Raw genomic sequence first — 57542 nt, 5'->3', positions numbered from 1 at the left:
CAACTGATGGAGCCGCATGGTTTTAAATACGTGCTGGAAGTACGCCAGTTGACCACGATGATGGGGCTGGTGGCGGCGAATTACGGCGTCAGCATCGTGACCGGTTTGACGCTGTTTCAGTTTCAGCACAAAGATATCGCCATCGTGCCTTTCAAAGATTTGTCATTGCAGCGGGGAATTTATCTGATCACCGATAAAGAGCGGCAGCTTTCCGTTTGCGCCAAAGAATTCTATGATTTTCTTCAGAAACGGGCGGAAAGCTTTGTACCCAGAGCTTGAATGGTCACGTGCTGCAAGCTATGTACGGAGATGTTTTCACGGTTTTTTCTGCGGCCAGTCATCATTTTCATCATCCCATTTATCGTTGTTGTCGCGATGGGGCGGCAGCTTGGGCTTGTTCATCAGAAAACGTTTATGATCGACATTGCGCAACGCCTTGATGCCGTTTATCAGCATACCGATCAGGATAATCAGAATTATCCACCAATAGTCAGCCAGCCACGCCATGATTAAGCTCCGTCAACGTTGTGTATAAAACGGGTGAACAGGTGCGGCAAGTGTTCGCACAGCCAGTCATAACCCGCGATGTCTTCACCTTGCCAGGCCGATAGAATAATGTCGGACGTCAGCTGTTTTTCCGCATGCTGGGCTAACGGATAATAGCTGATATGCCAGGGTTCGGCGGCGACGCCCCCAAGATCGTGAGCATAAGGACGGTAAAACTCGTATTCGTGCATATGCTCGCTTAGCCAGGCGTTAAGCGGCGCGAAGTAACCGCCGGGTTCATATTCCCAGGGTTCCAACTGTAGCCGTTGCCCTTGCGGCAGAAGATCGGGATCGTAAATATCCAGATCGCTGCCCCAGTGATGGCGGCTGGCGCCCGGCATCGCCGACCAGCGTAAAATCGCTTTGCAGCGTTCGCCCTCATTCAGCGAGAGTACATCCAGCGGCTGACCATTCTGATCCATCACCGGCCGCTCCCCCCTGAATTTGCCGTTCCAGATTAATCGCTGGCGATGAAAATCACGGAACGTGCTGGCGGGCTGTAGATTAAATCCGTTTTTTTCCGCCGCGCGTTGTAAAGCCTGAAAGGCGGCGACCGCTTCAGGCTGAAGGCGATGGTGGCCGCTGAGCGTCACCAAATGACTATCATTCTTCCCGGTTAGCATGGCATGAGTAATCATGCGATCAATTGCTCCATAATGCGCTGATACATCCGGCTCAGCAGTTGTAAGTCCGCGGCGCTCACGCATTCATCCACTTTGTGAATGGTGGCGTTGACCGGCCCAAGCTCGACAACCTGAGCCCCCATACGGGCGATAAAACGTCCGTCGGATGTGCCGCCGTTGGTAAGTAGCTGTGGCGTGACTTCGTTATAATGCTCTACCGCATTCACCACGGCATCGACCAGTTCACCCTTCGCCGTCAGAAACGGCTGACCGGAGAGATTCCAGTCAATAGTGTAGTTTAGCTGATGACGGTCGAGCAGTTCCGCTACCTGTCGTTTAATCGCTTCATCCGTTAACTCGGTGCTGAAGCGGAAATTAAACTGTACGAACAGCTCGCCGGGGATAACGTTGTTGCTGCCGGTGCCGGCCTGAATATTGGCGATTTGCATGCTGGTGGGCGGGAAAAACGCGTTACCCCGATCCCACTCCGTCGCCGCCAGCTCATTGAGCGCCGGCAAGGCCCGGTGTACCGGATTATCGGCCAGATGCGGGTAGGCGACATGCCCCTGAACGCCATGCACCCGCAGATTGGCGGTGATAGAGCCGCGGCGGCCGTTTTTCACCACGTCGCCGACGATTTTGGTGCTGGATGGTTCTCCCACCAGGCAATAATCCAACCGCTCATTGCGCGCCATCAGGGTTTCAACCACTTTAACGGTGCCGTTCACGGCGCTGGCTTCTTCATCCGAGGTGATCAGGAAGGCCAGTCGGCCCTGATGGTTGGGGTTCGCCGCCACAAAGCGTTCGGCTGCAACCACCATCGCCGCCAGCGAACCCTTCATATCCGCCGCGCCGCGACCGTACAACATACCGTCGCGAATGGTGGGTTCAAAAGGCGGGTGTTGCCAGCGGCTTTCGTCGCCGCTCGGCACCACATCGGTATGCCCGGCAAACGCCAGCGTTTTACCGGCGCCGCGCCATGCCCAGAAATTCAGGGTATCACCGAAATTTATCGCTTCAACGGTGAAACCAATGGCTTTCAGACGCTCAGTCATCAATTGCTGGCAGCCTTCGTCATTCGGGCTGAGGGAAGGGCGTTTAATCAACTGTTGGGCGAGTTCGATAACCGGACAAGACACGTTATTTGTTCTCCGCAATAAATTCCTGATAGCTGTCTGCGCTGAAGCCAAGCAGCGCTTTTCCATCGTTGGTGACTAACAGTGGTCGCTTGATCACCGCGGGTTGCTCAAGCATCAAGGCAATCGCCGCGCTTTCACTGTCGGCGGTATTAGCGCTAATCATGCTGCGCTGTTCCTCGCTTAGTTTACGCCAGGTGGTGCCGCGCGTGTTGATTAATGGCTGCCAGCCCAGCAACGCGACAAATTGCCGAAGGCGCGCTTCGTCCAGACCGTCGGCGCGGTAGTCATGAAAATGGTAATCAACCTGTTGTTCTTCTAACCAGCGACGGGCTTTTTTTATGGTATCGCAGTTTTTGATACCGTACATGGTGAGCGTCATGGGGATTAATATCCTTTCAGATCCAGAGGTTACATGATGGTCGTCGAATGGCTCAGTGCGGGAGTATGAGCCTGACATCGTCAGCGCCCAGCATGCCGAAAAAAAATGGCGAGATCCACCGTGAATTGAGAAACGGAAATGAGGGACTGCTTGCTTTTTATACTTGCAAAACTATTTCACCTGGTTAAAAAGTGTGCGTATAATACGCCGCCGTTAATTCTTCAGAGGTTATTATGATAGAAGTAGAAGTGGGTAATTGGAAAGATTTTATTGAAGCGATGTTACGCAAATAATAATTAGAAGCCGAACCTGTCTTACATACCAGGAATAAGATCGTATAAATAAAGCAGTATTGATTGCCAATGCTGCTTTATTTTTGCCCTAAATGGGGAAACCTGAGTAAATAAAAGAGGCTATTATTTTTTGCGGCGAAAAAGTAAAGGGTTTTCATAGTAACGTATTGTTATTTATCTGATAGTGAGAATTTTGCCGCGGCGGTGGCATGTAAGAAGCTGGTGTCAAAAAGAGGAACGTCAGCGTCGTCTGAGCTCAGCAGCAGCGGTATCTCGGTACAACCCAGAATAATGCCTTCGGCGCCTTGTTGCTCCAGCTGTCTGATGATTTCCCGGTATGACTGACGCGACCCGGCATCGATTATCCCCTGACACAGTTCTTCGTAAATCACGCGATTCACTCGTTCTCTTCCGGCCTGATCCGGCCTGATCCGGGATGATCACTTCTATGCCGTAGCGCTCATGAATTCTCCGCCGGTAAAAATCCTGTTCCATGGTGTAGCGGGTTCCTAACAGGCCCACTTTTTTCATCCCTTGCTGAAACAGACTTTCACCGGTGGCGTCGGCAATGTGTAAAAGAGGAAGTCTGCTGGCGCTTTCGATGTTATCCGCCACTTTGTGCAGGGTGTTGGTGCAGATTACGATGGCTTGCGCGCCCGCTTTTCCCAGGCCGATTGCGATATCGGATAATAGCCGTGCGGCTTGTCGCCAATCGCCTTGTTCCTGTAATTGCGCGATGTCGTGGAAATCGACGCTGTGCAAAATAATTTTGGCGGAGTGCAGCCCGCCAAGCCGGTTTTTAACATATTCATTGATCGTGCGATAGTAAGGGACGGTCGATTCCCAACTCATTCCTCCAATCAGACCCAGCGTTTTCATCGGGGTTTCCCTTGCGTGATTGATACCATAAAAAGTGATGGGTAACGTTCAACGTACCAGACAAAGATATTAATCTTGTTAAAATTCGCCGACGGCTTCATTCAATGTGCTTTTTTAGCGACTTTTATCACTTTTTAGCTATCTTAAACTGGACAAATGGGCAATCTATTGCTGTACTGTACCCGACACAGATTTTGTGTCTTTCATTCATGTTAAAGGTAAGTTTGATGTCTAAGATTAAAGGTAGCGTTAAGTGGTTTAATGAGTCCAAAGGATTCGGTTTCATTACTCCTGAAGATGGTAGCAAAGATGTATTCGTACATTTCTCTGCCATTCAGAGCAATGGATTCAAAACTCTGGCTGAAGGTCAACGCGTAGAGTTTGAAATCACTAGCGGAGCGAAAGGTCCGTCTGCTGCTAACGTTATCGCTATTTAATTATACCGATTTCTTGAAAAACCCGCCTCACGGCGGGTTTTTTTTGTCTGAAATCCACTGTTTCCCGCCGTGCTTCAAGTCTGCTCTGTTGAACGAGCGGGGCGAAGGTCGCTCCTAATCCTGCGGCGGGGATTAGCAGACGAGCGTCTTACTTTGTTACAGAAGGCGATTGTTTTGTCGATGGTAAGGTTTTACATAGACGTTATGTTATTCGCTCGCTGGCTTATCCAGCATCTGTAATCAGGTAGGTAAGTATGGAAGGTATTAGTATCGCCAAGCTATTGGTCATCGGTGCATTGATTGTTTTGCTGTTCGGCACGAATAAGTTACGCAGCCTGGGAGGCGATCTCGGCGCCGCAATCAAAGGCTTCAAAAAGGCGATGAATGACGACCAACCCGCTAATAACGCAACGTCAGACGAGCCTGCGGCCTTAAATGACGCGCAGCATAAAAAATCATAATCTGATGATATCAATGAAAACGGACGAGGTTGATGACAATTCTTCCTCAACCTGTCATTCCCGCGAAGGCGGGAATCAGCCAATGGCGATTTACGGTTTCAGCAGGAGATTCCCGCCTACAACCGCGGGAATGACCGGGCGTAACGTGGGATGACAGTGGCATATTATAGGCTTTGTCAACAGTCTGACGGACGGCATTTGCCGTCCGTTTGCTCTGCCCTGCGGCAAAATGTAATTTAATGTAAAATTCTATTTTTTGCGGCACGCCCGCGGTAAGCCATTATTCGCGGCTTACCCTGGATTATTTCACTTCAATGCCTTTTGCCTGCAAATCGGCATGATAGGAAGAGCGCACAAACGGGCCGCAGGCCGCGTGAGTAAAGCCCATCGCCATCGCTTCGGCTTTCATTTCATCAAACTCTTCAGGGCTGACATAGCGCTGTACCGGCAGGTGATGGCGGCTCGGTTGCAGGTATTGTCCGAGGGTCAGCATGGTAACGCCGTGGCGACGCAAATCGCGCATAACGTCGACTATTTCGGCGTTGGTTTCGCCGAGTCCGACCATCAGCCCGGATTTTGTCGGGATCTCAGGGTGAGCGTTTTTGAAGTTTTCCAGCAGTTTCAGCGACCATTCATAATTGGCGCCGGGGCGAACCTGGCGATAAATCCGCGGCACGTTTTCCAGGTTATGGTTGAAAACATCCGGCGGCGTTACCGTCAGAATATCCAACGCCCGATCCATCCGGCCGCGAAAGTCAGGAACCAGCGTTTCGATGCGGATTTGCGGATTTTTGCGGCGAATAGCGCTGATGCAGTCAGCAAAATGCTGAGCGCCGCCGTCGCGCAGGTCATCACGGTCAACTGAGGTGATAACCACATAGCGCAGCCCCATGTCATGGATGGTTTGAGCCAGTTTTTCCGGCTCGTTGGCATCCGGCGTAAGCGGTCGGCCATGGGCGACATCACAGAACGGACAGCGACGGGTACAGATCGCGCCCAGAATCATAAAGGTGGCGGTCCCATGGTTGAAACATTCAGCCAGATTCGGGCAGGAGGCTTCTTCGCAAACCGAGTGCAGCCCATTTTTACGCATTGCAGCCTTGATGCCCTGAATGCGGCTGGAGTCGGCCGGGAGTTTGATCCTCATCCATTCGGGCTTGCGTAACATTTCCTGCCGTTCAGTAACAACAGTTCGTACCGGGATTAGCGCCATTTTATCGGCATCGCGGTATTTTACGCCGCGTTCGATCTGAATCGGTTTACTCATGTTTGCGTAAGTTCCAGTTCTGAATATACCCGTCATGCTTCAAGTCGCTGATGCGTCGGCCCGCGTGCCACTCGAGTGATTAGAGTATAGCTCTCTTGAATTTGTTAAGAAAAATTCAAAGGATTAAAGGGTTCGTTAAAAATTTTTTTAAAAACTCTCAAAATTATATCATCTTTAGCCGGCGACATTCAGCTCTTGCCGGATCAAAATGAAGAAATTATGTAAATAAAATGTGATTGCTTATCGGTTCAGTCGATTACTCTACGCCTGTGACTAACGGGTTTGCCGGCACCGGCGCGCCATGTTCTGCGAAATCCCAGTTTATCAGTTCATATTGCGGGTAACCTAATAGCTGTTGAAACGACTGAATCAAAACGGGAGCGATATCCTCCAATGTCACGCCGGGGACGTAATCGCTCACCTGCGTCATCTGCATTCCGGCATAGCCGCAGGGGTTGATGCGCTGAAAGGGCGACAGATCCATGGCGATATTCAGCGCCAGACCATGGAATGAACAGCCTCTGCGAATACGCAGTCCCAATGAACAGATTTTACGCTCGCCGACATAAACGCCTGGCGCATCGGTGCGGGCGTGGGCCGCAATCTGAAAATGGGCCAGCGTGTTCACCACCGTGTCTTCAATGGCGGAGACCAATAGCCGAACGCCCAATTTGCGCCGTTTTAAATCGACCAGGACGTACATCACCTGCTGACCGGGGCCGTGGTAAGTTACCTGACCGCCGCGATCGCTCTGGATCACCGGGATATCGCCGGGCATCAAGACATGCTCGGCCTTGCCGGCCTGTCCCTGCGTGAATACCGGCGGATGTTGAACCAGCCAGATTTCATCCGGCGTTTTGTCGTCTCGCAGATCGGTGAACGCGTGCATCGCCAGCGAAACGGGCTCGTAAGGTTGTACGCCCAGTTGACGTACGATGATCTTATCCTGTAGCAAACTTGTCACCTTCAGGTTAAGGAAGGATAGAAGAGATTATAGCGGCGGGCGGTAGCTGCGAACAGCGTCAAGTTTGTTTTCCCGCCGTTGATATTCTGCGAGGGAGGGGCCGGGACGCGTTACAGAACCATCCGTACGATTTCAATATTACCCAGCTCTTCATACAAGGTTTCCACCTGTTCTATATGCGTTGCATTAATGGTAATCGAGACGGAATGATAATTCCCCTTGCTGCTGGGTTTTATCTGCGGCGTGTAATCGCCGGGGGCATGACGTTGCACGACTTCGACGACCTGATCAACCAGCTCGGGTTGCGCTAATCCCATCACTTTGTAAGTAAACGGGCAGGGGAATTCGAGCAGTTCGTTTAATTTTGTTTTCATCTGCGCTCCAGTATGACGTTGGGCCTGTACAAAGTATAACTCCCGCCGCGAGGGCAGGAGTTAATGATTTATAAAATATGGGGATGATTTATCCCTTTACAAGTGGGATCAACCGAACCAGTGGTGGAACATCAGTTTGATATAGTCGATCATGCGGCTGAAGATACCGCCTTCTTTGATTTCGTTCATTACCACCAATGGACGCTGGTCAATCGTTTTGCCGTCCAGTTGGAAGTTAATGGAGCCGACGACCTGATTCTTGCCCAGCGGCGCATGCAGTTCGGTATTGGTCAGCACATAGCTGGCTTTCAGGTCTTTCATCCGTCCACGGGGAATCGTCAGATAGACGTCTTTTTCCACCCCCAGGGCCACGCGATCGTTGTCGCCGAACCAGACGGGTTCCGAGGCGAACTCTTTGCCCGCTTTCAATGGCGCCACGGTTTCAAAGAAACGGAATCCCCAGGTGAGCAGCTTTTTACTCTCGGCTTCGCGTCCCTTAAAGGTACGTCCGCCCAGAACGGCAGAAATCAATCGCATCTGGCCTTCGGTTGCGGAGGCGACCAGGTTATAACCCGCCGATGAGGTGTGTCCGGTTTTTATGCCGTCCACATTCAGGCTGGTGTCCCACAGCAGGCCGTTACGGTTGGTTTGGCGGATGTTGTTAAAGGTAAATTCTTTTTCTTTATAGGTCGCGTACTCTTCCGGAACGTCGCGGATCAGCGCCTGTCCGATTAAAGCCATATCCCTTGCGGAGCTAAACTGACCGGCGGCATCCAGACCATGCACGGTGCCGAAGTTGGTATTTTGCAGTCCCAGCGCTTTGACATAGCCGTTCATCAAATTAACGAAGGCATCCTGGCTGCCCGCGACATAGTCGGCCATCGCGACGCAGGCGTCATTGCCGGATTGCAGGATAATGCCGCGGTTAAGCTGGGCGACGGAAACGCGATCGCCGGGCTTCAGGAACATCAACGACGATCCCTGGAATATCGGATTACCGGTAGCCCAGGCGTCTTTATTGATGGTGACGATATCGTTTGGGGTGATTTTCCCTGACTTTATTGCCTGACCGATGACATAGCTGGTCATCATTTTGGTCAGACTGGCCGGATCGCGGCGGGCATCGGCGTTCATTTCCGCCAATACTTTCCCGGAGTTGTAATCAATCAGGATGTATGATTCTGCATCAATTTGCGGAACGCCGGGGATCATCGTCGTGATATTGACGTCATCGGCGTGGGCAAAGGAGGATGCGCTAACGGCGAGCAGAGCGCCAAACGCAGTACGTTTAATAAAACGAGACGTGTTTACAGTATTCATGATTGGAACAACAACATCCGTGGGTATAAGTTAAAAAACGAGCCACACTATAGCAGATGAGAAATAGGCAGGCACCAGGCATTACGTTACGCGATTTTGCGAAAGAGACGCTGTGTTCAATATCACAACATCCCTTCAGCGTTACTGCTCTCCGGCGGGGGCATCCTCCTCCTCGCTAGAGTGAACCGGGCGCGGCAGTAATAAAGGACTGCTGCTGAGCTTCGACTGACAAACGTTGCTGAAGTTCAGCCGCTTGCTGACGATTTTGGAACGGCCCCAATTGAATGCGATAGAGCCCGCCGCTGGCGGAAACGTTGCCTGTTACGTGAAACCGTTCGCTGAGGCTGCGTAACCAGGTCTGCGCCCGCTGTTGGTCGCTGAGCGCGCCGACCTGAACGACGTAATGTCCGCCGGCCGTTGACGCGGCGGCCGGGGCCGTCGAGGCGGCGCTGACCGGGGTTGCGGCGGTTGACGGCGGCGTCGCTGATGTGGTTTCCAGCACGCCGGCGGGCAGGGCGGAAGGCGCGCCCAGGAATCCGCGGCGGGACGAGGCGCTGCTTTGCGGCATATCGTCATCCGTCGAGGCGCTCAGCGCGCTGTTGCTGATGGGGCGGGCGGTCGCCGCCGGCGAACTGGCGCTTTCCATGACGGGCGTGCCGAGTCCGCTCGCGCCGAGGCTGGGACGGTCCGGCAGGGCGAAACTTTGTTTGGCGACGCTGGTGCCGATGGTACCCGGACCGGAGAGGGTGCCGTCCGGCGCGACGTTGATGAAATCAACCTTGACCTTGGTATTGTTGGAAATGTTCAAGCGTTCGCCGGCCGCTTTAGACAGATCGATAATTCTGCCCGGCGTGAAGGGGCCGCGATCGTTCACTCTGACCACCAGACGACGGCCGTTGCTGAGGTTGGTGACGCGCACATAGCTGGGTAACGGCAGCGTGGGATGCGCCGCGGTCAGGGCGTTTGGATCAAACTCTTCGCCGATGGAGGTACGATTACCGCTAGCTTCTTCGCCATACCAGGTCGCCAGGCCGGTTTCACTGAAGTTTTGCGGGTTTTTTATAATCTTATAAGTTCTGCCGTTAAGCGTATAGTCCTGCAAGGTTCCCTGATTATAGGGTTCATAACGCGGCTCGGCGCCGCCGATTTCCTCCACCGGGCCATTATAAACATTGCCGGCGGGTGGGGCCGATGGCTGTTCCGTAACGGTACAGGCCGAAAGCGCCAGGCTTAAGACGCCAATCCAAAGCCAATCCTTACGCATCATTGCTCACCTCGGTTTATAAGTTTTTGGATAACATTTTGCGGTGAGTATGTATCGACATAATGATACCAAATCCCGCCATTAGAACGACAAGCGCCGAACCGCCGTAGCTGACCAGCGGCAAAGGCACGCCGACAACCGGTAGGATACCACTGACCATCCCGATATTGACGAAAACATAAACGAACAGAATCAGCATCAGTCCGCCGACCATCACTCGCCCGAACGATGTCTGCGCGTTAGCGGCAATCACCAGACCACGCATAATCAAAAACAGATACATGGCCAGCAGAACCAGTACGCCGATGAGCCCCAGTTCTTCCGCCAGCACCGCGAAGATGAAGTCGGTATGGCGTTCCGGCAGGAATTCCAACTGAGATTGCGTGCCGTGCAGCCAACCTTTGCCGGAAAGTCCGCCCGAGCCAATGGCGATCTTCGACTGAATAATATGATAGCCCGCGCCCAGCGGATCGCTTTCCGGATCGAGCAACATCATCACCCTTGCCTGTTGATAGTCATGCATCAGGAAGAACCACAGGATGGGGATAAAGGCGGCCAGCAGCAGAACCGCGATGCCGATGAGTCGCCAGCTCATGCCGGCGAGGAAAAGGACGAACAGGCCGGAAGCCGCGATCAGGATGGAGGTACCCAGGTCCGGCTGCGCGGCGACCAGCAGCGTCGGCGTAAAGATAATCACCAGCGCGATGCCGGTATTTTTGAGCGAAGGCGGACACATATCGCGGTTGATAAAACGGGCAACCATCAGCGGGACGGCGATCTTGGCGATCTCCGAGGGTTGGAAGCGCACAATGCCCAGATCGAGCCAGCGCTGCGCCCCTTTACTGATCTGGCCAAAAATATCGACCATCATCAGCAAAATAACGCAGATAACATACAGATAAGGCGCCCATCCTTCATAAACGCGCGGAGGAATTTGCGCCATGACGATCATAACGATTAATCCCAGCACGATTTGCACGATTTTTCGCTCCATCATGCCGGCATCCTGACCGCTGGCGCTCCACATGACAAATAGGCTATAGCCCAGCAATGCCAGGATGCAGAGAAGGAAAGGAAGGTCGATATGGATTTTCGTCCAGATCGAGCCTTTTTGTTGGCTATCGGTCATGAATGTCGGTTACTCGCTTTCGCTGCCCGGCGGCGCCGGCGGCGCTGTCGGTAAGTCTGTATTGTTGTCGCCCAGCAAAATATGGTCAAGGATCTGCCGGGTGATGGTGCCGACCGCCGGGCCTGCACCGCCGTTTTCCAGAATGATCGACATCGCCACCTCGGGTTTATTGTAAGGGGCGAACGCCATCATCAGCTTATGGTCACGCAAGTGTTCGGCGATCTTGTGCGCGTTGTAGGTTTCATTTTCTTTCAGGCCGAAAACCTGCGCGGTACCGGATTTCGCCGCGATCTTGTAGGGCGCGCTATCAAAGCTTTTATGCGCCGTGCCGTTGGGGCGGTTGGCCACGCCGTACATCCCGTCTTTGGCAATCTCCCAGAAGCCGGAGTGGATATCGCCGATTTGCATGTGTTCCGGCTGCCGGTAGGGTACCACCATCCCGTTTTCTCGGGTGCTGTAGAGCAGGTGCGGCGTTTTTATCTGTCCGTCATTAATCAGGGTCGTCAGCGCTTTATTCATCTGGATGGGCGTCGCCGTCCAATAGCCCTGCCCGATGCCGACCGGGATGGTATCGCCCTGATACCAGGGCTTTTTGAAGCGCTTGAGTTTCCATTCGCGCGTCGGCATGTTGCCGGCGCTCTCTTCCGAAATATCGATGCCGGTTTTTTCGCCGTAACCAAATTTGTTCATCCATTCGGCTAAACGGTCGATCCCCATGTCATAGGCGACCTGATAGAAAAAGGTATCGGCGGACTCTTCCAGTGATTTGGTAAGATTAAGCCGGCCATGTCCCCACTTTTTCCAGTCGCGGAAGCGTTTTTCCGAACCGGGCAACTGCCACCAGCCGGGGTCGAACAACGTGGTGTTGGTGGTAATCACCCCGGTAGTTAAGGCGGAAACCGCAATATAGGGTTTTACCGTGGACGCCGGCGGATAAACGCCCTGTGTGGCGCGATTGATCAGCGGGCGGTTAGGGTTATTGCGCAACTGGCTGTAGTCTTTGCTGGATATCCCGTCGACAAACAGGTTGGGGTCGTAGCTGGGCGTTGAGACCATCGCCAGGATCCCGCCGTCGCGCGGATCGGTGACGATGACCGCCGCGCGGCTGCCTTCCAGCAGTTTCTCGATATAGATTTGCAGGTTGAGATCGAGCGTCAGATAGATATCTTTCCCTGCCTGCGGCGGCTGTTCGTGGAGCTGGCGGATCACCCGACCGCGGTTGTTGACCTCGACTTCTTCATAGCCGGGTTTGCCGTGCAGCAAATCTTCGTAATGACGTTCAATCCCCAGCTTACCGATATCGTGGGTTGCGGCATAATCGCCGAGCCGCTCTTCTTTATTCAACCGTTCAACATCTTTGTCGTTGATTTTTGAGACATAACCGATGACGTGAGTCAGCGCCGAGCCGTAAGGGTAATAGCGGCGCTGATAGCCTTTTATTTCAACGCCGGGAAAACGATATTGGTTAACGGCAAAGGTGGCCACCTGTACTTCGTCCAGGTTGGTTTTGACGGGAATAGAGGTAAATCGGCGCGATCGCTTACGCTCTTTTTCAAAGTTTTCCAGATCGTCATCGCTCAAATTGACGACCGGCCGCAACGCCTTGAGCGTTTCCTGTAGGTTATCCACTTTTTCCGGCACCAGTTCCAACTGATAGATCGTCCGGTTCAACGCCAGCGGAATACCGTTGCGGTCGTAAATAATGCCGCGACTGGGGGCGATGGGCACCAGCTTGATGCGGTTTTCGTTGGAGCGAGTGCGATAGTCATCGACGCGTAAAATTTGCAGATGATAAAGATTAGCGATCAATACACCGGAAAGCAGCAAAACGCCCAAAAACGCCACTAAGGCGCGACGCACGAACAGGGCGGACTCAGCCGTATAATCACGAAAGGGTTTGCGTTCTATTTTCATCCAGCGAATTATTTCACGAGTATCGTCATATCGCCTTACTCCCGATGGTAAGGATGATTAGTGGTAATGCTCCAGGCGCGGTACAGACTTTCCGCCACCAGCACGCGCACCAGGGGATGAGGCAAGGTTAAAGGCGAGAGTGACCAACTTTGTTCCGCCGCCGCCTTACATTCCGGCGATAATCCTTCAGGACCGCCGATTAACAGGCTGACGTCCCGACCGTCCTGTTTCCAGCGTTCCAACTGCTGAGCCAATTGCGGGGTTTCCCACCTGGCGCCGGGAATGTCCAGCGTAACGATACGGTTGCCTTTGCCCACTGCCGCCAGCATTTGCTCGCCTTCGCGCTCTAGAATGCGTTTGATATCGGCATTCTTGCCTCGTTTGCCCGCGGGAATTTCCGTCAGCTCGAACGGCATATCTTTGGGAAAACGCCGTAGGTAGTCGGTGAATCCCGTCTGTACCCAGTCAGGCATTTTGGTGCCGACGGCGACCAGTTGCAGTCTCATGCTAGCCCCAGAGCTTTTCCAGTTCGTACAATTCTCGACTTTCTTCCTGCATGACGTGGACCATTACATCGCCGAGATCGACGACGACCCAGTCCGCGACGTTTTCGCCTTCCACGCCAAAGGGAATCAGTCCGGCGGCGCGCGACGCCTGCACCACATGATCGGCAATCGACGCCACGTGGCGGGTGGAGGTGCCGGTACAGATAATCATATAGTCCGTGATACTGGATTTCCCCTGCACATTCAGTGCAACGATATCCTGGCCTTTTAAATCGTCTATCTTGTCAATAACGAAATCTTGGAGTGCTTGACCTTGCAATGGTTCCCCCTCGGTGGCTGTCCATCCGCGCCGGATGGGCGTTTATTGCGCTAATTTGCTCTGGGAATACCGTTTTTCGCGGCTTAATTGCCGAGATTAGCGGTTTTTTCCCGTCATTGAAACCAGCGGCGGAGTATATCACAGCGCCGCCGGCTAATGGTATAAGGCCCGATTGACGCTATCGGTATAGATTATGGGCGTCGATATAACGCAGCACGGCCGGGGGCAGTAAATCGTCGCAGCTGAGATTTTTCCGCCGCCGCTGGCGTATTTCCGTCGCTGAAATAGTCACCAACGGCGTGTCGGCTAAAAAAATCAAACCGTGCGTTTGTCGATGCAGATCCTGAGGATCCTGCGTGAGGTGAGCTTCCAACCATTGCTGTAGGGCGGGGGTCTCCATCGTCGAACGATAGCCGGGACGAGCGCAAACCAGCAGATGGCAGGTAGCGAGAATATCTTGCCAACGGTGCCATTGATGCAGCGTCAGCAACGAATCCTGTCCGATGATGAACGCCAGCGGCCTGGCGTTTCCTAACTCTGCACGCAGCGTTTCCAGCGTATCAATCGAGTAGGACGGCTGCTGGCGCCGCAGTTCGCGATCGTCCACGGTAAACAACGGGTTGCCTTCAACCGCCAGTTCGACCATGCGTCGCCGCTGCCGCGGGTTGGCTTCAGGCTGCGGACGGTGGGGCGGCACATTGTTCGGCAGTAAAACCACCTGATGCAAGCCGATCCTATGCGCCAGCGCGATAACGGGTTGAAGATGCCCGTAATGAATAGGATCGAAGGTTCCGCCGAAAAATGCCGTCAGGGATTCGCTTCCGGTTGGTTTGATTGGCTCATCGCTGGTGGTCGAACTAGTTAACATCCAACAGGCTCTCTGGCAGGTCTTTGCCGCACAATATCATGGAAAGGGTTTCCAGCTCCGGCCAGATTGACTGACCGTAATTCTGTTTCAGGGTAATTTCCAGTTTAGACAACAGGCCGATCGCCTGTTGCAGTTGCGTCATATTCAAGCGTTGCAGCGCCTGGGTTAACAGATCCCTGCGATTCTGCCAGACCTTATGTTGATCAAAGAGCGCGCGCAGCGGCGTTTTCGCCATCTGGCGTTTCAACGTCAGCAGCAGCAGCAATTCACGTTGTATCGTCCGCAGCAGGATAACGGGTTCGCAATCCTCCTGTCTGAGCTGATGTAAAATATGCCAGGCGCGTTTGCCTTTGCCGGCCAGTAATGCGTCAAGCCAGTGATACGGCGTGAAATGCGCCGAATCGTTAACCGCTTGTTCAACGCGGGGCAGGGTCAGTTTGCCGTCAGGATAAAGCAGCGACAGGCGTTCCAGCGCCTGCGCCAATGCCAGCAAATTGCCTTCATAGCAGTAACAGATAAGCTGGCTGGCGGGTTCGTCCAGATCCAGCTTCATGGATTTGGCCCGTTGCGCGACCCAGCGCGGCAGTTGCGTCTGCTCCGGGGTCAGGCAGTTTACATAAACGCCATTCTTCGATAAGGCTTTGAACCAGGCGCTGTTTTCCTGCGCCTTGGTCAGTTTGCCGCCCCGCAGCATCAGTAAAATATCCTGATGCAGTAAGCCGGACAATTTGACCAGATTTTCAGCCATTGCCGCATTCGGGCCGTTTTCAGGCAGTATCAGCAATAGCGTCTGGCGGGAGGCGAACAGGCTGAGGGACTGGCAGGTGCCAAAGACGGCGTCCCAGTCGGTGTGAACATCCAGCGTAAAGCTGAAATGCTCGCTGAATTCCTGCTGTTGGGCTACCCGTCGGATATTGTCCAGACTTTCCTGGAGCAAAAGCGGGTCATTGCCGCAGATAAGATAACAGGCGCGCAGCCCCTCATGGAGCTGCGCGGCAAGTTGTTCCGGGTAAAGGCGAATCATGACCCAGGGGAAGACAAGGCGGCGGTTTGCGAACTTTGCCGGCGGTTTTTCTCTTCTTCGCCGCCTTTTACCGTCAGCAGGTTACGCACCAGCTGTGCGGCGGCCAGGTCGCGCATTTCCTGACGAATGATATCCTGTTCGGCATCTTTCGCCAGCGCGGCCAATGGGTTGTCGAAGAAGGTGCGGAATACCGTCACATTGAGCGGATAAATATTCTCGCCCGGCAGCAGCACCTGTGCTCTCAGCGTCAATACCATTTGGTATTCGGCGGTTTTCCCGTCCTGGAAAATCGACACGGTATCTTTTGATTCCGTCGCATTCAGGATGCGTAACGAAGGAATATCCTGCCGTGCGGCATCAGCAATAATCTCTACGCCATTGAGGCGCAATTGCTCACGAACGGCTCGCGTCAACGGACCGTAAGGGTCGCTGCTATCCAGCACCAGCTTTTGTAGCTGCTCAGGCACCTGTGTGGCGCCGCGCAGATGGAAACCGCAGCCGGCGGTGATTAACACCGCCAGCCCCAGCAACAACGTGAATAGACGATGTCGCACAGATCCTCCTTGCCTTAACCCACAACCAGGTTAAGCAGTTTGCCAGGGACATAAATCACTTTACGCACAGTGACGCCGTCCAAATACTTCGCGACCAGCGGTTCCTGGGCCGCGCGCTCACGGACTTGATCCTGATTGGCGTCGGCGGCGACGGTAATTTTACCGCGAACCTTGCCGTTAACCTGAATGACCACCAGTTTGGTGTCTTCCACCATCGCCTCTTCATCCGCGACCGGCCACGGCGCCGTATCGATATCGCCTTCGCCCTGCAATGCCTGCCACAGCACAAAGCAAGCGTGCGGCGTGAACGGATAAAGCATACGCACGACGGCCAGCAGCGCTTCCTGGGTCAGGGCGCGATCCTGTTCGCTTTCCTGCGGCGCTTTAGCCAGTTTGTTCATCAGCTCCATAATGGCGGCGATGGCGGTGTTGAAGGTCTGACGACGACCGATATCATCGGTGACTTTGGCGATTGTTTTATGCAGATCGCGACGCAGCGACTTCTGATCTTCGTTTAAGCTTGCAACGTTCAGCGCCTGAACCGGGCCTTTTTCCGTATGATCGAACACCTGCTTCCAGACGCGTTTCAGGAAGCGGTTGGCGCCTTCAACGCCGGACTCCTGCCATTCCAGCGTCATTTCCGCCGGTGAAGCGAACATCATAAACAGACGAACGGTATCCGCGCCGTATTTTTCCACCATCTCCTGCGGGTCGATGCCGTTATTTTTCGACTTCGACATCTTGCTCATGCCGGCATAGACGACTTCCCGGCCATCTTTGTCGACGGCCTTGACGACGCGGCCTTTTTCATCTCGCTCTACGGTAACGGCGGCCGGAGAAACCCAGATACGCTCGCCGTTATTGCCGAGATAATAGAAAGCATCCGCCAGCACCATGCCCTGACACAGCAGACGCTTGGCAGGCTCGTCGGAGGTGACCAGACCGGCGTCGCGCATCAGCTTGTGGAAGAAGCGGAAATACATCAGGTGCATGATGGCGTGTTCGATGCCGCCGACGTACTGATCGACCGGCAGCCAGTAGTTGGCCGCGGCCGGATCCAGCATGCCCTTATCGTACTGCGGGCAGGTGTAGCGCGCATAGTACCATGACGACTCCATAAAGGTGTCGAAAGTATCCGTTTCACGCAGCGCCGGCTGGCCGTTGACGGTGGTTTTCGCCCACTCGGGATTGGCTTTCAGCGGGCTGGTGATGCCGTCCATCACCACATCTTCCGGCAGGATCACCGGCAGTTGATCTTCCGGCGTCGGGATGACGCTGCCATCTTCCAGCGTCACCATTGGAATGGGCGCGCCCCAGTAACGTTGGCGGGAAACGCCCCAGTCGCGCAGGCGATAGTTGACTTTACGTTCGCCAATGCCCAATGAGACCAGTTTGTCGGCAATCGCGTTGAAGGCGGCGTCGAAATCCAGACCGTCGAACTCGCCGGAGTTGAACAGACGACCTTTCTCCGTCATCGCCTGGGCGGACAAATCGGGTTCGCTGCCATCGCTGTTCAGGATAACCGGTTTGATGGTCAGTCCGTATTTCGTGGCGAATTCCCAGTCGCGCTGATCGTGACCCGGCACCGCCATTACCGCCCCGGTGCCGTAATCCATCAGGACGAAGTTGGCGACCCAGATAGCGACTTTTTCGCCGTTTAGCGGATGAATGGCATACAGGCCGGTGGCCATGCCTTTCTTCTCCATGGTAGCCATGTCCGCTTCGGCGACTTTGGTATTGCGGCATTCATCGATAAAATCGGCCAGCGCCGGATTGTCGGCCGCGGCCTGAATCGACAGCGGATGACCCGCGGCAACGGCAACGTAGGTCACGCCCATGAAGGTGTCCGGACGGGTGGTATAGACGCTCAGTTTTTCCTGGCTGCCGGCCACGTCAAAGGCGATCTCTACGCCTTCAGAGCGGCCAATCCAGTTGCGCTGCATGGTTTTGACCTGTTCCGGCCAGCTTTCCAGCTTGTCCAGGTCATTGAGCAACTGATCGGCATAATCGGTAATTTTGATAAACCACTGCGGAATTTCTTTGCGTTCGACTTTGGTATCGCAGCGCCAGCAGCAGCCGTCAATCACCTGTTCGTTGGCCAGTACGGTCTGGTCGTTCGGACACCAGTTCACCGCAGAGGTTTTCTTGTAGACCAAGCCTTTCTCATACAGCTTGGTGAAAAACCACTGCTCCCAGCGATAGTAATCGGGTTTGCAGGTGGCGACTTCGCGATCCCAGTCGTAGCCAAAACCCAGCAGTTTGAGCTGGTTTTTCATGTATTCGATATTGGCGTAAGTCCAGGGGGCGGGGGCCGTGTTGTTTTTGACGGCGGCGCCTTCGGCGGGCAGACCGAACGCATCCCAGCCAATGGGCTGTAGCACGTTTTTACCCAGCATGCGTTGATAGCGGGAGATCACGTCGCCGATGGTGTAATTACGGACGTGTCCCATATGTAGACGGCCAGAAGGGTAGGGCAACATGGAAAGGCAGTAATACTTTTCCTTGCCAGGCTCTTCGGTCACTTTGAATGTCTGCTTCTCTTGCCAGTGAAGTTGGACGTGCGCTTCTATCTCTTCTGGGCGGTATTGCTCTTGCATGGCTGCCAGGGGTCCCTATTAAGTCGACGAACTACTACAGTCAGTAGCCTGTTCTGATTCATAACAAATGATCCGCATAGCATAGCTGATAAGCGCCTGAGGCAACAACACCCTGTACCCGGCTGAGGAATATTTCTGATCTGTGATATGAAAACGAATGAAAATCACGCAAATATCGCCGTCTTCCGGGGCGTGAAAATGAAATAGTCTAAAATAAAGGGGCGCAGACAACGCCCGCAGAGCGGCGATAAGGGAATAGGTTTGTCGACGGTCTGAAAATAAAAGGAGCGCGAGAACCGACTGGTTTGGAAAGGGTTCACGTCTGGAAGGAACAAGGTCTCTTAATTGCAACCGGCATCGCCAGGAGGAAGCATGAGTAAAGTCGCCCGCTACTACCGCGAGTTAATGGCTTCAGTCGCCGCCCGGCTGGATCAGGGGGAGCGCGATATCGATGATATCGTGCGGCGCGCCCGGGAAACGTTGCAGCAAGGCTCAGAGCTTACGCAACAAGAGAGCGAACAGGTGATTCAGGCTGTTCAGCGGGATTTGGAGGAGTTTGCGCGCAGCTATGATGAAAGTCGGAATGAATTTACCGACAGCGTTTTTATGCGCGTGATTAAGGAGAGTCTCTGGCAGGAACTGGCGGATATTACCGACAAAACGCAGTTGGAGTGGCACGAACTTTTTAAGGATGTCAGCCATCACGGCGTTTATCACAGCGGCGATGTCGTCGGGTTAGGCAATCTGGTCTGCGAGAAATGCCATTATCACATGGCGTTTTATACGCCGGAAGTTTTGCCGCTTTGCCCTAAATGTTCACACGATCTGTTTCAGCGCCAGCCGTTTCAGCCGTAATCGCTTCAATCGAAGGGATAAAGCCGCGCAACGGACTGCCCCTGCGCTTATCGGATCGCGGCGTGACTAACGGATGTTACAGGCGAAGCTGGGTCTGAAAGAACTGACCAGATAAGTTTTATCCGTCAGCATTTCAAACTTGACCACTTCATTTTGGCTGAATGGGGTCGCATCGTCGGGGGCGGTATCCACGGGATTTTTATACATGGTGATGTTTTTCATCAGTAGGTAATTATTGTTCCAACTATAATCAAACATCATCGTTCGCTCGATGATGTTGGACGGTTGGCCTACGTTGATATAAATACCGTGCAGCGCTATCGATCCTTTCCCTTGTTTCCCCAGGTAAAAGTTTAAAATGTAGCTCTTAACAATCACGGCCTGACCGTTTTTTATGCTGCTATTGATCTCTGCCCGGCACATAAAGACTTTTTCTGTTAAATGAGTGTAATGATAAGCGATTGTTAATGTTAAAATTACAAGGACGGCAGCCGCCGTAATAATAAAAGTCGGTTTAACTTTTAATGTAGACATAGGTTGAACACCTTTTTCCTTCTTTTTTGCAGGCAAAAATAATCTTTTCTTCCCTCGTGATAATATTAGGTAAGGTAATATTTCTTGAGTAATAATAAACTCTGGCGTTTTCTTCACAAAGATTGCTGTATTTTTTAGGAAAATCACCGGGAGAAAGATCATCGTCCAGATAGAATAATCGACAGTCTTTTATGGTGAAGTCTCTGAACGTTTCCTTGTCGGGGAAATCGCTGGATATGATGCCGCTCACCAACAGGATCAGCGCGACAAGGATCCCGCCGCCGATAAAAACCGCATAGCCCCAGTACTCCTTCCACTTGCTGTTGACCGGTTTGAAAACCTCGTCCGCCACCTTGGGGGAGAGTGTTTCATCGCATACTATTTCGATATCCGTCGTGTTGAACACGATCCCGACTTTGGGAACCGTCATGAGCAAATCGGCAAGGTCATATTCCCGTAAGGTTTTTCTTAACAGAGAAATATAATTGTTGAGATTATTCATTGACGGAGACAAGGAATTTTCTTCCAGTACGGCGGATAGAAGAAAGTCTTTGCTCAATGTGACTGCGGGATTATTGAGCAGGGTCTTTAAGAGTTTGGCGATGGGGAGACTTAATGATGTGGCCTCTTCCTGGCGATTAACCCATGAAATAGCGCTGTCTTTTTCGCTAAAAATAACCAATTTATTAATTAAATAAACCATATATAGATGCTCTATAGAGACATGAATTAAAGATTTATGTCTATATGGTAATGCAGGATTTAAAAAACAGTCTAAAAATTTAACACTTTCTTGTCAAAGAGTATTTTGAATCATTCTGTATCTTAATTCTTTTTTATCGCAATTAACAATTCTTATCCGCTATTCATATCTTAACCAGGAAAAGATAAAAGTGAATAATTCAGCATGTTTTTTGCATCGGTAATTATATATAAAGCGATAAATCGCACGTTTTTTATCATCTGCGGCTATTGTCGAAAGATAAATATCTTTAGCCGTATCCCGTTATCTCGTTCATGATGCGATAAAAATGTAAAAACCTAAATAAACAGAATAAAAATCTATAAAATAATATATATAAAAAATAAAATCTAAAAAATAATAATATAATCAATATATTTGCCTGATATCAACATTGGTAGGTATATTGCTCCCCGTTCATCTGATGATAATTTCCACCGAAACTCGCATGAGTGGCGCTTAATTTGCGCGAATCATGCAAAAAGTGTGGAAAGACAGCGATTGGATGCTGTCGTCGACCTTGCTGACAACAAATGAACGCACCGATGGAATGGGGAGAGCGCGCCAGGACAATGGCGTTTTATCCCTCTTCGGCAGGTATTGAGTAAGACATTTAATTATTTCAATCAAAAAGCGGGAATAAACACATGAAATTATCAAAAATCGCATTGGTCACTATCGTTGCCGCAACTTGCGCAATGGCTTCCGGCGCGCAGGCGCTTGATAGCCATAATGGCACCGTCACTTTCAAGGGCAATATCGTTAATACCCCTTGTTCTGTATCTCAGGATGATTTACAGCAAAGCGTCGAGTTTGGCGACATCAGCAAGATTGTGCTGGAGAGCGGCGGTACTTCGGAAGTTAAAAGTTTTGATATCACGCTGAAAGATTGCTCAATTGAAACATCCAATACGGCGAACGTGACATTTGCCGGCGGCACCGTAACGGGTAATGACAAAATGCTGGCGCTGAACGGCTCTGCGGCCGGTGCCGGTATTATTGTTAAATATTCCGGCGAAGCGATTGCTTTTGACGGTACAACGCCGGCGGTAAGCGATTATAACCTGGCGAATGGCGATAATGTCTTCACCTTCAGTTCCTATGTGGAAAAAATAGCCAATGCGACGGAAGTGAAAACGGGTTCTTTTGAAAGTTCCGCCAACTTCGTGATTTCTTACCAGTAAGAGATGAAGCAGGGAAAGGATGCCCAATTCATTCCAGCTGGAGGAGGTCGATATATTGTTCAGCTTGTTTCCGGCATGAAAATACTTAAGCCGGAAATAAGGTGAGCGATGTTCACGTTTCATATGATTAATTTCATTTATTTACGCTAATTAATAAAAACACGTTGGTATATATTCATGATGAATCTGTTGCGTGCGGGAAAAATAAAGGAAGCAAAGAGAACGAATCTTTTTATTCTTTTTTTTATTTCCTTTTTTACCCAACAGGGTAAGGCGACGGAATTTAATATCAGCGTATTGGATATTGATGAACAAAATGAAATTGATCTCAGCCGTTTCTCCGACCCGGACTATGTGGTTCCCGGCGAGTATTTGCTGAACATCAAGATTAATGGCCGGGCGGTTGAACAGCGCCCGGTGCGTTATCTCGCCGCCGGGGCTGAGGGCAAGTCGTCCGCGCTGTGTCTCGAACCTGAGATAGTCAATAAATTCGCCATCAAGGCTGAAGCAACGGATCGCATCGTCTGGTCGCAGGATGGTCGGTGCGCGGATCTGACCGCGATTTCCGGGGTGAAAATTTCCAACCAAATCGGCATGGGGGAGTTAAACATCACCATTCCCCAGGCATGGCTGAAATATACCGATAACAACTGGACGCCGCCCGAGCAGTGGGATCAGGGGATCAACGGGCTGTTGCTGGACTATAACCTGACGGGCAATCTGCGCCGCGATCGGGGGAGAGCAGGCACATCCCAGTATCTGGGCGGCTATGGCACCGCCGGTTTTAATCTGGGCGCCTGGCGCTACCGCGCCGATTATCGTTATTTGCTGAACAAAAGCCGCAACGCGCGTAACGATGCGTTTTCCTGGGATCAGTTTTATGCCTATCGCCCGCTGCCGCTGATGTCCGCGGATCTCGGCCTGGGCGAGATGTACCAGAACACTAACCTGTTCGACAGCATTCGTTTCACCGGGGTCAGCCTGGCGAGCAATGAGGAGATGTTGCCGCCGGCGCTGAGAGGGTATGCCCCGGAGATCCGCGGCGTGGCCAAATCCAACGCCACGGTCACGGTGACGCAGGATAAGCGCGTGGTCTATGAAACGACGGTGCCGGCCGGGCCGTTTGCCATTCAGGATTTCAAAAGCGGCGTCACAGGTACGCTGGAAGTGCGGATCACGGAGGAAGACGGCTCAGTATCAACGTTTCAGACCGAGGCGGCCAGCTTGCCCTATCTGACCCGTCCGGGACATATCCAATACAAAGTGTCCGCGGGGCGGCCGTCGGATACCGATCATCATGCTCAGGGACCGGCGTTTTCGTCCGGCGAGTTTTCCTGGGGGATATCCAATGCCTGGTCGTTATATGGCGGGACGACGCTGGCCGACAGTTATCAATCATGGTCGGCGGGGCTGGGACGTAATCTCTATCTGCTGGGGGCGCTGTCGGCGGATATTACCCAGTCGCGGGCGAGTTTACCCAATAAACCGGCACAGAAGGGACATTCATTTTCGCTCAGTTGGTCCAAGCGTTTTGAGTCCATCAATGGACAGGTCAGTTTTGCCGGATATCGCTTTTCCGAAAAAACCTTCATGGGGATGTCTCAGTATCTGTATGCGCTGAATAATGAGAGCGATAGCCGTAGCGAGAAAGAACGTTACACCATTACGCTGTCGAAAAGCTTTGACGACGAAAGCCCCTGGCTGGACGGACTCTCCTCCTATCTGTCCTATACCCGGCAGACGTTCTGGGATGCCCGGCAGCAGAACCGCTATGGCGTTTCGCTGAACAAGTATCTGGATATCGGTCCGGTTAAAGGCATTTCGGCCGGCGTGTCCGCCTGGCGCACGATGTTTTACGGCAGACAGGATGACAGTATCTACCTCAATTTTTCGATTCCGCTGCGTGACCGGGAACGCGTGGGCTATAGCCTGGGCAGCTACAACGGCAAAATGTCGCAGATGCTGACTTACAGCAATCAGCAGGATCAGCATAATTCCTGGGATCTGAGTACGCGCTATGAGGAGACGGAGAAGGCCTATATCAGCGGTAATTATCATCATGTCGCGTCTTCCCACAACGCCAGCCTCGGTTTTTCCTGGCAGCAGAGCGGCTACACCTATTTGAATGGCTCGATGCGCGGCGGCGTGACGGCAACCCGGCATGGCATCGCCGCGCATCAGAAAGGCGCCGGCGGCGGCACGCGTATCATGGTTGATACGGATGGGGTAGCCGGCGTGCCTTTCGCCGACGGCAGCGTGGTCACCAATGACTATGGCGTGGCGGTTATTGCCGGCGCCAGCAGCTACTACGATCTCTCGACTCGGGTCGACGTACGGCATCTGCCGAATAATATCGAAGCCAATACGACGATTATTCAGGGAACCCTGACCGAAGGGGCGATCGGCTATCGCAAATTTGATGTGGTCAGCGGCGGCAAGGCGCTCGGCGTGATCACGCTGCCTGACGGACGCAATCCGCCTTTTGCCTCGACAATCAGAAGCCAGCGCGGACGCGAAGTCGCTATGGTGACCGATGGTGGTCAGGCGTATTTAACCGGCGTGTCGGAAAATGAAACATTGTCGGTTCAGTGGAACGGAAAGACGCAGTGCCGGTTTACGCTGCCGGCCAAATTCAATGAGTTGGCGCAGTTGTTATTGCCTTGCCGGTCCCTGTCGGCAACGACAGAATTAAACGGAGAAAAGTAAATGAACCAACGTCGTTATTATTTGTTGCCGGGATTATTACTTGCCGGCGGCCTTTTATCTCTTCCTGTTGCACAGGCCGCGATTAATCTTGATCGTACCCGGGTTATTTTCGACGGGGCGGAGCAGTCGTCTACGGTAACTTTGATTAATGAAAACGGCAAAAATCCCTTTTTGGCGCAAAGCTGGCTGGCGGATAAAGATCATAAAAAGATTTCGGCGCCGTTTACGGTACTACCGCCGCTGCAACGTATTGAAGCGGGCGGGCGCACGCTGATTCGCGTGGTGAAAACCACGGGCGTCGATAAGCTGCCGCAGGATCGGGAATCGTTGTTTTATCTGAATGTCCGTGAAATTCCGCCAAAGCCGGAAAAGGATAATGTGTTGCAGATTGCCGTACAGTCGGAAATTAAGGTGTTTTATCGCCCGTCGGCGATAAAACCGGCCCGCAATGATATCTGGCAAACCCGGTTAAAGATTAAAAAAGCCGGTAAGCAGTTTATTGTGGAGAACCCCACGCCCTATTTTATTACGGTCAGCAATATTCTTAAGCAGTCAAAAGAAAAGAGCCGCAATCCGCAGCAGTTGCTGAATGACAAAGCCTTTATGGTCGAGCCCAAATCGGTAATGAATATCAATGTCGCCGATTCATCGGTACAGGATTTCTATTTGTATTATGTCAATGATTACGGCGGCCATCCGGAATTGCATTTTGTATGCCGGCAGAATACCTGCGCGGTCGAACAGAAAAACTAACTGATAAAAGAGCGTGCATGATGATCGCTATTACGAAGCTATTTGGCGGGGGATTGCTGGCCGCTTCTCTGTTTCTGCCGGCTTTCAATGTCGCCGCATTGGAGTGCCATAAGGATACGACTTCCGGACCGGTTGCGGATTATGAAAACATCGGGGCGATGAAAATCCCATCCACGCTGCCGATAGGCAGCCGCCTGTGGACCTCGAAAACCTATAGCCGCAACCTGGCCTGTTGGGCTTATAAAAACAAGAAGCCGAACGGGGAATACTCGTTTTTTTATCCTAACCCTTACGGTGCGGTGATTGGGACGGGAATTGGTATCGGCATTATCTATAACGGCCAGGATTTGGGCGTGGTCACCGGCGGCGGCACGAGCAGCTCGCGCGTCTCGACCGGCATGTTTGTTTATCCCGGTCCGTCGGGGAGTTTGCCGCCGAGTAATCCGACTATGTTGCCGGTGACGGTGCAGGTGTATCTGGAAAAGATCGGCGATATGAGCAACGCCAGCTATGGCGTTGACTCCCTGTCGGTATTTCAGGTGGACGGCGAGTTGGGCATCAACAAGAATCCCGGCGGCAACTATCAGTTTACGCTGTCCGGATTAAAGAATATTGATGTGATCCAGTGCTCGGCGCAGGTCCATGTTTCGCCCGATAACAACATTGATTTCGGGACTATCCAGTCATGGTCGGACGCGTCCGCCGGGTTACTGGCTAAACAGGGTTTTCAGATCAGCGCCTCAACCGACGGCGGAGAGGATTGCGGACTGGGCTTTAATTTGACCATTAACTTTGATACCGCGACAAAAGGGAACGCGCCGGTCGGCATCGACGGGATGGATATGGGAAATGGATCGACGCTAAAAATTAATGAAGAGTCATCGGGCAACGGCATTCCGTTTAATGAATTTGTCACCTTCATCAATAACCTGACGTCGGCCAGCGGTACGGTGGAAAAAAGATATTCAGCCAGTTTGTATGCTTCAGGGCCGGCCGTTACCGGCGACGTGGAGAAATATATCGTTCTGCGCTTTAACTATAACTGAGGCCATCGGCGATGAAAGGAAACAGACAGACGGTATCCCGGCGTATGACCTATATCCTGTTGGCGCTGGGTATGACGGCTATCCAGTCGCAGGCGCAAGCCGCAGCGTTAAATCCGGGGCGCGGCGCCCAGTTCGAGAATAACTACGACGTCAGGGTTCATGTCCGGGTCGTTGATTCGCCGTGCGTGTTAAGCCCCGATTCTGAAAATATCGCCGTGGATCTGGGCGAGGAGTCAAAACGGGATCTGGAGGTCAATGGTTATGGCGTCCGGCATGATTTCTCCATTCAACTGACCGGATGCAGCACGCAAACCATGCAGAGCGTCGCGGTCAGCTTTTTGGGTACGGAAGAGGCGGCATTGCCAGGGCGGCTGGCGCTGAATCCGGCATCCGTTGCGCGCGGGGTCGCCATCGGGATTTATTATCAAGATCAAAGCATTCCGCTTAATGACGGTACCGGCTGGCTCCCGCTTTACGCTGGCGATAACGTATTAAACTTTAACGCCAGACTAGAACGAATTCGTGGTATGACGTTAACGCCGGGAAGTTATAGCGCGGCGGTGAATTTCAAACTGAGTTATCAATAATAAGGCACGGCCAGGCTGCGCCATGGTTCTGTTTTTTTTCATTTTGATTTTTTCTGAATTTTTTCGGAGAGGGGCTTATGCGTCGGAAAAAAATAATGGTCTTTACATCGTGTTATTATTATTACGAGGCGATTAAGCATGTGTTTAGCGAAAAAATCAGCACAGATAGCGATGTGATCTATTATCCGGTATCGCTGTTTTTAGCCGCAGGCGATGAAAACCAACCGCCATTATTTCTCTGGCCGCAGGCCGACCGTTTTATTTTTGTTTTGCAGAACATTAATGATTTATGCGTTTTTCTTCGATTTTTCTCAGATACTAAAAATTCTCGTTACTTGAATCAGCAGAGGATTACCATAATAGGAAAGGATAATATGCTGTCGCTGTTGGCGTTGTGTTATAAAAATATAGATCCTCAGCGCTTTATTTCTGTGAACTGTACGGTCCGACAGCTTGGTTATTATTTAAATGATCGCATCAGCAATAACAGGATGATCATGGCGAACAGGATGAAATCCCGGCTGGCGCGTTGTCAGATGGAGGCCTTCATCAACTTACTCTCCGGCTATCGGGCTAAACAGGACGCAGAGGAAAAACATAAAAGCATCAAGACGATTTATGCTCTGCGGCAGAAAGCGCTCAAAAAATTGCATTGCGCCAGCCTACAGGATATATATCGTTTTCTTTAGTGGCGCGCGCGGCGTTCGGCAAGAACTCTCAGACGAGAGAATAAGGGCTGGCGGCGGCTAGCCCTTATTCTTGTTGGATTAGTGCAGGATCTTCGCCAGGAAGTCTTTGGCGCGGTCGGACTTGGGATTATTGAAGAATTCGTCTTTCGGCGTATCTTCAATGATTTTTCCCTCATCCATAAAAATGACCCGATGCGCAACCTTGCGGGCAAAGCCCATTTCATGCGTCACCACCATCATGGTCATCCCTTCCTGCGCCAGTTCCACCATAACGTCCAACACCTCGTTGATCATTTCCGGATCAAGCGCCGAGGTCGGTTCGTCGAACAGCATCGCGATAGGGTCCATGCACAGCGCGCGGGCAATGGCGACACGCTGCTGTTGTCCCCCGGACAGTTGGCCGGGGAACTTGTTTGCCTGAGCGCTCAATCCCACGCGTTCCAGCAGCTTTAACCCTTTAGCGCGCGATTCCTCAGTGTTGCGTCTCAAGACTTTTACCTGCGCCAGCGTCAGGTTGTCGATAATGGACAGGTGAGGGAACAGCTCAAAGTGTTGGAACACCATGCCGACTTTTGAGCGTAACTGGGCCAGATTGGTTTTTCTGTCGTTAACGATGATGCCGTTGACTTCAATCTCGCCCTTTTGAATGGGTTCCAGGCCGTTAACGGTTTTGATCAAGGTGGACTTACCGGAGCCGGAAGGGCCACAAACTACGACTACCTCACCTTTTTTGACTTCCGTGGAGCAGTCGGTTAGCACCTGAAATTGACCATACCATTTAGAAACATTTTTCAGGAAAATCATCAAACCGTCCTTTTTTTCAGGTAACTGACCAGCATTGATGCGCTGATGCTGATAATAAAATAAACAAATCCGGCAAATAGGATCATTTCAATTTGTGTTCCGTCGCGTTCCCCAATCATCGAGGCGGTACGGAAGAAATCGGCCAGGCTAAGCACGTAAACCAGCGACGTATCCTGGAACAGGACGATGCCCTGCGTCAGCAGCAGGGGTACCATTGCGCGGAATGCCTGCGGCAGGATCACCAGCTTCATCGATTGCCAGTGGGTCATACCGAGCGCCAGTGCCGCCGATGATTGCCCGCGAGACACGCTGAGTATGCCCGCTCGGATAATCTCAGAATAATAGGCGGCTTCAAATAACGAGAAGGCAACCATCGCTGAGATTAATCGAATATCCGTCTTTGGCGAAAGGCCGAGCACATTTTGCAATAAGCTGGGCACCACCAGATAGAACCACAGCAATACCATGACCAAAGGTATGGAACGGAACGTGTTGACGTACAGTTTGGCGAACCAGCTTATCGGTTTGAACGGTGAAAGCCGCATTACCGCCAGAATGGTTCCCCAGATAATACCGACAATGACCGCGGTAACGGTAATTTTAAGCGTGATCACCATGCCCTGTAGCAGATAGGGCAGACTAGGTGCAATGGAACTCCAGTCAAATTCATACATGAATTATTTGCTCCCCATATTGCCCGGCAAACGGGTTTTCTTCTCAACTACCTGCATGATCATCATAATAATGACATTAATACCGACATAGGCCAGGGTAATCGCGGTGAAAGACTCATACGCGTGGGCGGAGTAATCCAGCAACTTGCCTGCCTGAGCAGCCATATCCACCAGACCGATGGTGGAGGCGATGGCGGAGTTTTTGACCAGATTAAGCATTTCCGACGTCAACGGCGGCACGACCACGCGGTAAGCGTTGGGAAGCAGCACGTAGCGGTAGGTCTGCGGCAGCGTCAGCCCCATCGCCAGCCCCGCGGCCTGTTGACCGCGCGGCAGAGACTGGATGCCTGCGCGCACCTGTTCGCACACGCGAGCCGCGGTAAACAGGCCCAGACAGATCATGGAGGATAAGAAGAACTGAATGTTGGGATCGAGTTCCGCTTTAAACCACATGCCGATATCGGTTGGCAACAGTTCCGGCACCACCAAATACCAGGTGAAAAATTGTACAATCAGCGGTACGTTACGGAATAACTCAACGTAGCAGGTACCAATTCCCGCCAGAAAACGGTTAGGGACGGTACGTAAAATACCAAATAAAGATCCGACTAAAAACGCAATAATCCAGGCGCATATGGACAAGGCGACCGTCACTTTCAGGCCGGACAATATCCACCCCAGATAGGTAGTATTACCGAATGGGGCCTCTTGTAAAAATATGCCCCAGTTCCAATCTATTGACATAACAAACTCCGGTAAAAAAGGGTAGCGAGGCTACCCTGAAGATTGATGAGCGGCGTATTACCCATAATCTTTCAAGTTGCAGGCGCGTTGGTATTGGCCGATGCGTCACTGGTTTAACTGCTTACCAGGTAAGCGCCAGCGAATTTTCTCGGTACCGTTTCTCGCATCTCAAAATCTATTGGATATTGATATGCGATGGGGAACGACCATCGCATATTCGTCTGTCTCTACCGCGAATCAGCAATCATCGGGCAGGCAATCCCGCCCTTAACGTCATGCATGACTAATTAGTCAAACGCCTTATCATTCGGCGCTTTGAACAGGGCTTTTAATTCATCGGAAAGTTCAAAGTTCAAATTGAGATCTCTTGGCGGGATCGGTTGTTTGAACCAGCGATCAAACCATTTTTCGGCTTCGCCGGAGGTTTGTACTTCAGCGATGGTTTCATCAACCAGTTGCTTGAACTGCGGATCGTCTTTACGCAGCATACAGCCGTAGGCTTCTTCCGACTGCGCCGTGCCGACGATATCCCACTGAGCCGCATTTCTGGCTTTGGCGCGTTCGCCCGCCAGCAGCGCGTCATCCATCATAAAGGCGACGGCGCGTCCGCTTTCCAGCGTGCGGAAAGAGTCGCCATGATCTTTAGCGCTGATGATGCGCATATTCAGTTTTTTCTCGTCATTCATCTTATTCAGCAGGATTTCAGACGTTGTACCGGAGGTGACCACCACCGGTTTTCCCGCCAGATCCGGGAAATCTTTAATACCGGAATCTTTTTTCGTTAACAGACGGGTGCCGACAACGAAAATGGTGTTCGAGAAAGCCGCTTGTTTCTGCCGTTCCAGGTTGTTGGTGGTTGAGCCGCATTCCAGATCGTAGGTGCCGTTCTGCAACAGGGGAATGCGATTTTGTGCGGTAATGGGCAGCAGTTTGACCTGTAGGTTAGGCGCATCCAGCTTTTTCTTTACTGCCTCGACGATCTTATCCGAATAAGACTGAGAGTAGCCGACAACTTTTTGCTGGTTATCGTAGTAAGAGAAAGGCACTGACGATTCACGATGGCCGATAACGATAACGCCATTATCTTTTACTTTTTTCAGCGTGCCAGCCAGATCTTCCGCCTGGGCCAGGCTGGCTGAGGTACCAAGTAGAAGCAGTGATAGTGCCAGTTTACGCATTTGCATGTTTGAACTCCTTTGCTGTAGTGATGGCGCTTTAGTGATGGCGCTAAAGTTGTGCTGCTAAATTAATGATGACGTTCAGAGACTTCCTCGGTACAAAAATCATGCACCGCTAAAGAGCGAAGTAACGACGTATACTGTTAAAAAATAGCTCATTGTAAATGGTTTGATGCATAAATGTTTGTTTTTTGCGACCCACTCTGCACCGAATGATGGCAACAAAACCGTTACGCGCTAAATTGGTGCATTCGTTGCCCTAAAAATGTGCCATTGCTGAGCGAAACGATAAAAAAACGTTGAGACAACCATTTACAATATATTTAACAGGCAAAGATCATGCCATAAATAACTAAAGGCATGCGTTAACATGCCGTTAGCTTGAGAGGAAGGGATTAACGACGGCGGAAACTGAAGGCAGCGGCGGTAAAACCGCCTAGCAGCGTGATGATCCACAGCGGCCAGGAGCCGAAACGGGCATAAGGCGTAAGCCCAGAGGCGGGGACGACCTGCGCATCCAGCACCGCGCGGGTAAACTGCGGCAGGCTGGCGCTGATGGCGCCGTCAGCGGCAATCACGGCCGTTACGCCATTGTTGGTGCTGCGAACCAGCGGGCGCCCCAGCTCCAGCGCGCGCATCCTCGCCATCTGGAAATGCTGCCACGGCCCGATGGAATGGCCGAACCAGGCGTCGTTCGAGATGGTGAGCAGCATATCGGTGTCTTCGCGGAAGTTGTCCCGCATCTGATGGCCAAGAATAATTTCATAACAGATGGCCGCGGTCAGCTTATAGCCGCTAACGTTTAACTGCGGTTGAAGGTAATGGCCGCGGCTGAAGGAGGACATCGGCAAATCGAATAGCGGCGCCAGCGGACGCAACAGCGTTTCCAGAGGAACAAACTCGCCGAAAGGAACCAGGTGATGCTTGTTGTAGCGATTGGCGGTTGGATAATGATAAGGCGTTTGATCGCCCAGCACGATAATGCTGTTGTAAACGTCATATTGCGAACCGTTACGCCGTGAATCAACGATGCCGGTGAGCAAGCTGCTATGCTCTCTGCGCAGAATATCGTCTATTTGGGAAAGATAAGCGCCCTGGCGGCTTTCGATATCAGGAATGGCGGATTCGGGCCAGATGATAATCGGTGCTTTAGCCATATAGGGCAGACTGTTGTCGAGATAAATTCTCAGCGTGTCCAGCAGTTGATCCGAATTCCACTTCAGTTCCTGGGGGATATTCCCCTGCACCAGCGCCACATTCACCGCGCGTTCGGGCAGCGGATTGAACCAGTGAAGATTGCGCAGCGGCCACGGCAGCGCCAGCATGGCGATGGCGATAACCGCCGGCCCGATGCGGCGCTGATGCAGAGCGAAAACCAGCAGGCCGCTGATGCTCATCAGCAGGAAAGTAATGGCGTCGATACCCAGCAACGGCGCGATCCCTTTCAGCGGGCCGTCAATCTGGCTGTAGCCGAATTGTAGCCACGGAAAACCGGTCAGTACCCATCCGCGCAGAAACTCCGTCAGTTGCCAGAGCGCCGGCGAAGCGATAGCCAGTCGCCACCAGGTGGTTTTCGGCCACAGCCGCGCCATAAGCGCGGAAAACAGCAAAGGATAGAGCGCCAGATAGGCGGCCAGCAGCAGCACCAGCCCGATATTGATGGCTTCGGGCATGCCGCCGAACTGGGCAATGCTGACGTACACCCAGTTTACGCCGCTGCCGAACAGGCCAAGGCCCCAACAAAAGCCAATCCAGGCTGACTGGCGCACGCTGCGGTTCAGGGTCAGCGCCAGCAATCCCATCAGGGCGATAAGCGCGGCCGGCCAGAAGTCAAAGGGAGAAAACGCCAGCGTGCCGCAGGCGCCGAACAAAAGCGCCAGCAGGGCGCGAACCTGCTGGCGTTGAAGAAAAGAGGCGAGAGCCATTGGTAAATTAGTCTTCCAGTTGAGGTTGGGGCGCGTTGTCAGGAATTCTGACGTGTACCTGGATAATGCGTCGGCTGTCGGCCATCGCAACTTTAAACAGATAACCTTCTATCTCAATGGTTTCTCCACGAGCAGGCAAATGTCCGAAAGACTGCATGATTAAACCGCCGATGGTATCGACCTCTTCATCGCTGAACTGCGTACCGAAGGCTTCATTGAAGTCTTCGATATCGGTAAGCGCGCGCACGGTATAGGTCTGGCGGTTGAGCTGACGGATATCGCGATCTTCTTCATCGTCGTATTCGTCTTCAATCTCGCCAACGATTAACTCAAGGATATCTTCGATGGTGACCAGTCCGGACACGCCGCCGAATTCGTCAATCACGATTGCCATATGATAACGCAGGGAGCGGAATTCGTTCAACATCCGGTCGACGCGTTTACTCTCCGGCACGACGACGGCGGAGCGCAACACTTTATCCATGCTGAAGGGCTCGGAATCGCTGCGCATAAAAGGCAGCAAGTCCTTGGCCATCAGAATACCTTCGATATGGTCTTTATCTTCGCTGATGACGGGGAAGCGGGAATGCGCGGATTCGATAATGACGTCCAGACACTCTTCCAACGTTTGGTTGTGCTTCAGAGTAATCATCTGCGAACGCGGGATCATGATGTCGCGTACGCGTTGCTCGGCGATATCCATTACGCCTTCAAGCATATCCCGGGTTTCCGGATCAATCAGATCGTTCTGTTCGGAATCACGGATCAGCGCCAGCAGATCGTTGCGATCTTTCGGTTCGCCGTGAAAAAGCTGATTGAGGATTAAAGAAAAGAAACCCTTTTTGGGACTGGGGCTATCGCTGTTTTGAGAATGGTCGTCGCTCATGGCGTTTTAATTAATATCTCTCATGTTAATGAATCGTAATCAGCAGGTCGGGAAGAATGGTGCAGCCTGACTGACGTGAAAATAGTTTGTAATCCAGAATGATTTCATTATTGCGGCTGAGGGCAGAATCGCGGTGATATCAAGGGTTGCCGGGAAAACGCCCCTGCGGACGATTTCCCTTGATAGCAAACGCGGCAGCCTATTATTCAGTAAAGCTGTCTTTTTCTGCAAGATAGGGGTCGGCATATCCCATATTTTGCATTATTTCCGTTTCCAGCGCTTCCATCTCTTCGGCTTCGCTGTCTTCGATATGGTCATACCCTAGCAGATGCAGACTGCCATGGACAACCATGTGCGCCCAATGTTCTTCCCGCGTCTTTTCCTGCTCATCGGCTTCCCGCTCAACCACCTGACGACAGATGATGAGATCGCCCAGCAGGGGCAGTTCGACTTCCGGCGGCGCCTCAAACGGAAATGAAAGCACATTGGTCGGCTTGTCTTTGTCCCGGTAGGTATGGTTCAGATGCCGGCTTTCCGCTTCATCCACGATGCGGATAGTCACTTCCGAGACCGCCTGAAACTGCGGCAACACCCCTTCCAGCCAGCGCTGAAAATCCTTTACGTCAGGCAATCCCTGGGCCTGTTCGCTGGCGATTTGTAAATCAAGGATGACCTGACTCATTTGTGTTCCTGTTCCGAAGCCGATTGCGCCTCGCGTTTACGTTGTTCCGCCAGCGCGTCTTTACGTTTTTGGTCGGCGATTTCCCAGGCTTCATAAGCATTGACGATCCGGGCCACCACCGGGTGACGCACCACATCCTCGCTGCTGAAGAAGTTAAAGCTGATCTCTTCAACGTCGGCCAGCACTTCAATAGCATGACGCAGACCCGATTTCTGGTTGCGCGGTAAGTCAATCTGCGTCACGTCGCCGGTGATCACCGCTTTGGAATTAAAACCGATGCGGGTCAGGAACATTTTCATCTGCTCGATGCTGGTATTCTGGCTTTCGTCCAGAATGATAAACGCATCGTTCAGCGTTCGGCCACGCATATAGGCCAGCGGCGCTACTTCGATCACATTACGTTCGATCAGCTTTTCGACTTTTTCGAAACCCAGCATTTCAAACAGGGCATCGTACAGCGGGCGCAGATAAGGATCGACTTTCTGGCTTAGATCGCCCGGCAGAAAGCCCAGTTTTTCGCCGGCTTCAACCGCCGGGCGGGTCAGCAAAATACGGCGGATTTCCTGGCGCTCCAGCGCATCCACGGCAGCCGCGACCGCCAGATAGGTTTTCCCCGTCCCCGCCGGGCCGACGCCAAACGTGATGTCATGGTCGAGTACGTGCGCGATGTACTGCGCCTGATTGGGCGTACGCGGTTTAATCACGCCGCGTTTGGTTTGAATATTAACCGCCTTGCCGTAATCGGGAACGCTTTCGGCAGACTGCTCCAGCGCGCGGGACTCTTTGATGGCGAGGTGAATTTGCTCGGGTTCAATGTCGCCAACGATGCCACGCACCGGAGCGGTATCGACATACAGATGCTTCAGGATATCGGCCGCAGCGTCAACGCAGACTGCTTTGCCTACCAGCTTGAATTTGTTATCCCGACGATTGATTTCAATACCCAGACGGCGCTCCAACTGCTTGACGTTATCGTCAAACGGTCCGCAGAGGCTCAGCAGGCGTTGGTTATCTGCGGGTTCAAGGGCGATCTCTTTTGTCGTTACGTTCAAATTATTCCTCTTTGGCTTTAGCGGCAGGCCGCGTGACGACCTGTATCAGACAGCGCAGTTTTCGCTGCGCCACATGTATGGATTATTTATCGCTAATGGCAAATGGCGCAAGTAGCAATCTGCTGACAAAGCTCATAATACACCACGATCCTCCTCCACGGCCCACTCCCGTCATTCCCGCGAAGGCGGGAATCAGCCGATGGCTGTTTGCGGTTTCAGGGGGAGATTCCCGCCTATTGCCGCGGGAATGACGGGATTGGGAAGGTTTGTCAGCAACCTCAATGGGTGGCAACGCCACCCATAATGAAGATATCGCTTGTCGTGACGACGATTAAGGCTGATAGATGCCCACGCCGATTTCGTTTTCTTTGCGCGTACGGGCGATCACCGCGGACGGCGACTCGTGTACGCGCAGATCCATCTGATCTTCGGTGCGCACCACGATGCCGCGCAATGAATTGGGGTAAACGTCGACGATTTCCACATCGACGAATTTACCAATCATGTCGGGCGTGCCTTCGAAGTTGACCACGCGGTTGTTCTCCGTGCGTCCCGACAGCTCCATGACGCTCTTGCGCGACGTGCCTTCCACCAGAATGCGCTGGATGGTGCCCTGCATACGACGGCTGTACTGCATCGCCTGCTGGGTGATGCGATCCTGCAAGATGTACAGCCGCTGCTTTTTCTCTTCTTCCGAGACGTCGTCCACCATGTCCGCCGCCGGCGTACCCGGTCTGGGGGAGTAGATAAAGCTGAAACTCATGTCGAAGTTGACGTCGGCGATCAGCTTCATGGTTTGTTCAAAGTCGGCCTGGGTTTCGCCGGGGAAACCGACGATAAAGTCGGAACTGACCTGAATATCCGGACGCGCGTTGCGCAGCTTGCGAATGATCGCCTTATATTCCAGCGCGGTGTGGTTGCGCTTCATCATGTTCAGTACGCGGTCGGAGCCGCTTTGTACCGGCAAATGCAGGAAGCTGACCAGTTCCGGCGTGTCTTCATAGACGCTGATGATGTCGTCGGTGAACTCAATCGGATAGCTGGTGGTAAAGCGAATACGGTCGATGCCGTCGATGGCCGCCACCAGACGCAGCAGTTCCGCGAATGAGCAGATTTCACCGTCGTAGGTCGCGCCGCGGTAGGCGTTAACGTTTTGCCCCAGCAGGTTGACTTCACGTACCCCTTGCTCGGCCAATTGTGCGATTTCAAACAGCACGTCATCGCACGGACGGCTGACTTCTTCGCCGCGGGTATAGGGTACGACGCAGTAGGTGCAGTATTTATTACAACCTTCCATGATGGAAACGAACGCCGTCGGGCCTTCCGCCTTCGGTTCCGGCAGCCGGTCGAACTTCTCGATTTCAGGGAAGCTGATATCCACTATCGGGCTACGGGTACCCTGCACGTGGTTAATCATTTCCGGCAGGCGATGCAAAGTCTGCGGGCCGAAAATGACATCGACGTAGTGCGCGCGTTCACGAATGTGCGCGCCTTCCTGCGACGCCACGCAGCCGCCTACGCCGATAATCAGATCTGGTTTGTTCTCTTTCAGCGCTTTCCAGCGGCCAAGTTGATGGAAGACCTTTTCCTGCGCTTTTTCACGGATGGAACAGGTGTTCAGCAGCAGAACATCGGCCTCTTCCGCGACCTCGGTTAGTTCATAACCGTGCGTACTTCCCAGTAAGTCGGCTATCTTCGATGAATCGTATTCGTTCATCTGACAGCCCCAGGTTTTAATATGCAGTTTTTTTGTCATCGACTTGCCATTACTCAGTGCGGGTAAGAAAGCTTTCCCTTTATTGGGGGCGCGTATTGTAATCTTTTGCTGCCGTTGTGACCAGAGTCCGCAAAGTTTCATCTTTATAAAAAAGCGCGGCGGTTTCATAAACCCTGCGCTTTTGTGAAAAAGTCATTTGAAATCCAGTACACTGCTGATAGGTATTTTCTTTGCTGTTACTAAGCATAGACCCTATAGATTGCCGGATGCGGACAGGCGGCCAATGCCTCTGCAACTTGCAAGATAACGGGTACAGACAAATTAGGGATGAAACCAGTATGCATTATGATGCGATCATCGTCGGCGGCGGAATGGTGGGCGCCGCCGCCGCATTAGGACTTGCCCGGAATGGTTTTCAGGTCGCGGTGATTGAACATGAGTCGCCGGCGTCTTTTACCGCCGATAGTCCGCCGGACCTGCGTATTTCAGCCATCGGCTATGCGTCCGTCGCGCTGTTGAAACAACTGGGCGCCTGGACGCAGGTTGAGCGGATGCGCAGCGCGCCTTACCGTCGCCTGGAAACCTGGGAATGGGATAATGCCCGCGTGGTCTTCGACGCGGCGGATATTCATTTGCCCGAGCTGGGTTTTATGGTGGAAAACCGGGTGTTGCAGCTGGCGTTATGGGCATCGTTGCGCGAGCTTGAACATTGTCGATGCTACTGCCCGAATAAGTTGAAAAGCATGCAACGCACGGCGGAGGGCTGGCGTCTTTCGCTGGATGATGGACAGAGTCTGACGACGACGCTGCTGGTCGGCGCTGACGGCGCCAGCTCCCAGGTGCGGCAGTGGGCGGGAATCGGCGTCAATGGCTGGCAGTATCGTCAGTCCTGCATGCTGATTAGCGTTGAGATGGCGTCGCAGCAGCAGGACGTTACCTGGCAGCAGTTCACCCCCGACGGCCCGCGCGCTTTCCTGCCGTTGTTCGGGCGCTGGGGTTCGCTGGTGTGGTACGACAGCCCGCAGCGCATCCGCCAGCTTCAGGCCTTGCCGTTAGCGCAATTGGATAAACAGATTGCCGTTACGTTTCCCGAGCGTCTGGGAAGCGTTAACGCGCGGGCTGCCGGATCGTTCCCGTTGGTGCGTCGTCATGCGCAGCGGTATGTACAACCGGGACTGGTGTTATTGGGCGACGCGGCGCATACCATCAATCCGCTGGCGGGGCAGGGCGTGAACCTGGGTTACCGGGATGTGGAAGCCTTATTGGATATCCTGATCAACGCCCGCGACGCCGGTGAGAATTGGTCTTCGGAACGTATATTGCGTCGCTATCAGTGCCGTCGCATGCCGGATAACCTGCTGATGCAAAGCGGCATGGATTTATTCTACAACGCGTTCAGCAATTCATTGCCTCCGCTGAACGTGGCGCGCAATCTGGCCTTGATGGCCGCGCAACGAGCCGGCGCGCTGAAACAGCGGGCGCTGAAATATGCGATAGGTCTGTAGATCCGGCTGTCCGCCGCAACCGTTGGGGCGGTTGCGCGCCGGGCGACCGCCTTAGTGGATCAAATCTGTAATCGCGGATGTCTGACTGACCGTCTGATAAATCAGCGTCTTAATTGGCGGCGACCAAGTGAGCCGCCAATTATGGCTCCAACAACAGTGCATGAAGGCAGGCCAACGAAAAATATTGTGGCATTGAGCGACATTTGATCTTCCCCCTGTATAGCGCCGACAAGGTAATGTGTAATCAGTGGGAAAAGAGCGAACATTATAGCGCCGCCGAGTGCCGCTCCGACCAAGATGAAAAGCAGCATTTTGACTATATTCATATCACTTTCCAAAACCAGATTTCTTTTGCATCAAAAAAGTCACTGAATTGACCTTCCCAGCTAAATCCCCACTGAATACGAAAATAACTAGAGCGTAAGGTAAGACGTGAACCATTCCATAGGTCTATGTGATCGCCTGAGCGGTTGGCAAAAGATTCGTTTCTTCGACGCCAATAATCCTTAAAAAAAATTATTCCAGTCTGTTCCCCAAGCACCTGTTCGAAGTTTTTAACATCAACTTTGACCGCAGGAAAAATGCCAGGGATAGGGGCGCTGTTTAAGCGCATTGGCGAGTTCTTCAGCTCGTAGGATATGGCCTTTACTTTTGGGATGGAGCCAACAAAATTCTGCCCGGAGTTTGATACATCATACCCACATCGAGCCAACGCCGTTCCTATTCGTATTGCGCATTGGTCATCAAATGCTTTATGACCGTCTTTGCGTCTGCAAGGATTTTCGTCACCTTTAACTTCAGGATGAGCATTCCATAAATCGGCAAAAATAACTCCCATGTCGTCATCCCTTAACGATGAATTATGCCGAATATAGGCTTTTGAATACTTTTGTTCAAAGCCAATGCCGGGAAATGCGATGTTTTCAGGATTATTTGCAAACAAATGGGTATGGTCGGATGCGACTGGCAGCATAACGAAACGGGGCGACGTCTTTCGACTGCCGCCCCGTTTCTTGCTGTTTTACCAGCTTTATTTGGCTGGGGTACCAGGATTCGAACCTGGGAATGCCGGAATCAGAATCCGGTGCCTTACCGCTTGGCGATACCCCAAAAATGTGGTGGCTACGACGGGAATCGAACCTGTGACCCCAGCATTATGAGTGCTGTGCTCTAACCAGCTGAGCTACGTAGCCAAATCTTACTGCTTTTTTTGCTATCTTACAACAAAAATCTTTAATCATCAAATAGATGGCTGGGGTACCTGGATTCGAACCAGGGAATGCTGGTATCAAAAACCAGTGCCTTACCGCTTGGCGATACCCCAACTGGGCAACAATACTTTCGCAACAAATGCTCTTCAGTATCGCCGCTTAAATATGGCTGGGGTACCAGGATTCGAACCTGGGAATGCTGGTATCAAAAACCAGTGCCTTACCGCTTGGCGATACCCCAATAGATAAAACCATTATCAAGCTTTGAAAAGCTATTTCAAGCCGTGAAAGTCATGGTGCGGGAGGCGAGACTTGAACTCGCACACCTTGCGGCGCCAGAACCTAAATCTGGTGCGTCTACCAATTTCGCCACTCCCGCAAAAGATGGTGGCTACGACGGGAATCGAACCTGTGACCCCAGCATTATGAGTGCTGTGCTCTAACCAGCTGAGCTACGTAGCCATCTTTTCCGCGTCACCTTCATCGGCGTTGCGGGGCGCATTATGCGTAGTTGGCCTAATTGCGTCAACAAATTTTTTCCCGAAAAGCGCTGACAAAGCGCCGTTTGTTTGGCTTATGAACAGTCTGGTGAGAAAAGCGTCAAAAACGGCGCTTTTCTGATAAATCAAATAGAAAAAACGGGCCTGTGCGGCCCGTTACATCGATAAAAATAAAAACCGCGATCAGTATGCGGACTGGTGTACGCCCACCGCGCGACCTGAAGGATCGTCCATTTTCTTGAAGGATTCATCCCATTCGATGGCTTTAGCCGAAGAGCAGGCGACCGACGGACCGCCTGGTACGCATTCAGCGGCGCTCGGCACCGGGAACAGCTCTTCAAAGATTTCGCGATACAGGTAGCCTTCTTTGGACGTCGGCGTGTTGTACGGGAAACGGAAGTGCGCGGTTTCCATCTGCTGGTCGCTGATTTGCTGAGCGGCAACCGCTTTCAGCGTATCTATCCAGCTGTAGCCCACGCCGTCGGAGAACTGTTCTTTCTGACGCCATGCCACGCTGTGCGGCAAGTAGGAATCAAAGCATTCGCGCAGAATGTGTTTTTCCATTTTGCCGTTGCCGCACATTTTATCGCGCGGGTTGATGCGCATCGCCACATCCAGGAATTTTTTATCCAGGAACGGCACGCGCGCTTCCACGCCCCAGGCCGACATCGCCTTGTTGGCGCGGGCGCAGTCATACTGGTGCAGCGCCAGCAATTTACGCACGGTTTCTTCGTGCAGTTCTTTGGCGTTAGGCGCCTTGTGGAAATACAGATAACCGCCGAACACTTCATCGGAGCCTTCGCCGGACAACACCATTTTAATGCCCATCGCTTTGATTTTACGGGACATCAGGTACATCGGCGTAGAGGCGCGAATCGTTGTCACATCATAGGTTTCAATGTGATAAATCACATCGCGGATCGCATCCAGGCCTTCCTGCTCAGTGAAGTGAATTTCATGGTGAACCGTCCCTAAATGGTTGGCGACTTCCTGCGCGGCTTTTAAGTCCGGCGCGCCTTTCAGACCAACGGCAAAGGAGTGCAACTGCGGCCACCAGGCTTCGCTGCGTTCATCGTCTTCGACGCGACGGGCGGCATATTTTTTCGTGATGGCCGAGATAACCGAAGAATCCAGACCGCCGGAGAGCAGCACGCCGTAAGGCACATCGGACATCAGATGGCTTTTTACCGACTCTTCCAGCGCGTCGCGCAGGGCATCGGCGTCGGTTTCGTTATCTTTTACATTGTCATAATCGAACCAGTCGCGATGATAGTATTCGCGGATTTCGCCATCTTTGCTCCACAGGTAGCTGCCGGCCGGGAACTCTTTGATGGTGCGGCAAACGGGAACTAGCGCCTTCATTTCAGAAGCGACGTAGAAGTTTCCGTGTTCATCGTAGCCCATGTACAACGGGATGATGCCCAGGTGATCGCGACCGATCAGGTAAGCGTCTTTTTCATTGTCGTAGAGCGCGAACGCGAACATACCGCGCAGGTCGTCGAGGAATTCCGGGCCTTTTTCCTGGTACAGGGCCAGGATAACTTCACAGTCGGAACCCGTCTGGAATTCATAACGGTCGGCATACTGTTGACGCAGTTCCTGATGGTTGTAAATTTCACCGTTAACCGCGAGAACATGCGTGCGTTTCGCGTTGTAAAGCGGCTGAGCGCCGGTGTTTACGTCAACGATGGACAGGCGTTCATGAGCCAGAATGGCATGCTCGCTGTCATAGATGCCAGACCAGTCAGGGCCGCGATGGCGCATTAAGCGTGACAATTCCAGCGCTTTTTTGCGCATTTCAACAGGATCGGTTTTCAGATCAAGCACACCGAAAATAGAACACATAGATAACTCCCTAAGCTCGCCGGTTTAACCAGACGAAGAATGTTTCAAATTGATCAGATGCAATTCGCGGATGCCGATAGCGCACGCCGCGTTTTCTGCATAATGATGGCAAATGCTGTATCAGTGACACTGATTTAGCATCAAAACGCGATAAGAATTCAATATCATCTAATGAAAAAAGCCATGTGAATGATGTTTGAATAATTTACATGGCATTTTAATGAATAATCGATAAATATCATCCGCGGAATCGCCGGATTTTTAATGATTCCATAACCCGACCTTATGGAAAAAACGGCGTTTAGTGCGTTTCCAGCAAGTATTGCAGCAGCACGCCGTTTAACATAGCGCGCTTCACCAGCGCAAAGGCGCCGATCGCGGAAAGATGATTGAGGCCGGATACCTCAACGGGAAGATCATCCCTGAAGCCTTTCAGCACCTGGGCGTTAATGCTGCGTTGAATGGCGGGCAACAGGATTTTTGCGGATTCGGTAATTTCTCCGGCAATCACCACTTTTTGCGGGTTGAATAGGTTGATGGCGATCGAGACCGCTTTGCCCAGATGCAGCCCCGCGTGTTCGATGACTTCGCGAGCGAGCGCGTCGCCCCGGTTGGCCGCCTTGCAGATTGCGGTAATCGTGCAGTTATCCGCGGTCAGTTTGCCTGAGTGGCCTTGCTGCAATAGGTGTTGCACCCGATGTTCGATGGCGGCATTGGAGACAATGGTTTCCAGACAGCCAAAATTACCGCAGTGACATCGCTCCCCCAGCGGATCGATCTGGATATGGCCGATTTCGCCCACGTTCCCCTTGTTGCCGAGAAAAATCTGTCCGTTGACCACAATCCCGGCGCCGACGCCGCGATGGACTCGCACCAGGAGCGAATCCGGCGAGTCGACCGTTACGCCGAAGTAATGCTCCGCCAGCGCCAGACTACGAATATCATGACCCACAAAGCTGGTGACATGGAAATGGCGTTGAATATTTTCGACCAGCGGCCAGTCGTCGACGCTGATATGCGGCATATAGCGGATTATGCCCGCCGTCGGGTCGACCAGGCCGGGTACCGCCACGGAAATGGCAATCAACTCACGGATTCGATGCTGATAATCATTCAGAAAATAACCGATGGCTGCAAACAGGGCGGCTTCCACCGTTTCCTGCGTTTTTTCCGGCAGGTCGTAGTGCTCTTCCGCCAGCGATTTCCCCTGCAAATCATACAGCGCAATGGTGGCGTCATGGCGGCCTAGACGCACGGCGATGGTATGAAACGGGCGCGTTTCAGCAACAATGGAGATGGCGCGTCTGCCGCCGGTTGAGGCCTGCTGGTCCACCTCTTTGATTAATCCGCGTTCCAGCAGCTGACGAGTGATTTTTGTGACGCTGGCGGGGGCCAGTTGGCTCTGTTCCGCGATTTGTATGCGGGAGATGGGGCCTTGCTGGTCAATCAGGCGGTACACGATCGCGCTGTTTAACTGTTTAACCAGATCGACATTCCCTATCTGCGCTTGTCCGCCAATGGTCATGAAAAATTACTCTCATAAGGTCAATTCTTTGTCACCGCCAACGTATCGTTACCGTTAACCAAAGTTTTGAGAACGTGATAATTGCGATCAAAAACGGTCAGGTTCGCGACTTTACCGCTTTCAATACTTCCCAGATATTTGTCCAGACCGATAGCGCGGGCTGGGTAAAGCGTTGCCATCCTGAGCGCCTCATCCAGCGCGATCCCCGCATGTTCGACGCTGTTGCGTACCGCTTCTATCATCGTGAGCGCTGAACCGCTGAGCGTGCCGTTTTCATCCACGCACCGGCCATCGCGACAGTATATGGGTTTGCCGGCAAAAATGAACTGGTCAATGTCTGAACCTGCGGGCGCGGTGGCGTCGGTGACCAGAACCAGTTTCTCTCCTTTGATCCGCTTACTGTTACGGATGTTGGCCCAGTCCACGTGGAAGCCGTCGGCAATGATGCCGCAATAGATTTCGGGCGCGTCATAGACGGCGCCGACCAGACCGGGCTCGCGGCCGGCTACATAGGGCATGGCGTTAAACAGGTGGGTGGCGAAACGAATGCCGGCGGCGAAGCCCTTTTTGGCTTCGACCCAGGTGGCATTGGAGTGACCGGCGGAAACCACAATACCGGCTTCAGTCAACTGGCGGATTACCGCCGGGGAGACTTTTTCCGGCGCGAGGGTGATTTTACTGACGACATCCGCATTCTCACACAGGAAATTCACCAGTTCCTGCGTCGGCTGACGAATAAAGTCCGCATTATGCGTCCCTTTTTTGAGCGCGTTCAACCAGGGGCCTTCAAGGTGCAAACCCAGCGCCTGGTTTTTGTGTTGCGCCAGATAGGCGCGCATCACTTCCACGCCGTGTTTCATGAATTCATCGCTACAGGTGATAAGCGTCGGCAGAAAGCTGGTGCAGCCGGATTTCTGGTTGGCTTGCTGCATGATTTCCAGCGTCTGAACGGAGATGGATTCCAGCGAGTCGTTAAACTGCACGCCGCCGCAGCCGTTTAACTGTAGATCGATAAATCCGGGCGCGAGCAATGCACCATTGAGGTCGTATTTTTCCAGCCCGTCGGGAAGTTCGCTAACGGGACAAACGGTATCAATCAAACCCTCGGCAATAATAACGGCATGGTTATCAAGTACCTGGTGGCCAGTATAAATTCGGCCATTTGTTAAGGCGTACATTATCAATTCCTCGCTATACCCTTGCTCTTTGTTTGGATGTGTCGGCTTGCGCTGTCGCCAGACACGTCGCGGCCTCGCTCTACCGGCGTGCGGCGCCTTTAGGCTAAAGGTTTTTCATGTTTTCCGTTTCTAACTCACGGAAATATTTCACCGTTTTGACTTTGAGTTCCATGGTCGACGCTTCGTCGCACACCATCACGGCTTTAGCGTGAAGTTGCAGGCAACTGATGGTCCACATATGGTTCACATTTCCTTCTACCGCCGCCTGTAATGCCAGCGCCTTGTTGCGTCCGCTGACCAGGATCATCACCTCTTCGGCATCCAGCAGCGTGCCGACGCCGACGGTCAGCGCGTATTTCGGCACCAGATCGACGTCGCCGTTAAAGAAACGCGAGTTGGCGATGCGCGTCTCTTCCGTCAGGGTTTTGATCCGGGTACGGGAAGTCAGAGAAGAGGCCGGCTCATTGAACGCGATATGCCCGTCGTTGCCGACTCCCCCCATGAACAGGTGAATTTTGCCGTAAGACTTGATCTTCTCTTCGTAGCGGCGGCATTCGGCGGGAATGTCCTCGGCGTTCCCGTTCAACAGGTTAATGTTTTCCCTGGGAATATCAACGTGGTCGAAAAAATTGTGATGCATGAAACTGTGGTAGCTTTCCGGGTGGTCTTCGGGCAGGCCGACATACTCGTCCATATTGAACGTGACGACGTGTTTAAAGCTCACTTGTCCGGCTTTATGCATTTCCACCAGCGCTTTATAGGCTTCCAGCGGCGAACTGCCGGTGGGAAGACCCAGCACAAAAGGGCGGCTGGCGCTGGGATTGAACGCGTTGATTCTCTGGGTGATATAACGGGCCGCCCATTTGCCAACTTCAACCGGGGTGGTCAGGGGGATGAGTCTCATCAGTGCTCTCCTGGTTTGCGCCATTAATGGCGGCATAATATTCGGCTGAATTGCGTCACCGACGGTTTTTCAGCGTTTGAGGTTAACCTGGCGATCAGTGTAGCCTGTTTTTTTTTATCTTGAAATAAGTTGGCTATTTATTTAAGTATAACCTTTTTGTATGTGATTTTTTAGTGAGTTTAATCACATAATGTCTTTGGTTAATTTGCGTGGCGAAATATTTTGCATACACTTCGCGCTGAGATTACGTGTTGTCGTTTATCTGGCAGTGAGCAGGTCTAACGGGCGGTTTTCGCCCACCGAGAGAAAGAGAGGAAACGTGAGTATTCTTGGCTATTTACAAAAAGTTGGTCGGGCGTTGATGGTGCCTGTCGCGACGTTGCCCGCTGCCGCGATCCTGATGGGCGTCGGCTACTGGATTGACCCGGTCGGCTGGGGGAGTGGAAATGCGTTGGCGGCGTTGTGTATTAAGTCCGGTGCCGCCATTATCGGCAATATGGATGTCCTGTTTGCGATCGGCATCGCCTATGGTTTGTCGAAAGATAAGGATGGCGCGGCCGCGCTGGCGGGCTTTGTCGGTTACCTGGTTCTGACGACGCTGTGTTCGCCGGATGCGATTGCCATGATCAAGAAAATCCCGGTCGAGCAGGTGCCTGCCGCATTCGGCTACATCAAAAATCAGTTCGTGGGTATCCTGGTGGGGATCATCTCCGCCGAGTTGTATAACCGTTTCAGTCAGGTCGAACTGCCGAAAGCGCTGTCGTTCTTCAGCGGGCGTCGTTTGGTACCCATTATCACCTCGTTTCTGATGATTCTGGTGGCATTCATCCTGATGTATGTCTGGCCGGTTATTTATAGCTCGCTGGTCTCTTTCGGCGAATATATTCAACAGTTAGGTTCGGTCGGCGCCGGCGTTTACGCGTTTTTTAACCGCATGTTGCTGCCGGTGGGCCTGCATCATGCGCTCAACTCGGTGTTCTGGTTTGATGTGGCGGGCATTAACGACATTCCCAACTTCCTTGCCGGGCAGCAGGCGATCGACGCCGGTAAAGCCGTGGTCGGCGTGACCGGCCGCTATCAGGCCGGGTTCTTCCCCATCATGATGTTCGGCTTGCCGGGCGCGGCATTGGCGATTTATCACTGCGCTCGTCCCGAGAATAAAGGCAAGATCGGCGGGATTATGCTGGCCGCCTCGTTCGCTGCGTTTTTCACCGGCATTACCGAGCCGCTGGAATTCTCCTTCATGTTTGTGGCGCCGGTGTTATTTTTCCTGCATGCGGTGATGACCGGTATTTCGGCATTTATCGCGGCCAGCCTGCATTGGATTGCCGGTTTCGGTTTCAGCGCCGGACTGGTGGATATGGTGCTGTCATCCCGTAACCCGCTGGCAACGCAGTGGTATATGCTGATACCAATGGGCTTGGTATTTTTCGTTATTTATTATGTGGTGTTCCGCTTTACCATTACGCGCTTCAATTTAATGACGCCGGGGCGTGAAGCGTCGGTGAGCGGCAGCGAAGCCGACGGCTACGATGTGAGCGTCGCGGCGTCTGCATCCGGCAAGACGCAGACGCTGGGCCGCGGTTATTTACAGGCTATCGGCGGTAAAGAGAATCTGGTCGGCATTGATTCCTGCATCACCCGACTGCGTTTGAGCGTGGTGGATTCCGCTTTGGTGGATGACGGATTGGCCAAGCGACTCGGCGCCGCCGGCGTGATTCGTCTGAATAAACAGAGCGTGCAGATCGTGGTCGGCACGCAGGCTGAGTCGATTGCGTCCGCATTGAAGAACGCCAGCGAAGAATAATGCCGATACGCGCTTTTCACCGTTTCTGAATAACGCGGTATAAAGTAAATTTGCGGGATGAGGTCGCTATCTCATCCCGTTTTTGTTTTTTATGAAACTAACGGTTGTTTCCCGGCTTAGCTTGTTGGATCATTGGCGGTTATATGTCGTTTTAGCATTGAGGAATCAAGAATGAGTGAGGCTGAAGCCCGCCCAACCAACTTTATCCGTCAGATTATTGATGAAGACCTGGCATCCGGTAAGCATGACCATATTCAGACGCGTTTTCCGCCGGAGCCCAATGGCTATCTGCATATCGGGCATGCGAAGTCTATCTGCCTGAATTTCGGGATTGCCCAGGATTACCAGGGCAAATGCAACCTGCGTTTTGACGATACCAACCCGGTAAAAGAAGATATTGAATTCGTTGAGTCGATCAAACGCGATGTTAACTGGCTGGGGTTCTCATGGAGCGGCGACGTTCGCTATTCCTCCGATTATTTCGATCAACTGCATCAATATGCGGTTGAACTGATCAGCAAAGGACTGGCGTATGTCGATGAACTGACGCCGGAACAGATCCGCGAATATCGCGGTACGCTGACATCGCCCGGTAAAAATAGCCCGTACCGCGATCGCAGCGTGGAGGAAAACCTGGCGCTGTTCGAAAAAATGCGCAGCGGCGGCTTTGCCGAAGGAACCGCGTGTCTGCGCGCTAAAATCGATATGGCATCGTCGTTTATCGTGATGCGCGATCCGGTTCTGTACCGCATCAAGTTTGCCGAACACCATCAGACGGGCAACAAGTGGTGCATCTACCCGATGTATGATTTCACCCACTGCATTTCCGATGCGCTGGAAGGCGTCACCCACTCGCTATGTACGTTGGAGTTCCAGGATAACCGTCGTTTATATGACTGGGTGCTGGATAACATCTCGATACCTTGCCATCCGCGTCAGTATGAGTTTTCTCGTCTTAACCTTGAATTCGCCATCATGTCCAAGCGCAAGCTGAACCTGCTGGTGACGGAAAAGATTGTTGAAGGATGGGACGATCCGCGTATGCCGACCATTTCCGGTTTGCGTCGCCGTGGCTACAGCGCCGCGTCTATTCGTGAATTCTGTTACCGCATCGGGGTCACCAAGCAGGATAACAACGTCGAAATGGCGGCGCTGGAAGCCTGCGTGCGCGACGACCTGAATGAAAACGCGCCGCGCGCCATGGCGGTGCTCGATCCGGTAAAAGTGGTGATTGAAAACCTGCCGGAAGGCCATGAAGAGTGGGTTACCATGCCGAACCATCCGAATAAACCGGAAATGGGTACCCGGCAGGTGGCGTTTAGCCGCGAGGTGTACATCGATCGCGCGGATTTCCGCGAGTCGGCCAATAAGCAATACAAGCGTTTGGTGTTAGGCAAAGAAGTTCGTCTGCGTAATGCCTACGTGATTAAAGCGGAACATATCGATACGGACGAGCAGGGCAATATTACGACCATCTACTGTAGCTACGATCCGGATACCTTAAGTAAAGATCCGGCTGACGGGCGCAAGGTAAAAGGCGTGATCCACTGGGTGTCCGTAGCGCATGGCTTACCGGCGGAATTCCGTCTGTACGATCGTTTGTTCAGCGTGGCCAATCCCGGCGCGGCGGAGGATTTTCTGTCAACCATCAATCCGGAATCGCTGAAAGTGACTCACGGCTTTGTCGAGGCGGGCATGGCGCAGGCTGAAGCGGAAAAAGCGTACCAGTTTGAACGCGAGGGGTATTTCTGCGCCGATCGGGTTTACTCCAGTCCAGAGCATCTGGTGTTTAACCGCACCGTCGGCTTGCGCGATACCTGGGTGGGATAATCCGGGGTTTTGCCTGGAATGGAATAAAAATAAAACCGCCTCGGCGGTTTTATTTTATAACGGGCGGGATAGCCCGTTACCGACGGGCCGTCGCATGCGACGTTAAATTTTTTGTGCGGTCGATTTATCTTTTTGCATCGTGCAGGGTGTCGTCTTCACGGCAATCCCCTTCACTGCAATGGCCATACAGATACAAACTGTGGTTGGTCAGCTTGATGCTGTGTCTTTCCGCGATTTCGCGTTGGCGTGCTTCAATATATTCATCACGGAACTCAATGACTTTGCCACAATCCAGGCAAATCAGATGGTCATGATGATGCTGCTGCGTCAGTTCGAAAACCGATTTACCGCCTTCAAAATTATGGCGGGTTACAATACCAGCATCATCAAACTGATTCAGTACGCGATAGACGGTCGCCAAACCAATCTCTTCACCCATATCAATCAGTTTTTTATATAAATCTTCCGCACTGACGTGATGGCACTCTGGATCCTGCAACACTTCCAGAATTTTCAGCCTTGGAAGAGTGACTTTCAGGCCGGCCTTCTTTAATGCGGTGTTATTGTCAGTCATGCGGATTTAGTCCTGTTGCTTACTTAATCAATGGAGGCTATTTAGCCTATGACATCGGTCGGCTCAAAAAATGTAATAGCGTCCCAATTATAGAACCGTGCATTCAAAATGAAAACAATGGAATGTTAACAAAATTATTCCCACACATTCTACAGATGTATCATGCAATCTATTGTTGGTTAATGAGAGACGCCAGCTGAATGCACAAGACCGATGCGGGTATTGTACATACTTATGGAGGGAAGTTAAAAAAATGTATCAATCTTTATGAAAGGCCTTTCCTATCGATCGTTCCGGCTCTGACGGGGGAGGGAGGTCAGAGCCGGAGGTCCGTCTTAGTCAACCAGCTCTTTCAGGTTCAACTCTTCGCTGATCTGTTTCACCCACGCGGTGACGCGCTCGCTGGTCAGTTCAGGCTGACGATCTTCGTCGATAGCCAAACCGATGAAGTGGTTATCATCCGCCAGCCCTTTGGACGCTTCAAAGTAATAGCCTTCCGTCGGCCAATGGCCAACGATGGTTGCGCCGCGAGGTTCAATAATATCGCGGATGGTGCCCATCGCGTCGCAGAAGTACTCCGCGTAGTCTTCCTGGTCGCCGCAGCCAAACAGGGCAACCAGTTTGCCGGTAAAGTCGATTTCTTCCAGCGTAGGGAAAAAGTCATCCCAGTCGCATTGCGCTTCCCCGTAGTACCAGGTAGGGATACCCAACAGTAAAATATCAAAAGCTTCAAGATCTTCTTTACTGCTTTTGGCGATGTCATGAACTTCGGCAACGTCGGTTCCCAGCTGCTGTTGGATGGTCTTGGCAATGTTCTCGGTATTGCCAGTATCACTGCCAAAGAAAATTCCTATGAGTGCCATGGATTGAATAACCTCTTGATTCTTAATGATATGGTGCAGTGTCTTACCCATTTATCGGCTAATAATAACAGACACGCCCTGCATGAGAAACTCGTATCGGTAAGGATAAGTAAATCACCGTTCTGATTTCTCAGATAAGTTTGTCCACGGTCTGATTGATGTTGTTATTTTTAGCGGCGCGGCGAATGGATCAAAAAAATTTATGTTTAGCAAAAGTTATGAGGTTGTTCAAAGAATAGAAAATAAGCCGCGCTAAGTACACCGGTATCGCTAAACATTGCCCGTATCTTGTCGATTAACAAGCGTGATCGAATCGGTTTCAACGTGACTGAAGCGTCGCGCCAGGTTGCGATGATAATGGCCTATTAATATGCATTTCCGCTGTTTTACCGTCGATTAATAGCAAAAAACTTCTTTTCACGCGTGCGTTAAGTCTGGAGTAAGCTATGAAATTTTTAAAAAACATCGCCATCAGAACGGCCATGTTGTGGGTGCTCGGCGTATTCTGTGTGCTGTGGGGCGGCGTATCAATCTATACCCTATTTTCTTTCAAGGAGATGACCGCGACGTCCAAACTCAGCAGTCTGCTGGTAGATAACTTAAATATAATTAATCAAGGCAACGATCAGTACTTTCGTATGGTGACGCGTCTGGCTCGTTCCGTTGACGCTCGCCAGAATGGCGATAACGACGCGGCGGATAAAGAACAGACATCGGCGCTCAATGCCCTGAATACCTTGAAATCCGGCCTGACCGCCTTTAACGCTCTCGATCACGCCGGACTGGACGACAAGCTGGTTCAGGCGGTCAGCCGGGACTGGGGTAATTTAATCACTCAGGGGGTTGAACCCTTGTATCAAAAAGCGGCGGCCAATGCGTTGGATGACTATCACGTACAGGCGAAAAATGTCGTTCCTCCATTGAGCCGCCAGTTTGGGGCGTCGCTGACCGCGTTCAGTAAAGCCGGTTCGGAGAAGTTCGTCGCGGCCGGCGTCCGTTTTGAGCAGATTACGACGATTGGTCAAAATATTTTGCTGACGGGGCTGATCATCGGGCTGGTGATGCTGTTTCTGACCGATCGCTATCTGGTGAAGTTTCTGGTGCGGCCGTTAAACGATTTGCGCGATCACTTCAGCGTGATCGCCTCCGGCCAGTTAGGCAAGCCGATTGCGGATTTCGGCCGCAACTGCGTCGGCAGATTATTTCCTCTCTTACGGGAAATGCAAACCAGTCTGGCGAACACGGTCAGCACCATCAGAAACAGCACGGATTCTATTTATCAGGGCGCTTCAGAAATCGCGGCGGGAAATAACGATCTGTCGTCACGCACCGAACAGCAGGCTTCCGCACTGGAAGAAACCGCCGCCAGCATGGAGCAGTTGACCGCAACCGTGAAGCAGAACGCTGAAAACGCCAATCATGCCAGCCAATTGGCCTTGCAGGCTTCGACAACGGCGAAAAAAGGCGGCGGTATCGTCGATAACGTGGTGAAAACCATGTCGGAAATTTCCGGCAGTTCGCGGAAAATTGCGGAAATCACCACTGTTATTAACGGCATCGCTTTTCAGACCAACATTTTGGCGCTGAACGCCGCCGTGGAGGCCGCCCGCGCGGGTGAGCAAGGGCGCGGTTTCGCGGTGGTCGCGGGTGAGGTGAGAAGTTTGGCGCAGCGCAGCGCGCAAGCAGCCAAAGAGATCGACGGGCTGATTTCCGAATCTGTCCGATGTGTGGATACCGGTTCTCGTCTGGTCGAAGACGCCGGCAGCACCATGCACGAAATTGTACGCGCGGTGACCAACGTTACCGACATCATGGGCGAGATTGCTTCCGCATCGGAAGAGCAAAGTAAAGGGATTGCCCAGGTCGGCCAGGCGGTGGCCGAAATGGACAGCGTGACCCAACAGAATGCGGCGCTGGTCGAGCAGGCATCGGCGGCGGCGCTGTCGCTGGAAGAACAGGCCGCGTTGCTGAATCAGACGGTTTCATTATTCCAGTTGTCCGAGCAGCTTTCGCCGCGGGCGGCAACCACGGCTCCGACGAAAGTTGCGCCGAAAGTCGCGGCCGCGACGACGCAGAAGGCGTTGCCGCCGGGCAATGATAATTGGGAAAAATTCTGATTAACGCGTCAGCGTCAGGGATGACGCCCGCTGCGGGCGTCGCGATTTGTTTCAGCTTTTCTTGCCGGACAACTGCGCCAGCAACATTTCTTCAATGAGCTCGCTACGGCTGATATTCCGCTGTGCGGCCAGGTCGTTTAGTATTTCGACGGCCTCGCTGTTAATTTTTAATTCTACCCGGCGTAATCCGCGAACTTTGTCGCGCCGTAGCTGATTACGCTTATTAATTCTTAACTGTTCATCACGTGAAAGCGGATTGGTTTTCGGGCGGCCCGGACGACGCTCGTCTGCGAACAGATCCAGCGTGGTACGATCCGTTTGTTCTTTTGCCATAGGTAATGATACTGCAAGGTCTTCGGACCAAAATACGCACGCCGCCAACATAAAGTACGACGCGTACATTTTGATGATGTGGTTACAATGCCTGTGGCTGAATCAGCCGTCCCTCTACTGCGGGCGCCATCATACCCCAGCCGCACTGGCGGCGACAACGGTTAATCGGAGCTTCCCGATCAACCCGCGTCGAGAAAACGATGAATTGCGCGCAAGACCGCCTCGGGCTTTTGCGCATGAACCCAGTGTCCTGCGCCGCTCACCACATAAGCGCGGGCCATCGGGAACTGACGCAGTATGGCGTCGCGGTATTTGTCATCCAGATAAGGCGAATTCTCACCGCGAATAAATAAAACCGGCCCCGGCCAGGGGGAAAGTTCCTGCCAGCCGACGATGTTTTCATACTGATCCCACAACGCGGGAACATTGAACCGCCATTCTCCCTGTTGGAATGACTTCAGCAAAAACTGAATAACGTCTTCCTCCGTCAGGTATTGCCGCATCAGGGCCGCGGCTTGCGAACGGGCGGTGATGCCGGCATCGGTGACGGCGCGTAATGCGCGGAACACGTCGTCATGTCCGCGGGTGCGATAATCGACCGGCGCAATATCAATCGCCACCAGTTTCGCCAGCCGCTGCGGAATCAGCGCGCTGAGCGACATCGCCACCTTGCCGCCCATCGAGTGGCCGATGACAACCGCCCGCTCAATGCTCAACGCATCCAGTAATTCCACAACATCCTGGGCCATGGCCGGGTAGGTCATCTGCGGCGAACGCGGCGACAGGCCGTGATTGCGCAGATCAAGCTGTACAACATCGCGCTGACTTTGCAAGTCCCGGCCCAATACACCAAGATTATCCAGATTGCCAAACAAGCCATGAATAAGGATCACGGGCAACTTGTCTGTGGGCTGATGCGCATAATGTCTGCGATAATTCAATTTCATGGTGAAGTTCATTCAGAGATACAGACGCTTAGGGTATCATGAGTCGACAACATTAGGTTACCGCGGAAGAGACAGGCATAACCGCGTCGGCAAGAACAGAAATAGCAAGGCATAATCCGAGTTTTGGCGTTGTCTGCATTCTGTCGCTGTTCGAATGCCGTTATTCGCTTGTATACTTCTTGACGATGGATTTGAGTAATATACCCTTCATATTTTTAAGTTGCAGGCGCGCTGGCTTCCTGAATGACTCGGCTCCACCTTGGGTCTCGCGCCATGAGGGCGGCGGCATGCGGCGTTCAAACAAAAACGACAACGTTTGTCCTGCATCTTGAAACCGATTGGGTATTAAACAGCACTGGATAAAGATGAAAACTATTGAGGTCGACGAAGAGCTTTATCGTTATATCGCCAGCCACACGCAGCACATTGGTGAAAGCGCATCGGATATTTTACGGCGTATGCTGAAATTTACCGCCGGTCAGTCCGTCGAGACGCCGTCGGTGGATGCCGCAGCCAATACGCAGCCCGCTCCATCCCCGCGTCCGCGCGATCGGGTGCGGGCGATGCGAGAGCTGCTGTTATCGGATGAATACGCCGAGCAGCACAAGGCAATCAATCGCTTCATGCTGGTATTGTCTTCGCTGTACCTGCTGTCGCCACAGGAATTTGCGCAGGCGACGGAATCACTTCACGGTCGTACGCGGGTTTATTTCGCGGGCGATCAGCAAACGTTGCTTCAGAATGGCACGCATACCAAGCCCAAACATATTCCGGGTACGCCATACTGGGTGATAACCAATACCAACACCGGTCGTAAACGAAGCATGATTGAACACATCATGCTGGCGATGCAGTTTCCGGCAGAGCTGACAGAGAAAGTTTGCGGCACCATCTAATTCAATGACAGCGTCAGAGAGAAACGCCAATGGCTAATCATCCAAGAGCCGGACAGCCTACCCGGCAAAGCGATTTAATCAATGTGGCTCAGTTGACGTCACAATATTATGTTTTGCGCCCGGAAGTCGGCAATGCGGCGCATGCGGTGAAGTTTGGCACCTCAGGTCATCGCGGCAGCGCGGGACGTCATAGTTTCAACGAAGCGCATATTCTTGCCATTGCGCAAGCTATCGCGGAAGAGCGCGGCAAGCAGGGCATAACCGGCCCATGCTATGTCGGCAAAGATACGCATGCGCTGTCCGAGCCGGCTTTTATTTCGGTTCTGGAAGTGCTGGCGGCCAACGGCGTGGATATCATCGTCCAGCAGGACAACGGCTTTACGCCGACGCCGGCGGTGTCCAACGCCATTCTGGTACATAACCGCGACGGCGGCGCGCTGGCCGACGGCATCGTGATTACGCCGTCCCACAACCCGCCGGAGGACGGCGGCATCAAGTACAACCCGCCGAATGGCGGCCCTGCCGATACCAACGTGACCAGCGTGATTGAACAGCGCGCGAACGCGCTGCTGGCCGATGAGCTGCGCGGCGTTAAGCGCATTACGCTGGATCAGGCCTGGAAGAGCGGTTATATCCACCAGCAGGATTTGGTGCAGCCTTACGTTGAAGGACTGTCCGACGTGGTCGATATGGCAGCGATTCAGCGCGCGGGCCTGACGCTGGGCGTCGACCCGCTGGGCGGTTCCGGTATCGCCTACTGGCAGCGTATCGCCGAGCATTACAAGCTGAATCTGACGCTGGTGAATGACTCTATCGATCAGACTTTCCGCTTTATGACGCTGGACCACGACGGGGTGATCCGCATGGACTGCTCGTCCGTGTCCGCCATGGCCGGGCTGCTGGCGCTGCGCGATAAATTCGATCTGGCGTTCGCCAACGATCCCGACTACGACCGTCATGGCATCGTCACGCCAGCGGGCCTGATGAATCCAAACCACTATCTGGCCGTGGCGATTAACTACTTGTTCCAGCATCGTCCCCAGTGGGGCGAATCCGTGGCGGTGGGCAAAACGCTGGTTTCCAGCGCGATGATCGATCGCGTCGTGGCGGATCTGGGGCGTAAACTGGTGGAAGTGCCGGTCGGTTTCAAGTGGTTTGTCGATGGACTGTTTGACGGCAGTTTCGGCTTTGGCGGCGAGGAAAGCGCCGGGGCGTCATTCCTGCGCTTTGACGGTACGCCGTGGTCGACGGATAAAGACGGCATCATTATGTGTCTGCTGGCGGCGGAGATTACGGCGGTAACGGGTAAGAATCCACAGCAGCATTACGAGGATCTGGCTAAACGTTTCGGCGCGCCCAGCTATAACCGTATCCAGGCGTCGGCGACTCATGCGCAAAAAGCGGCGTTAGCCAGGCTGTCGCCTGAGCAGGTATCCGCCAGCACGCTGGCCGGCGATCCGATCACCGCGCGTCTGACGGCGGCGCCAGGCAACGGCGCGGCAATCGGCGGGCTGAAAGTGATGACCGATAACGGCTGGTTCGCCGCGCGTCCTTCCGGTACGGAAGAAGCCTATAAAATCTACTGCGAAAGTTTCCTGGGCGCCGAGCACCGGGAACGTATTGAGAAAGAAGCGGTGGAGATTGTCGGCGCGGTGCTGGCTAACGCCAAGTAAGCGCCAGGGTTTGCCGGCACCCCTTTGTTTTAACCCCACCCCAACCCTCCCCTTCGCAGGGGAGGGAGTTTGGCTCCACCCCTGCCAAGGGGCTGTCTCTTAGTCACATTTTTATGCGGACTCAGAGGCAGTTTCGTGCGCCACAATGCCGCCATTTCCATGCTACGTCGTAGCACGCGCCCGACATAGGGGGCTCAAGCGCCAGCCCCCTATGAACCT

Annotated in this window: 54 protein-coding genes, 6 tRNA genes and 1 pseudogene (1 of these 61 running past the window's edge); 17 read left to right on the top strand and 44 right to left on the bottom strand. The window is 52.7% G+C overall.

The annotated features are described in order from the left end of the window. Positions 1-279, top strand: the end of a protein-coding gene (locus ABRZ26_RS06470; RefSeq protein WP_319603438.1) for a LysR family transcriptional regulator. 621 nt of this gene lie to the left of the window's left edge; the window shows 279 of its 900 coding nt (coding positions 622-900); the start codon falls outside the window, past its left edge; it ends in the stop codon at positions 277-279. Between the two features lie 36 nt (positions 280-315). Here ABRZ26_RS06470 and ABRZ26_RS06465 read toward each other — a convergent pair whose 3' ends face one another. From ABRZ26_RS06465 to ABRZ26_RS06450, 4 genes are read right to left on the bottom strand one after another with little or no spacing between them, the layout of a single operon-like run. Next, positions 316-507: a YpfN family protein gene (locus ABRZ26_RS06465; protein ID WP_319603437.1), complete on the bottom strand. Its 192-nt coding sequence runs from the start codon at positions 505-507 to the stop codon at positions 316-318. A gap of 2 nt (positions 508-509) precedes the next feature. Next, a complete protein-coding gene (locus ABRZ26_RS06460; RefSeq protein ID WP_319603436.1) occupies positions 510-1184 on the bottom strand; it encodes a M15 family metallopeptidase in 675 nt (224 codons plus the stop codon). Further along, positions 1181-2308 (bottom strand): succinyl-diaminopimelate desuccinylase, encoded by a 1128-nt coding sequence (gene dapE / locus ABRZ26_RS06455; RefSeq protein ID WP_319603690.1) that lies wholly within the window; start codon positions 2306-2308, stop codon positions 1181-1183. The genes ABRZ26_RS06460 and dapE overlap by 4 nt, the downstream gene beginning before the upstream one ends. Position 2309: 1 nt before the next feature. Continuing rightward, a complete protein-coding gene (locus ABRZ26_RS06450; protein ID WP_319603435.1) occupies positions 2310-2687 on the bottom strand; it encodes an ArsC family reductase in 378 nt (125 codons plus the stop codon). A 233-nt stretch (positions 2688-2920) separates the two neighbouring features. Between ABRZ26_RS06450 and ypfM the strand changes: the two genes are divergently transcribed. Beyond that, the gene (gene ypfM, locus ABRZ26_RS06445) at positions 2921-2980 is read left to right on the top strand and encodes a protein YpfM (protein WP_264089368.1); all 60 of its coding nucleotides are present in this window, start codon (positions 2921-2923) and stop codon (positions 2978-2980) included. 170 nt (positions 2981-3150) lie between these two features. On the opposite strand, the pseudogene ABRZ26_RS06440 reads toward ypfM, so the two are convergent. Then, positions 3151-3859, bottom strand: a pseudogene (locus tag ABRZ26_RS06440) (aspartate/glutamate racemase family protein). Between the two features lie 227 nt (positions 3860-4086). Between ABRZ26_RS06440 and cspE the strand changes: the two are divergent. Continuing rightward, on the top strand, positions 4087-4296 hold the full coding sequence (gene cspE, locus ABRZ26_RS06435) for a transcription antiterminator/RNA stability regulator CspE (protein WP_009113827.1): 210 nt from the start codon (positions 4087-4089) through the stop codon (positions 4294-4296). 254 nt (positions 4297-4550) lie between these two features. Continuing rightward, positions 4551-4757: a twin-arginine translocase subunit TatE gene (gene tatE / locus ABRZ26_RS06430; RefSeq protein ID WP_319603434.1), complete on the top strand. Its 207-nt coding sequence runs from the start codon at positions 4551-4553 to the stop codon at positions 4755-4757. 301 nt (positions 4758-5058) lie between these two features. On the opposite strand, the gene lipA is transcribed toward tatE, so the two are convergent. The 13 genes from lipA to leuS all read right to left on the bottom strand — a co-directional run bounded on the left by lipA (position 5059) and on the right by leuS (position 18857). Next, a complete protein-coding gene (gene lipA / locus ABRZ26_RS06425) occupies positions 5059-6024 on the bottom strand; it encodes a lipoyl synthase (RefSeq protein WP_319603433.1) in 966 nt (321 codons plus the stop codon). 256 nt (positions 6025-6280) lie between these two features. Next, positions 6281-6988 (bottom strand): lipoyl(octanoyl) transferase LipB, encoded by a 708-nt coding sequence (gene lipB / locus ABRZ26_RS06420; protein WP_319603432.1) that lies wholly within the window; start codon positions 6986-6988, stop codon positions 6281-6283. Positions 6989-7098: 110 nt separating this feature from the next. Next, complete coding sequence (gene ybeD, locus ABRZ26_RS06415; RefSeq protein ID WP_319603431.1) at positions 7099-7362, bottom strand: DUF493 family protein YbeD; 264 nt, start codon at positions 7360-7362, stop codon at positions 7099-7101. A gap of 108 nt (positions 7363-7470) precedes the next feature. Beyond that, a complete protein-coding gene (gene dacA / locus ABRZ26_RS06410) occupies positions 7471-8682 on the bottom strand; it encodes a D-alanyl-D-alanine carboxypeptidase DacA (protein WP_319603430.1) in 1212 nt (403 codons plus the stop codon). A gap of 175 nt (positions 8683-8857) precedes the next feature. Continuing rightward, complete coding sequence (gene rlpA / locus ABRZ26_RS06405; RefSeq protein ID WP_319603689.1) at positions 8858-9946, bottom strand: endolytic peptidoglycan transglycosylase RlpA; 1089 nt, start codon at positions 9944-9946, stop codon at positions 8858-8860. A 16-nt stretch (positions 9947-9962) separates the two neighbouring features. Beyond that, complete coding sequence (mrdB, locus tag ABRZ26_RS06400; RefSeq protein ID WP_319603429.1) at positions 9963-11075, bottom strand: peptidoglycan glycosyltransferase MrdB; 1113 nt, start codon at positions 11073-11075, stop codon at positions 9963-9965. A 9-nt stretch (positions 11076-11084) separates the two neighbouring features. Further along, on the bottom strand, positions 11085-12989 hold the full coding sequence (gene mrdA / locus ABRZ26_RS06395) for a peptidoglycan DD-transpeptidase MrdA (RefSeq protein WP_319603428.1): 1905 nt from the start codon (positions 12987-12989) through the stop codon (positions 11085-11087). A 35-nt stretch (positions 12990-13024) separates the two neighbouring features. Further along, complete coding sequence (rlmH, locus tag ABRZ26_RS06390) at positions 13025-13495, bottom strand: 23S rRNA (pseudouridine(1915)-N(3))-methyltransferase RlmH (protein WP_319603427.1); 471 nt, start codon at positions 13493-13495, stop codon at positions 13025-13027. Position 13496: 1 nt separating this feature from the next. Beyond that, positions 13497-13814, bottom strand: a complete 318-nt coding sequence (gene rsfS / locus ABRZ26_RS06385; protein WP_319603426.1) for a ribosome silencing factor — start codon at positions 13812-13814, stop codon at positions 13497-13499. A gap of 178 nt (positions 13815-13992) precedes the next feature. After that, positions 13993-14682: a nicotinate-nucleotide adenylyltransferase gene (gene nadD / locus ABRZ26_RS06380; protein WP_319603425.1), complete on the bottom strand. Its 690-nt coding sequence runs from the start codon at positions 14680-14682 to the stop codon at positions 13993-13995. Further along, positions 14672-15706: a DNA polymerase III subunit delta gene (holA, locus tag ABRZ26_RS06375; RefSeq protein WP_319603424.1), complete on the bottom strand. Its 1035-nt coding sequence runs from the start codon at positions 15704-15706 to the stop codon at positions 14672-14674. The genes nadD and holA overlap by 11 nt, the downstream gene beginning before the upstream one ends. Further along, complete coding sequence (gene lptE, locus ABRZ26_RS06370) at positions 15703-16260, bottom strand: LPS assembly lipoprotein LptE (RefSeq protein ID WP_319603423.1); 558 nt, start codon at positions 16258-16260, stop codon at positions 15703-15705. The genes holA and lptE overlap by 4 nt, the downstream gene beginning before the upstream one ends. Before the next feature lie 14 nt (positions 16261-16274). After that, positions 16275-18857 carry a leucine--tRNA ligase gene (leuS, locus tag ABRZ26_RS06365; RefSeq protein ID WP_319603422.1) on the bottom strand — a complete coding sequence of 861 codons (2583 nt, stop codon included), beginning with the start codon at positions 18855-18857 and terminating at the stop codon, positions 16275-16277. Positions 18858-19229: 372 nt separating this feature from the next. Here leuS and ABRZ26_RS06360 point away from each other — a divergent pair, with 372 nt between their 5' ends. After that, complete coding sequence (locus tag ABRZ26_RS06360) at positions 19230-19712, top strand: zinc ribbon-containing protein (RefSeq protein ID WP_319603421.1); 483 nt, start codon at positions 19230-19232, stop codon at positions 19710-19712. Between the two features lie 66 nt (positions 19713-19778). Here the strand turns inward: ABRZ26_RS06360 and ABRZ26_RS06355 are convergent, their stop codons facing one another. Both ABRZ26_RS06355 and ABRZ26_RS06350 read right to left on the bottom strand, forming a co-directional pair. Continuing rightward, complete coding sequence (locus tag ABRZ26_RS06355; RefSeq protein WP_319603420.1) at positions 19779-20246, bottom strand: FidL; 468 nt, start codon at positions 20244-20246, stop codon at positions 19779-19781. After that, complete coding sequence (locus ABRZ26_RS06350) at positions 20227-20949, bottom strand: winged helix-turn-helix domain-containing protein (RefSeq protein WP_319603419.1); 723 nt, start codon at positions 20947-20949, stop codon at positions 20227-20229. The genes ABRZ26_RS06355 and ABRZ26_RS06350 overlap by 20 nt, the downstream gene beginning before the upstream one ends. A 686-nt stretch (positions 20950-21635) precedes the next feature. On the opposite strand from ABRZ26_RS06350, the gene ABRZ26_RS06345 reads away from it, so the two are divergent. From ABRZ26_RS06345 to ABRZ26_RS06320, 6 genes are all read left to right on the top strand, one after another. Then, entirely contained in the window at positions 21636-22172 is a 537-nt protein-coding gene (locus ABRZ26_RS06345; protein ID WP_319603418.1) for a fimbrial protein, read from the top strand. Between the two features lie 177 nt (positions 22173-22349). Next, on the top strand, positions 22350-24878 hold the full coding sequence (locus tag ABRZ26_RS06340; protein WP_319603417.1) for a fimbria/pilus outer membrane usher protein: 2529 nt from the start codon (positions 22350-22352) through the stop codon (positions 24876-24878). Continuing rightward, entirely contained in the window at positions 24879-25631 is a 753-nt protein-coding gene (locus tag ABRZ26_RS06335; RefSeq protein ID WP_319603416.1) for a fimbrial biogenesis chaperone, read from the top strand. It begins immediately after the preceding gene. Positions 25632-25648: 17 nt separating this feature from the next. Continuing rightward, the gene (locus ABRZ26_RS06330; RefSeq protein ID WP_319603415.1) at positions 25649-26677 is read left to right on the top strand and encodes a fimbrial protein; all 1029 of its coding nucleotides are present in this window, start codon (positions 25649-25651) and stop codon (positions 26675-26677) included. An 11-nt stretch (positions 26678-26688) separates the two neighbouring features. Beyond that, a complete protein-coding gene (locus tag ABRZ26_RS06325) occupies positions 26689-27264 on the top strand; it encodes a fimbrial protein (RefSeq protein WP_319603414.1) in 576 nt (191 codons plus the stop codon). Between the two features lie 140 nt (positions 27265-27404). Next, the gene (locus ABRZ26_RS06320) at positions 27405-27953 is read left to right on the top strand and encodes a hypothetical protein (protein WP_319603413.1); all 549 of its coding nucleotides are present in this window, start codon (positions 27405-27407) and stop codon (positions 27951-27953) included. Between the two features lie 78 nt (positions 27954-28031). On the opposite strand, the gene ABRZ26_RS06315 is transcribed toward ABRZ26_RS06320, so the two are convergent. From ABRZ26_RS06315 to miaB, 9 genes are all read right to left on the bottom strand, one after another. Continuing rightward, complete coding sequence (locus ABRZ26_RS06315) at positions 28032-28757, bottom strand: amino acid ABC transporter ATP-binding protein (RefSeq protein WP_319603412.1); 726 nt, start codon at positions 28755-28757, stop codon at positions 28032-28034. Then, complete coding sequence (gltK, locus tag ABRZ26_RS06310; protein WP_319603411.1) at positions 28757-29431, bottom strand: glutamate/aspartate ABC transporter permease GltK; 675 nt, start codon at positions 29429-29431, stop codon at positions 28757-28759. The genes ABRZ26_RS06315 and gltK overlap by 1 nt, the downstream gene beginning before the upstream one ends. Positions 29432-29434: 3 nt before the next feature. Further along, entirely contained in the window at positions 29435-30175 is a 741-nt protein-coding gene (locus tag ABRZ26_RS06305; RefSeq protein ID WP_319603410.1) for an amino acid ABC transporter permease, read from the bottom strand. 287 nt (positions 30176-30462) lie between these two features. Continuing rightward, complete coding sequence (locus ABRZ26_RS06300; protein ID WP_319603409.1) at positions 30463-31359, bottom strand: glutamate/aspartate ABC transporter substrate-binding protein; 897 nt, start codon at positions 31357-31359, stop codon at positions 30463-30465. A 389-nt stretch (positions 31360-31748) separates the two neighbouring features. Then, a complete protein-coding gene (gene lnt / locus ABRZ26_RS06295; RefSeq protein WP_319603408.1) occupies positions 31749-33278 on the bottom strand; it encodes an apolipoprotein N-acyltransferase in 1530 nt (509 codons plus the stop codon). 7 nt (positions 33279-33285) lie between these two features. Then, positions 33286-34164 carry a CNNM family magnesium/cobalt transport protein CorC gene (gene corC / locus ABRZ26_RS06290; protein WP_319603407.1) on the bottom strand — a complete coding sequence of 293 codons (879 nt, stop codon included), beginning with the start codon at positions 34162-34164 and terminating at the stop codon, positions 33286-33288. A gap of 202 nt (positions 34165-34366) precedes the next feature. Further along, on the bottom strand, positions 34367-34846 hold the full coding sequence (gene ybeY / locus ABRZ26_RS06285) for an rRNA maturation RNase YbeY (protein WP_319603406.1): 480 nt from the start codon (positions 34844-34846) through the stop codon (positions 34367-34369). Then, on the bottom strand, positions 34843-35898 hold the full coding sequence (locus ABRZ26_RS06280; protein WP_319603405.1) for a PhoH family protein: 1056 nt from the start codon (positions 35896-35898) through the stop codon (positions 34843-34845). The genes ybeY and ABRZ26_RS06280 overlap by 4 nt, the downstream gene beginning before the upstream one ends. A gap of 331 nt (positions 35899-36229) precedes the next feature. Next, a complete protein-coding gene (gene miaB, locus ABRZ26_RS06275; protein WP_319603404.1) occupies positions 36230-37654 on the bottom strand; it encodes a tRNA (N6-isopentenyl adenosine(37)-C2)-methylthiotransferase MiaB in 1425 nt (474 codons plus the stop codon). 299 nt (positions 37655-37953) lie between these two features. On the opposite strand from miaB, the gene ubiF reads away from it, so the two are divergent. Continuing rightward, complete coding sequence (gene ubiF, locus ABRZ26_RS06270; RefSeq protein WP_319603403.1) at positions 37954-39120, top strand: 3-demethoxyubiquinol 3-hydroxylase; 1167 nt, start codon at positions 37954-37956, stop codon at positions 39118-39120. Positions 39121-39442: 322 nt separating this feature from the next. On the opposite strand, the gene ABRZ26_RS06265 is transcribed toward ubiF, so the two are convergent. The 11 genes from ABRZ26_RS06265 to nagB form a co-directional block, all read right to left on the bottom strand. Beyond that, positions 39443-40093 carry a T6SS effector amidase Tae4 family protein gene (locus tag ABRZ26_RS06265; RefSeq protein WP_319603402.1) on the bottom strand — a complete coding sequence of 217 codons (651 nt, stop codon included), beginning with the start codon at positions 40091-40093 and terminating at the stop codon, positions 39443-39445. A 62-nt stretch (positions 40094-40155) separates the two neighbouring features. Then, positions 40156-40230, bottom strand: a tRNA-Gln gene (locus ABRZ26_RS06260). A gap of 6 nt (positions 40231-40236) precedes the next feature. Beyond that, positions 40237-40313: transfer RNA gene (locus ABRZ26_RS06255), tRNA-Met, on the bottom strand. A gap of 56 nt (positions 40314-40369) precedes the next feature. After that, a tRNA-Gln gene (locus tag ABRZ26_RS06250) sits at positions 40370-40444 on the bottom strand. A gap of 53 nt (positions 40445-40497) precedes the next feature. Continuing rightward, positions 40498-40572: transfer RNA gene (locus tag ABRZ26_RS06245), tRNA-Gln, on the bottom strand. A 53-nt stretch (positions 40573-40625) separates the two neighbouring features. Continuing rightward, positions 40626-40710 (bottom strand) — tRNA-Leu (locus tag ABRZ26_RS06240). 6 nt (positions 40711-40716) lie between these two features. Continuing rightward, positions 40717-40793, bottom strand: a tRNA-Met gene (locus ABRZ26_RS06235). Positions 40794-41014: 221 nt separating this feature from the next. Continuing rightward, the gene (gene asnB / locus ABRZ26_RS06230; RefSeq protein WP_319603401.1) at positions 41015-42676 is read right to left on the bottom strand and encodes an asparagine synthase B; all 1662 of its coding nucleotides are present in this window, start codon (positions 42674-42676) and stop codon (positions 41015-41017) included. Positions 42677-42977: 301 nt separating this feature from the next. Then, the gene (nagC, locus tag ABRZ26_RS06225; protein WP_319603400.1) at positions 42978-44201 is read right to left on the bottom strand and encodes a DNA-binding transcriptional regulator NagC; all 1224 of its coding nucleotides are present in this window, start codon (positions 44199-44201) and stop codon (positions 42978-42980) included. A 20-nt stretch (positions 44202-44221) separates the two neighbouring features. Next, positions 44222-45379 (bottom strand): N-acetylglucosamine-6-phosphate deacetylase, encoded by a 1158-nt coding sequence (nagA, locus tag ABRZ26_RS06220; RefSeq protein ID WP_319603399.1) that lies wholly within the window; start codon positions 45377-45379, stop codon positions 44222-44224. A gap of 103 nt (positions 45380-45482) precedes the next feature. After that, on the bottom strand, positions 45483-46283 hold the full coding sequence (gene nagB / locus ABRZ26_RS06215) for a glucosamine-6-phosphate deaminase (protein WP_319603398.1): 801 nt from the start codon (positions 46281-46283) through the stop codon (positions 45483-45485). Between the two features lie 319 nt (positions 46284-46602). On the opposite strand from nagB, the gene nagE reads away from it, so the two are divergent. After that, positions 46603-48090, top strand: a complete 1488-nt coding sequence (gene nagE, locus ABRZ26_RS06210) for an N-acetylglucosamine-specific PTS transporter subunit IIBC (protein WP_319603397.1) — start codon at positions 46603-46605, stop codon at positions 48088-48090. Between the two features lie 171 nt (positions 48091-48261). Continuing rightward, positions 48262-49920: a glutamine--tRNA ligase gene (gene glnS / locus ABRZ26_RS06205; RefSeq protein ID WP_319603396.1), complete on the top strand. Its 1659-nt coding sequence runs from the start codon at positions 48262-48264 to the stop codon at positions 49918-49920. Between the two features lie 124 nt (positions 49921-50044). On the opposite strand, the gene fur is transcribed toward glnS, so the two are convergent. Both fur and fldA read right to left on the bottom strand, forming a co-directional pair. Then, positions 50045-50494: a ferric iron uptake transcriptional regulator gene (fur, locus tag ABRZ26_RS06200; protein ID WP_319603395.1), complete on the bottom strand. Its 450-nt coding sequence runs from the start codon at positions 50492-50494 to the stop codon at positions 50045-50047. A 335-nt stretch (positions 50495-50829) separates the two neighbouring features. Next, on the bottom strand, positions 50830-51357 hold the full coding sequence (gene fldA / locus ABRZ26_RS06195; protein WP_319603394.1) for a flavodoxin FldA: 528 nt from the start codon (positions 51355-51357) through the stop codon (positions 50830-50832). Between the two features lie 446 nt (positions 51358-51803). On the opposite strand from fldA, the gene ABRZ26_RS06190 reads away from it, so the two are divergent. Continuing rightward, positions 51804-53474, top strand: coding sequence for a methyl-accepting chemotaxis protein (locus tag ABRZ26_RS06190; RefSeq protein ID WP_319603393.1), 1671 nt, complete (start codon positions 51804-51806; stop codon positions 53472-53474). A 51-nt stretch (positions 53475-53525) separates the two neighbouring features. Here ABRZ26_RS06190 and ybfE read toward each other — a convergent pair whose 3' ends face one another. Both ybfE and ybfF read right to left on the bottom strand, forming a co-directional pair. Then, on the bottom strand, positions 53526-53807 hold the full coding sequence (gene ybfE / locus ABRZ26_RS06185; RefSeq protein ID WP_319603392.1) for a LexA regulated protein: 282 nt from the start codon (positions 53805-53807) through the stop codon (positions 53526-53528). Between the two features lie 179 nt (positions 53808-53986). Then, the gene (gene ybfF / locus ABRZ26_RS06180) at positions 53987-54754 is read right to left on the bottom strand and encodes an esterase (RefSeq protein ID WP_319603391.1); all 768 of its coding nucleotides are present in this window, start codon (positions 54752-54754) and stop codon (positions 53987-53989) included. Between the two features lie 365 nt (positions 54755-55119). On the opposite strand from ybfF, the gene seqA reads away from it, so the two are divergent. Together seqA and pgm are read left to right on the top strand one after the other, a co-directional pair. After that, positions 55120-55650, top strand: a complete 531-nt coding sequence (gene seqA, locus ABRZ26_RS06175; RefSeq protein WP_319603390.1) for a replication initiation negative regulator SeqA — start codon at positions 55120-55122, stop codon at positions 55648-55650. 29 nt (positions 55651-55679) lie between these two features. Continuing rightward, positions 55680-57323, top strand: coding sequence for a phosphoglucomutase (alpha-D-glucose-1,6-bisphosphate-dependent) (gene pgm, locus ABRZ26_RS06170; protein ID WP_319603389.1), 1644 nt, complete (start codon positions 55680-55682; stop codon positions 57321-57323). The last annotated feature ends 219 nt before the right edge of the window (positions 57324-57542 follow it).

The sequence above is a fragment of the Brenneria sp. L4-2C genome (genome assembly GCF_040240335.1).
In the GTDB taxonomy this organism is placed as follows: Bacteria; Pseudomonadota; Gammaproteobacteria; order Enterobacterales; family Enterobacteriaceae; genus Brenneria.
Note: the sequence above shows the minus strand (reverse complement) of the source record. Positions and strands in the feature narration are given on the sequence as shown.

Bases quoted from the DNA above. Each gene is read 5' to 3' on its own strand.
- pgm (WP_319603389.1), top strand. From the start codon at position 55,680: ATGGCTAATCATCCAAGAGCCGGACAGCCTACCCGGCAAAGCGATTTA.
- ybfF (WP_319603391.1), bottom strand. From the start codon at position 54,754: ATGAAATTGAATTATCGCAGACATTATGCGCATCAGCCCACAGACAAG.
- lnt (WP_319603408.1), bottom strand. From the start codon at position 33,278: ATGGCTCTCGCCTCTTTTCTTCAACGCCAGCAGGTTCGCGCCCTGCTG.
- fur (WP_319603395.1), bottom strand. From the start codon at position 50,494: ATGACTGACAATAACACCGCATTAAAGAAGGCCGGCCTGAAAGTCACT.
- ABRZ26_RS06340 (WP_319603417.1), top strand. From the start codon at position 22,350: ATGATGAATCTGTTGCGTGCGGGAAAAATAAAGGAAGCAAAGAGAACG.
- cspE (WP_009113827.1), top strand. From the start codon at position 4,087: ATGTCTAAGATTAAAGGTAGCGTTAAGTGGTTTAATGAGTCCAAAGGA.
- leuS (WP_319603422.1), bottom strand. From the start codon at position 18,857: ATGCAAGAGCAATACCGCCCAGAAGAGATAGAAGCGCACGTCCAACTT.
- mrdA (WP_319603428.1), bottom strand. From the start codon at position 12,989: ATGAAAATAGAACGCAAACCCTTTCGTGATTATACGGCTGAGTCCGCC.
- ABRZ26_RS06350 (WP_319603419.1), bottom strand. From the start codon at position 20,949: ATGGTTTATTTAATTAATAAATTGGTTATTTTTAGCGAAAAAGACAGC.
- ABRZ26_RS06355 (WP_319603420.1), bottom strand. From the start codon at position 20,246: ATGTCTACATTAAAAGTTAAACCGACTTTTATTATTACGGCGGCTGCC.
- fldA (WP_319603394.1), bottom strand. From the start codon at position 51,357: ATGGCACTCATAGGAATTTTCTTTGGCAGTGATACTGGCAATACCGAG.
- ABRZ26_RS06265 (WP_319603402.1), bottom strand. From the start codon at position 40,093: ATGCTGCCAGTCGCATCCGACCATACCCATTTGTTTGCAAATAATCCT.
- holA (WP_319603424.1), bottom strand. From the start codon at position 15,706: ATGATTCGCCTTTACCCGGAACAACTTGCCGCGCAGCTCCATGAGGGG.
- tatE (WP_319603434.1), top strand. From the start codon at position 4,551: ATGGAAGGTATTAGTATCGCCAAGCTATTGGTCATCGGTGCATTGATT.
- dacA (WP_319603430.1), bottom strand. From the start codon at position 8,682: ATGAATACTGTAAACACGTCTCGTTTTATTAAACGTACTGCGTTTGGC.
- ubiF (WP_319603403.1), top strand. From the start codon at position 37,954: ATGCATTATGATGCGATCATCGTCGGCGGCGGAATGGTGGGCGCCGCC.
- nagC (WP_319603400.1), bottom strand. From the start codon at position 44,201: ATGACCATTGGCGGACAAGCGCAGATAGGGAATGTCGATCTGGTTAAA.
- ABRZ26_RS06305 (WP_319603410.1), bottom strand. From the start codon at position 30,175: ATGTCAATAGATTGGAACTGGGGCATATTTTTACAAGAGGCCCCATTC.
- ABRZ26_RS06345 (WP_319603418.1), top strand. From the start codon at position 21,636: ATGAAATTATCAAAAATCGCATTGGTCACTATCGTTGCCGCAACTTGC.
- ABRZ26_RS06450 (WP_319603435.1), bottom strand. From the start codon at position 2,687: ATGACGCTCACCATGTACGGTATCAAAAACTGCGATACCATAAAAAAA.
- nagA (WP_319603399.1), bottom strand. From the start codon at position 45,379: ATGTACGCCTTAACAAATGGCCGAATTTATACTGGCCACCAGGTACTT.
- ABRZ26_RS06325 (WP_319603414.1), top strand. From the start codon at position 26,689: ATGAAAGGAAACAGACAGACGGTATCCCGGCGTATGACCTATATCCTG.
- seqA (WP_319603390.1), top strand. From the start codon at position 55,120: ATGAAAACTATTGAGGTCGACGAAGAGCTTTATCGTTATATCGCCAGC.
- nadD (WP_319603425.1), bottom strand. From the start codon at position 14,682: ATGTTAACTAGTTCGACCACCAGCGATGAGCCAATCAAACCAACCGGA.
- ybeD (WP_319603431.1), bottom strand. From the start codon at position 7,362: ATGAAAACAAAATTAAACGAACTGCTCGAATTCCCCTGCCCGTTTACT.
- ABRZ26_RS06190 (WP_319603393.1), top strand. From the start codon at position 51,804: ATGAAATTTTTAAAAAACATCGCCATCAGAACGGCCATGTTGTGGGTG.
- corC (WP_319603407.1), bottom strand. From the start codon at position 34,164: ATGAGCGACGACCATTCTCAAAACAGCGATAGCCCCAGTCCCAAAAAG.
- miaB (WP_319603404.1), bottom strand. From the start codon at position 37,654: ATGACAAAAAAACTGCATATTAAAACCTGGGGCTGTCAGATGAACGAA.
- ybeY (WP_319603406.1), bottom strand. From the start codon at position 34,846: ATGAGTCAGGTCATCCTTGATTTACAAATCGCCAGCGAACAGGCCCAG.
- lipA (WP_319603433.1), bottom strand. From the start codon at position 6,024: ATGAGTAAACCGATTCAGATCGAACGCGGCGTAAAATACCGCGATGCC.
- ABRZ26_RS06300 (WP_319603409.1), bottom strand. From the start codon at position 31,359: ATGCAAATGCGTAAACTGGCACTATCACTGCTTCTACTTGGTACCTCA.
- gltK (WP_319603411.1), bottom strand. From the start codon at position 29,431: ATGTATGAATTTGACTGGAGTTCCATTGCACCTAGTCTGCCCTATCTG.
- ABRZ26_RS06330 (WP_319603415.1), top strand. From the start codon at position 25,649: ATGATGATCGCTATTACGAAGCTATTTGGCGGGGGATTGCTGGCCGCT.
- nagB (WP_319603398.1), bottom strand. From the start codon at position 46,283: ATGAGACTCATCCCCCTGACCACCCCGGTTGAAGTTGGCAAATGGGCG.
- rlmH (WP_319603427.1), bottom strand. From the start codon at position 13,495: ATGAGACTGCAACTGGTCGCCGTCGGCACCAAAATGCCTGACTGGGTA.
- ABRZ26_RS06315 (WP_319603412.1), bottom strand. From the start codon at position 28,757: ATGATTTTCCTGAAAAATGTTTCTAAATGGTATGGTCAATTTCAGGTG.
- ABRZ26_RS06335 (WP_319603416.1), top strand. From the start codon at position 24,879: ATGAACCAACGTCGTTATTATTTGTTGCCGGGATTATTACTTGCCGGC.
- ABRZ26_RS06465 (WP_319603437.1), bottom strand. From the start codon at position 507: ATGGCGTGGCTGGCTGACTATTGGTGGATAATTCTGATTATCCTGATC.
- ybfE (WP_319603392.1), bottom strand. From the start codon at position 53,807: ATGGCAAAAGAACAAACGGATCGTACCACGCTGGATCTGTTCGCAGAC.
- ABRZ26_RS06460 (WP_319603436.1), bottom strand. From the start codon at position 1,184: ATGATTACTCATGCCATGCTAACCGGGAAGAATGATAGTCATTTGGTG.
- glnS (WP_319603396.1), top strand. From the start codon at position 48,262: ATGAGTGAGGCTGAAGCCCGCCCAACCAACTTTATCCGTCAGATTATT.
- ABRZ26_RS06360 (WP_319603421.1), top strand. From the start codon at position 19,230: ATGAGTAAAGTCGCCCGCTACTACCGCGAGTTAATGGCTTCAGTCGCC.
- mrdB (WP_319603429.1), bottom strand. From the start codon at position 11,075: ATGACCGATAGCCAACAAAAAGGCTCGATCTGGACGAAAATCCATATC.
- rlpA (WP_319603689.1), bottom strand. From the start codon at position 9,946: ATGCGTAAGGATTGGCTTTGGATTGGCGTCTTAAGCCTGGCGCTTTCG.
- asnB (WP_319603401.1), bottom strand. From the start codon at position 42,676: ATGTGTTCTATTTTCGGTGTGCTTGATCTGAAAACCGATCCTGTTGAA.